General features: G+C 71.6%; 49 protein-coding genes (1 of these 49 cut by a window edge). 27 read left to right on the forward strand and 22 right to left on the reverse strand.

Features of this window, described 5'->3' with window-relative positions:
• The first annotated feature begins 128 nt into the window (after nt 1–128).
• Entirely contained in the window at nt 129–995 is an 867-nt protein-coding gene (locus QC385_RS06490; protein ID WP_279540291.1) for a F510_1955 family glycosylhydrolase, read from the forward strand.
• A 14-nt stretch (nt 996–1,009) separates the two neighbouring features.
• On the opposite strand, the gene QC385_RS06495 is transcribed toward QC385_RS06490, so the two are convergent.
• Nucleotides 1,010–1,900 carry a DUF5134 domain-containing protein gene (locus tag QC385_RS06495; RefSeq protein ID WP_279540292.1) on the reverse strand — a complete coding sequence of 297 codons (891 nt, stop codon included), beginning with the start codon at nt 1,898–1,900 and terminating at the stop codon, nt 1,010–1,012.
• 212 nt (nt 1,901–2,112) lie between these two features.
• Here QC385_RS06495 and QC385_RS06500 point away from each other — a divergent pair, with 212 nt between their 5' ends.
• Complete coding sequence (locus QC385_RS06500; protein WP_279540293.1) at nt 2,113–2,955, forward strand: MurR/RpiR family transcriptional regulator; 843 nt, start codon at nt 2,113–2,115, stop codon at nt 2,953–2,955.
• A gap of 102 nt (nt 2,956–3,057) precedes the next feature.
• Nucleotides 3,058–3,642 carry a hypothetical protein gene (locus tag QC385_RS06505; RefSeq protein WP_279540294.1) on the forward strand — a complete coding sequence of 195 codons (585 nt, stop codon included), beginning with the start codon at nt 3,058–3,060 and terminating at the stop codon, nt 3,640–3,642.
• A gap of 99 nt (nt 3,643–3,741) precedes the next feature.
• Here QC385_RS06505 and QC385_RS06510 read toward each other — a convergent pair whose 3' ends face one another.
• Entirely contained in the window at nt 3,742–5,124 is a 1,383-nt protein-coding gene (locus QC385_RS06510; protein WP_279540365.1) for a diaminopimelate decarboxylase, read from the reverse strand.
• A gap of 212 nt (nt 5,125–5,336) precedes the next feature.
• Between QC385_RS06510 and hutU the strand changes: the two genes are divergently transcribed.
• The 5 genes from hutU to QC385_RS06535 all read left to right on the forward strand — a co-directional run bounded on the left by hutU (nt 5,337) and on the right by QC385_RS06535 (nt 11,302).
• Complete coding sequence (gene hutU, locus QC385_RS06515; protein ID WP_279540295.1) at nt 5,337–7,001, forward strand: urocanate hydratase; 1,665 nt, start codon at nt 5,337–5,339, stop codon at nt 6,999–7,001.
• 71 nt (nt 7,002–7,072) lie between these two features.
• A complete protein-coding gene (locus QC385_RS06520) occupies nt 7,073–8,275 on the forward strand; it encodes an allantoate amidohydrolase (RefSeq protein WP_279540366.1) in 1,203 nt (400 codons plus the stop codon).
• A complete protein-coding gene (locus QC385_RS06525) occupies nt 8,266–9,618 on the forward strand; it encodes a formimidoylglutamate deiminase (protein WP_443032843.1) in 1,353 nt (450 codons plus the stop codon). The genes QC385_RS06520 and QC385_RS06525 overlap by 10 nt, the downstream gene beginning before the upstream one ends.
• A complete protein-coding gene (gene hutI / locus QC385_RS06530; protein WP_279540297.1) occupies nt 9,615–10,904 on the forward strand; it encodes an imidazolonepropionase in 1,290 nt (429 codons plus the stop codon). The genes QC385_RS06525 and hutI overlap by 4 nt, the downstream gene beginning before the upstream one ends.
• Before the next feature lie 74 nt (nt 10,905–10,978).
• Nucleotides 10,979–11,302, forward strand: a complete 324-nt coding sequence (locus QC385_RS06535; RefSeq protein WP_279540298.1) for a hypothetical protein — start codon at nt 10,979–10,981, stop codon at nt 11,300–11,302.
• 71 nt (nt 11,303–11,373) lie between these two features.
• On the opposite strand, the gene QC385_RS06540 is transcribed toward QC385_RS06535, so the two are convergent.
• Nucleotides 11,374–12,300, reverse strand: a complete 927-nt coding sequence (locus tag QC385_RS06540) for an RNA polymerase sigma factor SigF (RefSeq protein ID WP_167537354.1) — start codon at nt 12,298–12,300, stop codon at nt 11,374–11,376.
• A gap of 238 nt (nt 12,301–12,538) precedes the next feature.
• Between QC385_RS06540 and QC385_RS06545 the strand changes: the two genes are divergently transcribed.
• The 4 genes from QC385_RS06545 to QC385_RS06560 all read left to right on the forward strand — a co-directional run bounded on the left by QC385_RS06545 (nt 12,539) and on the right by QC385_RS06560 (nt 15,805).
• Nucleotides 12,539–12,916 carry an STAS domain-containing protein gene (locus QC385_RS06545; protein WP_279540299.1) on the forward strand — a complete coding sequence of 126 codons (378 nt, stop codon included), beginning with the start codon at nt 12,539–12,541 and terminating at the stop codon, nt 12,914–12,916.
• Nucleotides 12,917–13,159: 243 nt separating this feature from the next.
• A complete protein-coding gene (locus tag QC385_RS06550; RefSeq protein WP_279540300.1) occupies nt 13,160–13,714 on the forward strand; it encodes an ATP-binding protein in 555 nt (184 codons plus the stop codon).
• 327 nt (nt 13,715–14,041) lie between these two features.
• Entirely contained in the window at nt 14,042–14,743 is a 702-nt protein-coding gene (locus QC385_RS06555; protein WP_279540301.1) for an LPXTG cell wall anchor domain-containing protein, read from the forward strand.
• A 30-nt stretch (nt 14,744–14,773) separates the two neighbouring features.
• Nucleotides 14,774–15,805 (forward strand): hypothetical protein, encoded by a 1,032-nt coding sequence (locus QC385_RS06560; protein WP_279540302.1) that lies wholly within the window; start codon nt 14,774–14,776, stop codon nt 15,803–15,805.
• 53 nt (nt 15,806–15,858) lie between these two features.
• Here QC385_RS06560 and QC385_RS06565 read toward each other — a convergent pair whose 3' ends face one another.
• The gene (locus QC385_RS06565; protein WP_279540303.1) at nt 15,859–17,364 is read right to left on the reverse strand and encodes a peptide MFS transporter; all 1,506 of its coding nucleotides are present in this window, start codon (nt 17,362–17,364) and stop codon (nt 15,859–15,861) included.
• A gap of 517 nt (nt 17,365–17,881) precedes the next feature.
• Between QC385_RS06565 and QC385_RS06570 the strand changes: the two genes are divergently transcribed.
• Nucleotides 17,882–18,559 (forward strand): response regulator transcription factor, encoded by a 678-nt coding sequence (locus QC385_RS06570; RefSeq protein WP_010034575.1) that lies wholly within the window; start codon nt 17,882–17,884, stop codon nt 18,557–18,559.
• A 38-nt stretch (nt 18,560–18,597) separates the two neighbouring features.
• The gene (locus tag QC385_RS06575) at nt 18,598–19,875 is read left to right on the forward strand and encodes an ATP-binding protein (protein ID WP_279540304.1); all 1,278 of its coding nucleotides are present in this window, start codon (nt 18,598–18,600) and stop codon (nt 19,873–19,875) included.
• An 18-nt stretch (nt 19,876–19,893) separates the two neighbouring features.
• Here QC385_RS06575 and QC385_RS06580 read toward each other — a convergent pair whose 3' ends face one another.
• A complete protein-coding gene (locus QC385_RS06580; protein ID WP_279540305.1) occupies nt 19,894–20,400 on the reverse strand; it encodes a GtrA family protein in 507 nt (168 codons plus the stop codon).
• Nucleotides 20,401–20,562: 162 nt separating this feature from the next.
• Between QC385_RS06580 and QC385_RS06585 the strand changes: the two genes are divergently transcribed.
• From QC385_RS06585 to QC385_RS06595, 3 genes are read left to right on the forward strand one after another with little or no spacing between them, the layout of a single operon-like run.
• Entirely contained in the window at nt 20,563–21,702 is a 1,140-nt protein-coding gene (locus QC385_RS06585; RefSeq protein ID WP_279540306.1) for a 5-(carboxyamino)imidazole ribonucleotide synthase, read from the forward strand.
• Nucleotides 21,699–22,223: a 5-(carboxyamino)imidazole ribonucleotide mutase gene (purE, locus tag QC385_RS06590; RefSeq protein WP_279540307.1), complete on the forward strand. Its 525-nt coding sequence runs from the start codon at nt 21,699–21,701 to the stop codon at nt 22,221–22,223. Before QC385_RS06585 ends, purE begins: the two co-directional genes overlap by 4 nt.
• Nucleotides 22,224–22,227: 4 nt before the next feature.
• A complete protein-coding gene (locus QC385_RS06595; protein WP_279540308.1) occupies nt 22,228–23,406 on the forward strand; it encodes a dipeptidase in 1,179 nt (392 codons plus the stop codon).
• On the opposite strand, the gene QC385_RS06600 is transcribed toward QC385_RS06595, so the two are convergent.
• Nucleotides 23,355–24,488: an alkene reductase gene (locus tag QC385_RS06600; RefSeq protein WP_279540309.1), complete on the reverse strand. Its 1,134-nt coding sequence runs from the start codon at nt 24,486–24,488 to the stop codon at nt 23,355–23,357. The two genes, QC385_RS06595 and QC385_RS06600, sit on opposite strands and share 52 nt — an antisense overlap.
• 53 nt (nt 24,489–24,541) lie before the next feature.
• On the opposite strand from QC385_RS06600, the gene QC385_RS06605 reads away from it, so the two are divergent.
• Both QC385_RS06605 and QC385_RS06610 read left to right on the forward strand, forming a co-directional pair.
• Entirely contained in the window at nt 24,542–24,901 is a 360-nt protein-coding gene (locus QC385_RS06605; RefSeq protein ID WP_193508703.1) for a MerR family transcriptional regulator, read from the forward strand.
• A gap of 112 nt (nt 24,902–25,013) precedes the next feature.
• Nucleotides 25,014–26,156 carry a dipeptidase gene (locus tag QC385_RS06610; protein WP_279540310.1) on the forward strand — a complete coding sequence of 381 codons (1,143 nt, stop codon included), beginning with the start codon at nt 25,014–25,016 and terminating at the stop codon, nt 26,154–26,156.
• 16 nt (nt 26,157–26,172) lie between these two features.
• Here QC385_RS06610 and QC385_RS06615 read toward each other — a convergent pair whose 3' ends face one another.
• Together QC385_RS06615 and QC385_RS06620 are read right to left on the reverse strand one after the other, a co-directional pair.
• The gene (locus QC385_RS06615; RefSeq protein ID WP_279540311.1) at nt 26,173–26,568 is read right to left on the reverse strand and encodes a VOC family protein; all 396 of its coding nucleotides are present in this window, start codon (nt 26,566–26,568) and stop codon (nt 26,173–26,175) included.
• Between the two features lie 14 nt (nt 26,569–26,582).
• Nucleotides 26,583–26,954 (reverse strand): VOC family protein, encoded by a 372-nt coding sequence (locus QC385_RS06620; RefSeq protein WP_279540312.1) that lies wholly within the window; start codon nt 26,952–26,954, stop codon nt 26,583–26,585.
• Nucleotides 26,955–27,083: 129 nt separating this feature from the next.
• Between QC385_RS06620 and QC385_RS06625 the strand changes: the two genes are divergently transcribed.
• Entirely contained in the window at nt 27,084–27,587 is a 504-nt protein-coding gene (locus QC385_RS06625; protein ID WP_279540313.1) for a CGNR zinc finger domain-containing protein, read from the forward strand.
• A 688-nt stretch (nt 27,588–28,275) separates the two neighbouring features.
• Here QC385_RS06625 and QC385_RS06630 read toward each other — a convergent pair.
• Nucleotides 28,276–29,619, reverse strand: a complete 1,344-nt coding sequence (locus tag QC385_RS06630; RefSeq protein ID WP_279540314.1) for a UDP-glucose dehydrogenase family protein — start codon at nt 29,617–29,619, stop codon at nt 28,276–28,278.
• A 185-nt stretch (nt 29,620–29,804) separates the two neighbouring features.
• On the opposite strand from QC385_RS06630, the gene QC385_RS06635 reads away from it, so the two are divergent.
• The gene (locus tag QC385_RS06635; protein WP_279540315.1) at nt 29,805–30,962 is read left to right on the forward strand and encodes an acyl-CoA dehydrogenase; all 1,158 of its coding nucleotides are present in this window, start codon (nt 29,805–29,807) and stop codon (nt 30,960–30,962) included.
• 48 nt (nt 30,963–31,010) lie between these two features.
• Here the strand turns inward: QC385_RS06635 and QC385_RS06640 are convergent, their stop codons facing one another.
• Nucleotides 31,011–31,568 (reverse strand): acyl-CoA thioesterase, encoded by a 558-nt coding sequence (locus QC385_RS06640; protein ID WP_279540316.1) that lies wholly within the window; start codon nt 31,566–31,568, stop codon nt 31,011–31,013.
• Nucleotides 31,569–31,687: 119 nt separating this feature from the next.
• Here QC385_RS06640 and QC385_RS06645 point away from each other — a divergent pair, with 119 nt between their 5' ends.
• Nucleotides 31,688–32,989, forward strand: coding sequence for an LCP family protein (locus QC385_RS06645; protein ID WP_279540317.1), 1,302 nt, complete (start codon nt 31,688–31,690; stop codon nt 32,987–32,989).
• 58 nt (nt 32,990–33,047) lie between these two features.
• Here the strand turns inward: QC385_RS06645 and QC385_RS06650 are convergent, their stop codons facing one another.
• Both QC385_RS06650 and QC385_RS06655 read right to left on the reverse strand, forming a co-directional pair.
• Nucleotides 33,048–33,410 carry a four-helix bundle copper-binding protein gene (locus QC385_RS06650; protein WP_279540318.1) on the reverse strand — a complete coding sequence of 121 codons (363 nt, stop codon included), beginning with the start codon at nt 33,408–33,410 and terminating at the stop codon, nt 33,048–33,050.
• A gap of 124 nt (nt 33,411–33,534) precedes the next feature.
• Nucleotides 33,535–35,019 (reverse strand): LCP family protein, encoded by a 1,485-nt coding sequence (locus QC385_RS06655; RefSeq protein WP_443032844.1) that lies wholly within the window; start codon nt 35,017–35,019, stop codon nt 33,535–33,537.
• A 127-nt stretch (nt 35,020–35,146) separates the two neighbouring features.
• Here QC385_RS06655 and QC385_RS06660 point away from each other — a divergent pair, with 127 nt between their 5' ends.
• Nucleotides 35,147–36,205, forward strand: coding sequence for a glycosyltransferase family 2 protein (locus QC385_RS06660; RefSeq protein WP_279540319.1), 1,059 nt, complete (start codon nt 35,147–35,149; stop codon nt 36,203–36,205).
• 51 nt (nt 36,206–36,256) lie between these two features.
• Here the strand turns inward: QC385_RS06660 and QC385_RS06665 are convergent, their stop codons facing one another.
• The 6 genes from QC385_RS06665 to QC385_RS06690 form a co-directional block, all read right to left on the reverse strand.
• Nucleotides 36,257–37,873 carry an LCP family protein gene (locus QC385_RS06665; protein ID WP_279540320.1) on the reverse strand — a complete coding sequence of 539 codons (1,617 nt, stop codon included), beginning with the start codon at nt 37,871–37,873 and terminating at the stop codon, nt 36,257–36,259.
• A 91-nt stretch (nt 37,874–37,964) separates the two neighbouring features.
• Nucleotides 37,965–39,752 (reverse strand): LCP family protein, encoded by a 1,788-nt coding sequence (locus QC385_RS06670; protein ID WP_279540321.1) that lies wholly within the window; start codon nt 39,750–39,752, stop codon nt 37,965–37,967.
• 227 nt (nt 39,753–39,979) lie between these two features.
• Nucleotides 39,980–41,602, reverse strand: a complete 1,623-nt coding sequence (locus tag QC385_RS06675) for an LCP family protein (RefSeq protein WP_279540322.1) — start codon at nt 41,600–41,602, stop codon at nt 39,980–39,982.
• Nucleotides 41,603–41,675: 73 nt separating this feature from the next.
• Nucleotides 41,676–43,415, reverse strand: a complete 1,740-nt coding sequence (locus QC385_RS06680) for an LCP family protein (protein WP_279540323.1) — start codon at nt 43,413–43,415, stop codon at nt 41,676–41,678.
• Nucleotides 43,416–43,655: 240 nt separating this feature from the next.
• Nucleotides 43,656–44,876 (reverse strand): LCP family protein, encoded by a 1,221-nt coding sequence (locus QC385_RS06685; RefSeq protein WP_279540324.1) that lies wholly within the window; start codon nt 44,874–44,876, stop codon nt 43,656–43,658.
• Between the two features lie 165 nt (nt 44,877–45,041).
• Nucleotides 45,042–45,797 carry a TIGR03089 family protein gene (locus QC385_RS06690; RefSeq protein ID WP_279540325.1) on the reverse strand — a complete coding sequence of 252 codons (756 nt, stop codon included), beginning with the start codon at nt 45,795–45,797 and terminating at the stop codon, nt 45,042–45,044.
• Nucleotides 45,798–45,946: 149 nt separating this feature from the next.
• On the opposite strand from QC385_RS06690, the gene QC385_RS06695 reads away from it, so the two are divergent.
• Together QC385_RS06695 and QC385_RS06700 are read left to right on the forward strand one after the other, a co-directional pair.
• Nucleotides 45,947–47,413, forward strand: a complete 1,467-nt coding sequence (locus tag QC385_RS06695) for a peptidoglycan recognition protein family protein (protein WP_279540326.1) — start codon at nt 45,947–45,949, stop codon at nt 47,411–47,413.
• 134 nt (nt 47,414–47,547) lie between these two features.
• On the forward strand, nt 47,548–48,630 hold the full coding sequence (locus tag QC385_RS06700; protein WP_279540327.1) for an NDP-sugar synthase: 1,083 nt from the start codon (nt 47,548–47,550) through the stop codon (nt 48,628–48,630).
• 131 nt (nt 48,631–48,761) lie between these two features.
• Here the strand turns inward: QC385_RS06700 and QC385_RS06705 are convergent, their stop codons facing one another.
• The 4 genes from QC385_RS06705 to QC385_RS06720 all read right to left on the reverse strand — a co-directional run bounded on the left by QC385_RS06705 (nt 48,762) and on the right by QC385_RS06720 (nt 52,894).
• Nucleotides 48,762–49,763 (reverse strand): DNA-3-methyladenine glycosylase family protein, encoded by a 1,002-nt coding sequence (locus QC385_RS06705; RefSeq protein WP_279540328.1) that lies wholly within the window; start codon nt 49,761–49,763, stop codon nt 48,762–48,764.
• A gap of 206 nt (nt 49,764–49,969) precedes the next feature.
• Entirely contained in the window at nt 49,970–51,232 is a 1,263-nt protein-coding gene (locus QC385_RS06710; RefSeq protein WP_443032848.1) for a coenzyme F420-0:L-glutamate ligase, read from the reverse strand.
• A gap of 62 nt (nt 51,233–51,294) precedes the next feature.
• Nucleotides 51,295–52,254, reverse strand: a complete 960-nt coding sequence (gene cofD, locus QC385_RS06715) for a 2-phospho-L-lactate transferase (RefSeq protein ID WP_279540330.1) — start codon at nt 52,252–52,254, stop codon at nt 51,295–51,297.
• 133 nt (nt 52,255–52,387) lie between these two features.
• Nucleotides 52,388–52,894: a cysteine dioxygenase gene (locus QC385_RS06720; protein WP_279540331.1), complete on the reverse strand. Its 507-nt coding sequence runs from the start codon at nt 52,892–52,894 to the stop codon at nt 52,388–52,390.
• A 659-nt stretch (nt 52,895–53,553) separates the two neighbouring features.
• On the opposite strand from QC385_RS06720, the gene QC385_RS06725 reads away from it, so the two are divergent.
• The gene (locus tag QC385_RS06725) at nt 53,554–53,817 is read left to right on the forward strand and encodes a WhiB family transcriptional regulator (protein WP_010034659.1); all 264 of its coding nucleotides are present in this window, start codon (nt 53,554–53,556) and stop codon (nt 53,815–53,817) included.
• A 198-nt stretch (nt 53,818–54,015) separates the two neighbouring features.
• On the forward strand, nt 54,016–57,671 hold the 5' portion of the coding sequence (locus QC385_RS06730; RefSeq protein ID WP_279540332.1) for a glycosyltransferase family 2 protein. Its footprint extends 52 nt past the window's final position; 3,656 of the gene's 3,708 nt are visible here — the first part of the coding sequence; its start codon is at nt 54,016–54,018; its stop codon lies off the right edge, out of view.

Below are 57,671 nucleotides of genomic sequence, written 5' to 3' on the forward strand. Positions count from 1 at the left end.
CCGCATCACCCACCGACCGCCCGGGGCTCCGAGGCGAACCCGAGGAGCCCGGGCGGTCACCTCCCCATGCCGGACCGGCCGTGACCGGCGGTCGCCGCTCCCGCGCACCCGTACGCCTCCGAGGAGTCATGAACAAGCGCCCTGCCGCCGTGGCAGCCTCCGCCCTGGCACTCACCCTCACCCTGGCCTCATGCTCCGACACCGGAGACAGCAAGGACCCGGCCGGCTCGCACGCCACCTCCGGTACGACCGTCAGCCACATCCACGGTCTCGGTCTGGACCCCGGCGACCAGCGCCTCTACGTCGCCACCCACGAAGGCGTCTACACCACCGGCCCCAAGGGCGAGCCCGAGCCGGTGGGCGACAGCAGGGACGACTTCATGGGCTTCACCGTGGCCGGTGACAAGACCTTCTACGCCAGCGGCCACCCGGCCTCCGGCGGCAACAAGGGGCTCATCAAGAGCACCGACGCGGGCGAGACCTGGGAGTCGCTGTCCCTGTCGGGCGAGTCCGACTTCCACGCCCTGGAATCCGCCCACGGCACCGTCTACGGCTACGACTCCACCAACGGCCTGGTCCGCAGGAGCAAGGACGGCGTCTCCTGGAAGGACGGGGCCCGGCTGGAAGCACTGGACCTGGCGGTCAGCCCCAGTGACCCCGGCGTCGTCCTGGCCACCACCGCCGAGGGCGTCGCCCGCAGCGGCGACGGCGGACAGACCTTCGCCCCGGGGAAGGGGCCGGTGATGGCCTTCCTCTCCTGGACCGCGAAGGACGGCCTGTACGGCATCGACAGCTCCGGCGGCCTCAACCGCAGCACGGACGGCGGCACCACGTGGAAGAAGGTCTCCACCGTGCCGGGCGGCAGGCCGCAGGCGCTCACCGCCGTCGGGGCGGAGCATGTCCTCGCCGCCACCCAGACCGGGGTGTTCGAGTCGAAGGACGGCGGCAGGACGTTCAAGAAGCGCCTGGCCGTCACCTCGAGCGACGGCCACTGATCCCCGACGGGCGGTCAGGCGACCATCATGACGAGCATGGCGCACATCGTGCCGCCCATGCCGATATGGGCCGTCAGCGCCGCGCCCGGTGACGTGCCCGGTGGGCGACGGCGGCTCCGGTTGCCCGCTGCCGCGTGGGCCCGGCGCCTGTCGCCTCCCGGCCGTGCCCTGTCCCAGACGGAGAGGGCCAGGGACGCGGCGAACACCACGATCGCGTCGGGCAGGGCGAGGAGCCGCCGCGCCCAGCGGCCCTTGCCCGCGGCGCGGCCCGCACCCGCCGGCCGGTCGGTGCCACGGAGCCGCGCCCACACGGCCGCGACGATCGAGAGCAGGAAGTACACGGCCAGGGCGATCAGGACGGCACGCCACACGGAAGCGGAGTCCGCCGACGCGGAGCTGTGGGCCGCGCCGCTCGTCATGCCGTGGGCGGTCATCCCCGAGGAGTGGTCCATGCCCTCCATCCCGGCCATCCCCGCGCCGGTGTCGGATCCATGCCCGTGCCCGTGACCCATGCCGGCCATCGAGTGCCCGCCCAACGCGAGGACCGGAGCGGAGTTCGTACCCGGCATGGCGAGCGTCATGATCACCATGGCGGCACTGCCGATGATGTGATGCGCCCAGCGGCGGCCGTGTCGCCATCCGTGCAGCCGGGTGTGGCGTACGGACAGGGCCACGCCGCCCAGTCCGACCGCGGTGAACGCCGCCACCCACCACAGACCGTGGTCCCCGAAGCCGGCCGCCGTCGCGGGCAGGAACATCGCGGCCATGCCGCCGGCCATGACGAGGTCGCCTCCGGCCGCGAACCGGGCCTCTCTGCTGCCGGCGGCTGCCAGCCGGGCCGCGCTCACGACGGCCACGAGTGCGGCGACCGCCGCCAGCATCCAGTTGAGGGTCGGACTTCCCATCGCTGCCCTCCGCATCGACTACGGATGCCCTTAGTACGTAGGCGTACCGAGAGATGTCTCAGCGGCAGGGAGCTCTTTCCCCGAGGACGGAAAGACCGAAGGGCCAAGGACCGAAGGACCAAGGACCAATGACCGAAGCTCTCCTCCGCTTGCCGGTCTGCATATGCTCATGCAGAATCCTCAGCTACTGAATAGGCGAGGGGGAGCACGTCATGAGCGTGACCGACAGCCCTGCCGCGCGGTTGCAGGCGCTCTTCGAGGGCCACCGGCTGACGCCGACCCAGCGGCGCATCGCACACAGCATGGTGCGGCGAGCCGCCGACGTGCCGTTCCTGTCGAGCGTGGAGCTCGCCGAGCTGGCCGGGGTCAGCCAGCCGTCCGTGACCCGCTTCGCCGTCGCCCTGGGCTTCGACGGCTACCCGGCCCTGCGCCGCCACCTGCGCGAGGTCGCCCCCGCCGAACCCGCCGCGGACGCCGGGTCCTACAACGAGTACCAGCAGGCCGTCGAGGCCGAGATCGAGAACCTGCGGCACCTTGCGGAGGCCCTGGCCGACCCCCGCCCCGTGCAGCGGGCAGGGCGCATCCTCGCGGCCTCCCGGCCGCTCCCCGTGCTCGGACTGCGGGCGGCAGCCGCCCAGGCGCACGGCTTCGCCTACTTCGCCGCCAAGGTCCACTCCGACGTACGGCTCCTCAACGAGGGCGGCACGATGCTCCACGACCGCATCGACGCCGCCGTCCGGGCCGGTGCGACCGCACTGCTGTGCTTCGCGTTGCCTCGGCACCCCCGCGAGGTCGTCGACACCCTCGACTACGCCAGACAGGCCGGGCTGACCGTCGTCACGGTCGCCGACTCCGCCTTCGCACCGGTGGCCAAGGTGTCCGACCTGCTGCTCCCCGCCGCCGTCGGCACCGGCCTCGCCTTCGACACGGCCTGCGCCCCGATGCTGCTCGGCCGGGTCCTGCTGGAGGCGATGTGCGACGACCTGCCTCAGGCCCAGTCCCGCCTGGAGGAGTTCGACGTGAAGGCGGCGGCCCGGGGGCTGTTCGTCGACTGACCGCACGGGCACCGCATTCTCAGACTCGTCTCACGTTGTGTCGCTAACGTGTTGTTCCTGTAACGCCCTTCAGGCGCTTCGCAGACCGGACGGAGGATGAACGTGACGCGCGGAGGACAGGGACTGGCTCGGGTGGCCGTCGTCGTACGGGCGGGGGCGGCACCGCTGTGGTGGCTGGGTGTGGTCGCGGCGGGCATCGGCCTGCTGCCACAGGGACTGACGGGCCGCCGCATCGGCGTCCTGGCCGGGGCGGCACTGTTCGTCCTGGCGACGGCCGCGGTGGCCTACGAACGCCGCAAGCGTTACGTCACCCTCGCCGCCTGCGCGGCCCGCGCCGGCAAGCACGACATCCTCCAGGACCGCGCGGTCACGTCACGCAACTGGCGCCGCCACCACCGCTGGTGGCTCGTCCTCGCCTTCCTCGCAGCCCTGGGCAGCGCCTTCGCCGTCCCCGCCGCGGCCGGCCTGCTCATGGCCGGCTGCGGCGCGGGGCTGTGGCTGAAGGCCGCGTGGCTCGGCCGCCGCGAGCGCGCGGACGAGGTGCTGCTGTGGGTGCGGGTGGACTGGCTGCGCGGGGGCGCGGGCGGCCCCGCGGGCAAGCGGGTCAAGTCGTACCGCAGCACGGGCATCGCGGCGGGCGACGCGGCCCCGGGCGGGGCGCGGAAGAAGACGCCGGCGCTCGTGTAACCGGGCAGGCGGAGGCCGACTCGGGGGCGCGGGGCTGCATTCGACATGCGGCTGACGCCGCGCGGGCGTGACCAGCCGCCACGACCCCGCAGCCGGGCGCTACGGAAGCCCCCGCGGCGCCCGGCCGCCGACCAACGCGTCGACCTGAGCCCCTCCGGACTCCGCCACGACCTCCTCGACCGTCTGCGCCTGGCGCACCACCGCGAAGGCGACACGCCCCTCTCCACCCGGCCCGAAGCCGTAAATCGCGGGCCGGACCAGCGAGTTGTACGCATAGTGGTGCGCGAAGTAGTACGCCCCCGTATCGAGCGCCGCCGCGAAGTCCCCCTGCTCCAGCAACGGCAGCGCACACCCCTCGGCCAGCAGGTCACCCGAGAAGCACGCCGGTCCGGCAACGTCCTGCACCACGGCCGGACCCTCCTTCGGGCGTCCCTTGGAGTCGTACGCGGCGATCCTCAGCGGCCAGGCTTGCGGTGCGTACACCGTCCGCGTCGCGACCTGCACGCCCGCGTGCGTGATCGCCACCGGCCGGCCGCCCGCGCTCTTGGCGTATTCGACCCGCGCCACGACCGTCCCGTGCTTCGCCAGCAGTGACCGCCCGAACTCCGTCACCAGTCCGTACCGCCCGTCGAACAGCCCGGGCACCTCCTCGGCCAGCGTCCGCGCGTACTGCGCGTACGTCGGCGTCGTCGCGTCCGACGCGAAGTTCACCGGCAGTCCGCCGCCGATGTCCAGCGTGTCGATCTGCCGCCGCCCCGCCCGCCGGTTGATCTCCTCCGCCAGCTCGTACGTCTCCGCCACGCCCCGCGCCATCAGGGACAGCGGGACCCCCTGGGACCCGGTGTGCGCGTGCAGCCGGGTCAGCCACGGCCGGTCCAGATACGCCCGGACGACCCACTCCCGGGCGCCCTCGTCGCGCAGCGCCACCCCGAACTTCGACGTCGCCGTGGCCGTGGACGTCGCCTCGATGGAGCCCCCGCCGATCTGCGGATTCACCCGTATCCCGAGCGGGGACCGGCTGATGGCGGACCTCATCAGGCCGTCGATGCGGTCCAGCTCCTGCGGATTGTCCGCGTTGACGGCGATGCCCAGGGCCAGCGCCTCGCGCAGTTCCCCGGGCGTCTTGGCCGGCGAGTCCAGCACCGTCATCTCCGGGCCGAGCCCCGCCGCCCGTGCCAGCGCCAGCTCGCCGGGGCTCGCCACCTCGGCACCGACGCCCTCCTCGCGCAGCAGCCGCAGCACCGGCACCAGCGGGGTCGCCTTCACCGCGAAGGCGTGCAGCACGGGCGTGCCCGGCACCACGACCGTGTCGAAGGCCGCCCGCAGCTGGGCCGCCGACTCCCGGATGCCGGTGACGTCCAGCAGCCCGACGATGGGGCGGTCGGGCCCGAGCAGCCCCTGCTCCACGGCGGCTTCTACCGCCTCGTCCCGCCGGGCCGCCCGCCCGGCGCCGGAATCGCCCACCCGACCGTCGTCACCCATGCCGTCCCCCGCCGCCCCGGCGTCCGCTCCGGCCGCCTCGGATCCTTCGATGTGTGCGCCCATGCATCCAGCCAAACATCCACGGCACCGCCGCGCCGACCCCCGGACGTATTGACTAGCTCTATTCAGATGGTCAGGATGTGAATAGTCGCAGCAACAATGACCGCAGCACCACCCGCCGGGAGCACCACGCACCCACCAGGAGGCAGACCATGTCAGGACCCCGCCCCGTCCGAGCAGCGCGCGGCACGGAAACGAGCGCCCTGGGATGGCAGCAGGAAGCCGCCCTGCGCATGCTCCAGAACAACCTGGACCCGGAGGTCGCCGAGCACCCCGACAAGCTCGTCGTCTACGGCGGCACCGGCAAGGCGGCCCGCGACTGGCGCTCCTTCGACGCGATGGTGCGGACGCTGCGGGGGCTGAAGCAGGACGAGACCATGCTGGTCCAGTCCGGCCGGCCCGTCGGCGTCATGCAGACCCACGAGTGGGCCCCGCGCGTCCTGATCGCCAACTCCAACCTCGTCGGCGACTGGGCGAACTGGGAGGAGTTCCGCCGCCTGGAGGCCCTCGGCCTCACCATGTACGGGCAGATGACGGCCGGTTCCTGGATCTACATCGGCACCCAGGGCATCCTCCAGGGCACCTACGAGACCTTCTCCGCCGTCGCCGCGAAGAAGTTCGGCGGCACCCTCGCCGGGACGATCACGCTGACCGCCGGCCTCGGCGGGATGGGCGGCGCCCAGCCGCTCGCCGTGACGATGAACGACGGCGTGGCGATCTGCATCGACTGCGACCCGCGCGCGATCGAGCGGCGCATCGAGCACCGGTACCTGGACGTCAGGGCCGACTCCCTGGACCACGCGCTGCGGCTCGCCGTGGAGGCCCGGGACGCCCGCCGCCCGCTGTCCATCGGCGTCCTCGGCAACGCCGCCGAGCTGGTGCCGCAGCTGCTCGCCATGGGCGCCCCGATCGACATCGTCACCGACCAGACCTCCGCCCACGACCCGCTGGCCTACCTGCCCCTCGGCACCGCCTTCGAGGACATGGCCGACGCCGCCGCCAAGGACCCGGCCGGCTTCACCACCCGGGCCCGCGAGTCCATGGCCCGGCACGTCGCGGCCATGGTCGGCTTCATGGACGCCGGCGCGGAGGTCTTCGACTACGGCAACTCCATCCGCGGCGAGGCGCAACTCGCCGGATACGACCGGGCCTTCGCCTTCCCCGGCTTCGTCCCCGCCTACATCCGCCCGCTGTTCTGCGAAGGCAAGGGCCCCTTCCGCTGGGCCGCCCTGTCCGGCGAGGCCTCCGACATCGCCAAGACCGACAAGGCGATCCTCGACCTCTTCCCGGAGAACGAGTCCCTGGCCCGCTGGATCCGCATGGCCGGGGAGCGGGTCCACTTCCAGGGCCTGCCCGCCCGCATCTGCTGGCTCGGCTACGGCGAGCGGGACAAGGCCGGTGAGCGGTTCAACGGCATGGTCGCGAGCGGGGAGCTGGCCGCGCCGGTCGTCATCGGCCGCGACCATCTCGACTGCGGCTCCGTCGCGTCCCCCTACCGGGAGACCGAGGCCATGCTCGACGGGTCCGACGCGATCGCCGACTGGCCGCTGCTGAACGCGATGGTGAACGTGGCGTCCGGGGCGTCCTGGGTGTCCCTGCACCACGGCGGCGGTGTCGGCATGGGGCGGTCGATCCACGCGGGGCAGGTGACGGTGGCCGACGGTACGCGGCTGGCCGGCGAGAAGATCCGGCGGGTGCTGACCAACGACCCCGGCATGGGGGTCATCCGGCATGTCGACGCCGGGTACGACATCGCGGAGTCGGTGGCTCAGGACAAGGGCGTCCGTGTCCCGATGCGTGAGGGTGACGAGGCGTGACCGAACCGAACGGCACCGGTTCGGTGGGGACGGGAGACTGCCCACAGCCTGGCGGCTCCTCCTTCCACCAGATGTGGCGCGACCTGCTGCCCATCGGCCGGCACCCCGCCACCCAGGGCTACCGCCGCTTCGCCTGGACCGGTGTCGACGGTGACTGCCGGGCCTGGTTCGAGGAGCAGGCCGCGGCCCGCGGACTGCGCTACGAGGTCGACCGGAACGGGAACCAGTGGGCCTGGCTCGGTGACCCCGCCGCCGGGGACGCCGTCGTCACCGGGTCGCATCTCGACTCCGTGCCGGACGGCGGGGCCTTCGACGGCCCCCTCGGGGTCGTGTCCGCCTTCGCCGCACTGGACGAACTGCGCGGCCGGGGCACGCGGTTCACCCGGCCCCTCGGCATCGTCAACTTCGGGGACGAGGAGGGTGCCCGGTTCGGGCTCGCCTGTGTCGGGTCCCGGCTCACCGCCGGGCAGCTCACCCGCGAGCAGGCCCACCGGCTCACCGACGGCGAGGGCGTGACCCTGCCGCGCGCCATGGAGGCGGCCGGATACGACCCCGACGCCATCGGACCCGACCCCGAGCGGCTCGACCGCATCGGCGCCTTCGTCGAACTCCACGTCGAGCAGGGCCGGGCCCTCGACCTGTCCGGCGACCGGGTCGGCATCGCCAGCGCGATCTGGCCGCACGGCCGGTGGCGGTTCGACTTCCGGGGCGAGGCCAACCACGCCGGCACCACCCGGCTCGCCGACCGGCGCGACCCCATGCTGTCCTACGCCGAGACCGTCCTCGCCGCCCGCCGCGAGGCCGAACTCGCCGGTGCCGTCGCCACCTTCGGCAAGATCGCCGTCGAGCCGAACGGCGTCAACGCCATCCCCTCCCTCGTGCGCGGCTGGCTCGACTCGCGCGCCGCCGACCAGGACAGCCTGGACGCCGTGGTCGCCGGCGTCGAGAAGGCGGCCGGGGAGTACGCCGCCGCCCATGGCGTCGATCTCGCCGTCGTGCGCGAGTCGTTCACCCCCGTCGTCGAGTTCGACCACGCCCTGCGCGACGAACTCGCCCGCATCCTCGGCAAGGACGCCGACCTCACCGTCCCCGTCCTGGGCACCGGCGCCGGACACGACGCGGGGATCCTGTCCGGGAGCATCCCGACCGCGATGCTGTTCGTGCGCAACCCCACCGGCGTCTCCCACTCACCGGCCGAGTCCGCCACCGAGGACGACTGCGTGGCCGGGGTACTCGCACTCGCCGACGTACTGGAAGGACTGGCGTGCAGGTGACCACAGCAGCCACGCGCACGTACTGGCTGGAGCACGCCTGGCTCGGCACGCACGTCGAGCCGGGCGTGGCCCTCGACGTGCGGGACAGCCGCATCACCGCCGTCCGCACCGGCACGGCCACCCCGCCCCCCGGCGCCGAGATCCTGCGCGGTCTCACCCTTCCCGGGCTGGCCAACGCCCACAGCCACGCGTTCCACCGCGCCCTGCGCGGCACCGTCCAGGTCGGCTCCGGCACCTTCTGGACCTGGCGCGAGGTCATGTACGCCACGGCCGCCCGGCTCACCCCGGACAGCTACCACGCCCTGGCCCGCGCCGTGTACGCCGAGATGGCCCTGGCCGGCATCACGGCCGTCGGCGAGTTCCACTACGTCCACCACGCCTCCGGCGGCACCCGCTACGCCGACCCCAACGCCATGGGCGAGGCCCTGATCGCGGCCGCCGCCGAAGCCGGGATCCGCATCACCCTCCTCGACACCGCCTATCTCTCCTCCGGCTTCGGACAGCCGCCCACCACCCCTCAGCTCCGCTTCTCCGACGGCACGGCGGAGGCCTGGGCCGAACGCTGTTCAGTTCTCAAGGAACGAGATCACGCGCGGATCGGAGCGGCGATCCACTCCGTACGGGCCGTGCCCGCCGACCAGCTGGCGACGGTCGTCCGATGGGCCGAGGATCGGCGGGCCCCGCTGCATGTGCACCTGTCGGAACAGACGGCCGAGAACGACGCCTGCCGGGAGGCCCACGGCCGCACCCCCACCCGGCTGCTCGCCGACCACGGCGTGCTCGGCCCCCGCACCACCGGCGTCCACAACACGCACCTCACCGACGAGGACATCGCCCTGCTCGGAGGCTCCGGCACCGGCACCTGCATGTGCCCCACCACCGAGCGGGACCTCGCCGACGGCATCGGGCCCGCCGTCGCCCTTCAGCGGGCGGGCTCGCCGCTCTCCCTCGGCTCCGACAGCCACGCCGTGATCGACCTGCTCGAAGAGGCACGCGCCATGGAGCTGAACGAGCGCCTGCGCACCCGTACCCGAGGCCACTGGACGGCGGCGGCCCTCCTGCGGGCCGCATCGGCGGACGGGCACTCGGCACTCGGCTGGGAGGACGCGGGCGCCCTGGAGCCCGGCGCGCTCGCCGACTTCACGACGATCGCGCTCGACTCGGTCAGGACGGCAGGGCCGCTTCCGCGGCTCGGGGCCGAGACGGCCGTATTCGCCGCGTCGGCAGCAGACGTGTCGCATACGGTCGTGGGAGGCCGGCACGTCGTACGGGACGGGGTGCACTCGCTCGTACCGGATGTGCCGCGAGCCCTCGCCGACGCCGTCGCAGCCCTGCGCGGATGACCCCGGGCCGCCCCTCCGAGCGGTCGGCCCCCGACCCCGACCCCACCGCCGACCAGGCCACCAAGGACGCCATGAGCAACGCGACGACCGTCAGCCCCGCCCACTCCGCGAGCACCGCGAGCACGCTCATCACCAACATCGCCGCCTTGGTCACCAACGACCCCTCCCTAGGTGACGGAACCCCCCTCGGACTGGTCCAGGACGCGGCCGTCGTCATCGAAGGCGACCGCATCGCGTGGACCGGTGATCAAAGCAAAGCACCCGCCACTGACAATCGGGTCGACGCCGGGGGCCGGGCGGTCCTCCCCGGCTTCGTCGACTCCCACTCCCACCTCGTCTTCGCGGGCGACCGGACGCAGGAGTTCAACGCCCGGATGTCGGGGCGGCCGTACAGCGCGGGCGGCATCCGCACGACCGTCGCGGCCACCCGCGCCGCGACGGACGAGGAACTGGAAGCCAACGTCACCCGTTACCTCGCCGAGGCCCTCCGCCAGGGCACCACCACCTTCGAGACGAAGTCCGGCTACGGCCTCACGACCGAAGACGAGTCCCGCGCCCTGCGCGTCGCCGCCCGCCACACCGACGAGGTCACCTACCTCGGCGCCCACATCGTCGCCCCCGAGTTCGCCGAGGACCCGGCCGCCTACGTCGACCTCGTCACCGGCGAGATGCTCGACGCCTGTGCCCCGCACGCCCGCTGGATCGACGTCTTCTGCGAGAAGGGCGCCTTCGACGGCGACCAGGCCCGCGCGATCCTCACCGCGGGCAAGGCACGCGGCCTGCACCCCCGTATCCACGCCAACCAGCTCTCCTACGGCCCCGGCGTGCGACTGGCGGTCGAACTCGACGCGGCCAGCGCCGACCACTGCACCCACCTGACGGAGGAGGACGTCGACGCCCTGGCGAACAGCCGCACGGTCGCCACCCTCCTCCCCGGCGCCGAGTTCTCCACCCGCGCCGAGTGGCCGGATGCCCGCCGCCTCCTCGACGCGGGCGTCACCGTGGCCCTCTCCACCGACTGCAACCCGGGCTCGTCCTTCACCTCGTCCGTCCCGTTCTGCATCGCGCTCGCCGTACGGGACATGGGCATGACCCCGGACGAGGCCGTCTGGTCGGCCACGGCGGGCGGCGCCGCTGCCCTCCGGCGCACCGACATCGGCCGCCTCACCCCGGGCGCGTACGCCGACCTGACGCTTCTCGACGCCCCGAGCCATGTCCACCTGGCCTACCGGCCGGGCGTCCCGCTGGTCAGCGGGGTGTGGCGCCGCGGAGAGCGTGTGGTGTGACCACCGGCTCCGGCACAATGCGGTGTCGTGTGTCGCGTCGGCGGACGACCGGCACGACACGAGGGTGGGGACGGATGGCAAAGCACTGGTCGGCGCCACTCCTGGTGAACGTGCTGCTCGGAATCCCGGGCGTGGTGCCGTTCTGGCTGCTGTGGTACCTCGTGGTGAACTGGCCGCTCGCCGAGCTCGGCTGGACCGTGCGGGAACCGACGGAGAACGACGGCATGGCCCTCTGGCTCGTGATCGTCGTCCCCGTCGTCACGCTGTACGGACTGATCTGGTGGCTCGCCAACATGCCGCTCCGGCGCAGGACGGCACTCGCTCCGCGCACGTACTGGCTGCTGAGCCTGGCGGCCCCGCTCGTCCCGACGGCCGCGCTGATCCTGAACCCCTGGTAGACCGCCGACGGCACGCGCCTTGGGGCGGGCCCTGAGGCCCGCCCCCGAAGGACACGATCACCTGGTGAGGATCACTCCTCGACAGTCAGCCCCTTGCGCAGCCGTACCAGCGTCCGGGACAGCAGACGCGACACGTGCATCTGGGAGATGCCCAGTTCCTCGCCGATCTCCGACTGGGTCATGCCCGCGACGAAGCGCAGCGACAGGATCTTCCGGTCGCGAGGGGGAAGTTCGGCGATCAGCGGCTTCAACGACTCGACGTACTCGATGCCTTCGAGCCCGTGGTCCTCGTAGCCGATGCGGTCCGCGAGGGCGCCCTCGGAGTCGTCCTCCTCCGGCTGGGCGTCCAGCGAGGAGGCGGTGTAGGCGTTCGACGCGGCCATGCCCTCGACGACTTCGTCATTGGAGATGCCGAGGCGCTCGGCCAGCTCGGTCACCGTCGGGGCGCGGTCCAGCTTCTGGGCCAGCTCGTCACCGGCCTTGGCCAGGTCGAGCCGCAGCTCCTGGAGCCGCCGCGGAACGCGCACGGACCACGAGGTGTCGCGGAAGAAGCGCTTGATCTCGCCGACGATGGTCGGCATCGCGAATGTGGGGAACTCGACACCCCGAGACAGCTCGAAGCGGTCGATCGCCTTGATCAGGCCGATGGTGCCGACCTGGATGATGTCCTCCATCGGCTCGCTGCGGGAGCGGAACCGGGAGGCGGCGAACTTGACCAGCGCGAGGTTCAGTTCGACGAGCGTGTTGCGGACGTACGAGTACTCGTGGGTGCCTTCCTCCAGCGACTCGAGGCGCTCGAAGAGGGTCTTGGACAGGGCCCGTGCGTCGACCGCGCCGACTTCCTCGTACGGGGGGATGTCCGGAAGTCCGGCGAGAAGGTCGTCCGGTGTGACGAGCGTCTCAACCTGCTCGATGGGATCCAGATGTTCCGGAGGGGGTGTCGACGTCGCTTCCTGGGTACGCGATGCGTCGAGCCGGGGTGACATGATGTCCTCCATCGTTCTCGGCATATGGCTGCCGGGGCCAGTACGTGCACTGCGGTGTGCGGCGCCTCCAAAGCCGGCCGTGTCGGTTACGTGTCCTTACTAGGCCTACCCGCTTTCCCGAGCCCACCGCAAGTGCGTTTTGTGGGCATATGTCCGTTTGTGCGTGGTTGTTCGGGTGTCGAAGCGTGGAGGGAAGGCGTAGTGTTCGTGGGCGTCAGGAGCAGTCACGACGTCGGGAGAGAGAGACGGCATGGACCGCGGGACAGTCGGCAGCGCACAGTCTGGCCGGCTTCTGGTGGAGGTGCGGGAAGAGGGCTCTAATGCCGTCGTGACCCCGGCGGGTGAGTTGGATCACCACACCGCCGATCTGTTGCGTGAGCCACTCGACGACTGCCTCTCCAAGGGATTCAAGCGTTTGGTCATCGACTGCGCGCGGCTGGAGTTCTGCGACTCCACGGGGCTCAACGTGCTCCTGGGGGCGCGGCTGAAGGCCGAGGCCGCCGGTGGTGGCGTGACGCTCGCCGGGATGCAGCCGGTGGTGGCACGCGTGTTCGAGATCACGGGTGCGGATGCGGTCTTCACCGTCCATGACACGCTCGAGGCGGCCCTGGCCGACGAGTCGGGCTGAGCGGCGGTGCGTCGGCGCGCCGAGCCTCGGCCATCCCCCTGTGACCGGTGTCCCACCCCCGTCACGCCCTTCGTATCGAATACGGGGGTGTTCCGCCGGTCCGCCCGGGCAGGAGACATCCTGAAACGGTCGCCCGTCAGGGCGGCGGGAGCGACGCGAAACCGTCGTGCCGCGCACCGCGTGACTGACTGTGTAGTGAATTTTTTGAATCGTGAACTGGTGAATCGGTGAGGTGAAGCGCTGATGAGCACCACCCGGCCCTACTCGCCGGGCGACCGCGGGCCGGAGCCCAGCGGCGCTTCCGGGGCGTCCGAGGGTTGCGTACCGGCGGGCGGTGCGTCCGGCCAGGGCGTGGCCGCGCCGTCCGGAGCCGCGGCACCGCCGGGAGGCCGGCAGGTGCGCCGGCTGAGCTTCGACGGGGCGAGCGGTGTCGTGCCGCTCGCCCGCGACTTCGCCCGCCAGGCGCTGTACGCGTGGGGCTGGCTGCCGGCCGCCTCCGCGGACCGGCGGGCCGCCGCCGAGGACGTGCTGCTCGTCGTCTCCGAGCTGGTCACCAACGCCTGCCTGCACGCCGAGGGGCCGGACCAGTTGTGGATCACCTGCGACAACAAGGTGATCCGCATCGAGGTCGCCGACCGGGGCAACGGCCAGCCGTCCCCTCGCACCCCGCACCGGGCGGGCCGCCCCGGCGGTCACGGTATGTTCATCGTCCAGCGGCTGTGCCTGGACTGGGGCGTCGTCCGCACGCCGGGAGTCGCCGGCAAGACGGTGTGGGCCGAACTGGGAGCCCCTGCCTGATCCGGCGGCGTTGCGCGCACGCCGGACGCGGATTCCCCCCTAGGCCGTTCGGGTGAAGGGGAGCGGGCAGTTCGTGCCTGAGTGCCTGAGTGCCTGAGTGCCTGAGTGCCTGAGTGCGTGAATGCCTGCGGCCCTGAGGCCTGCCTGAGTGTCTGGCCGTCCCACCGAACCTCCGCCACACATCCCCCCTTCGTCACCTCTCCGTCACCCCTCACCCGCCGGATCGCCACGGATCCGGCGCGCACGTGTCTTCCTTCCTCGACGCCCCGGGCGTACCTTGACGGCCCGATCTGATACCCCGTCAGGAACAGGAAGGGGAGCGGCACCGTGTCGTACCGCAATCGAACCGCCGCGCTCGCGTCCGCCGCGGCCCTGGCCGGCTCGGCGGTGTTGATGGCCGCCCCCGTGGCCCGGGCCGAGGTCGTCGACGTCAACTACCAGTGCAAGACGCCGATCGGCGACAAGAGCGCCGTCTCGCCCATCGACATCAAGGGTGCCAAGAGCGGCGACGGCTACCGGATCACCATGTCCTGGCAGAAGGGCGTCTCCTCCAGCCCGGTCGAACTGGGCAAGGGCGCGATGACGCCGAGCGCCACCATCGCCCTGGGCGGCGCGGACGGCGGCACCCTGACGGTGACCGGCCCCGCCAACGACGCCGCGATCCCGGCCAACACGCCGATCAAGATCAACGACTTGAGCGGCACGTACACGCCGAAGAAGAGCGGCGAGGTCACCTTCACGGCCGGCGTGCTCACCATCAAGGCGCTCGGCACGACGACCACGTGCACGCCGACGAACGACCCGGGCCCGTCCCTGACCCTCGACGTCACTGCCGCGAGCGGCGGCGGCACGACCGGCTCCACCCAGGGCGGCGGCTCCGGCTCGGGCTCCGGCGCCGGACTCCCGCAGACCGGCCCGGAGGACTCGGCCGTCGCCCTCGGCACCCTCGGCGGGACGGTCCTGCTCGCCGGCGCGGCCGGCGCCCTGTGGCTGACGCGACGTCACCAGGGGACGCGAGCACGCCACTGAGCGCACCCCGTACGACCGCTGGAGCCGCCGATGCCGTACGTCGTCCGTGTTCCGTACCTCTCAGTGCCCCTTCTGCTGGTGCTCCTGCTGGGCCTGGCGGGCGCCGGGCCCGCCGGGGCGGTGGACCGGCCCGTCGTCGCGCTGTCCAGAGCCCAGGCCGGGGCGGGCGGTTCGGTCACCGTCACCGGCAGCGGCTGGCGGCCGCGTGCCCTGCTGACGCTGCTGGTCTGCGGGCAGGCCGACCCGTCCCGGGGTGTGACCGGCGGCACCAACTCCTGCGCCAACGCCGACGGCCGGGCCGTCACCACCGACGCCGAGGGGCGGTTCCGCCGCGAACTGCCCGTCGTGGAACCGCCCGTGCCGTGTCCCTGCGTGGTGCACGCGGCGACGGTGACCGGGGCCGGGGCCGAGGCCGACGCGGTTCTCCAGGTCGCCGGGCACGCGGTCGAGCCGCTGCCCGCGGACCGGGCCGGGGGGCGGCTGTCCCTGCTCGAGGACACCCGGTTGCGCGGCTCCGGCGGGCTGCTGACCTGGTTCGGCTCCCCGCCCGCCCGGACGCTCGTGGTCACCGTCGGAAACGTCGGGACGTCCCCCGTGAAGAATCCCGTCTTCCAGGTCGGCACCTCCCACGGCGTGTTCGCCCCGCAGTGGCAGGACCAGCGCTGGCGCGGCACGATCCGGCCCGGCGGCAAGGCGCGCGTCGAACTCCCCGTGGAACTCGCGTCCGGGGCGCACGGCGACTACACCGTGTCCCTGAAGTACGGCGGCAAGGTCCTCGCCGAACACCCCTGGGGCGTGGGCCGCCCCTGGGGCGTGACCCTGTTCTGGGTTCTCGTCTGCCTGGTCGTCCCGGCGGCGCTGTTCCGCGCCGGCCTGGCCGTCGTGGACCACGCACGCCCCCGCCACCCCGTCCACGCGGCCCGCCCGCCCCGTCGCCGGCTCCCGCGCCTGCCCGCCGCGCGCCGGCCCTCCGGCCTGCCGTGGGTCGCCCCGGACGCCGAACCGCCGGGATCGACGAAGAGCATGAAGAAATCGGCGAACATGAAGCACACGCGGACATGAAGAAGGGCCGCCGCACCCCACGGGTGCGACGGCCCTCTGTCAGGCTCCGGCGATCAGCGGACGTCGCCCATGAGCCCCTTGACCTTCTTGCGGAACATGTACACCGCGAAACCGGCGACCACGGCCAGCGCCGCCTCCAGGGCCACGAAGCCGGTCCGGTCGAGGTTGATCCCGCCGACGGCCGGGTTGGACAGCAGCGCGGTGACGGAGTCGCCCGCGGTGACCGCGAGGAACCAGACACCCATCATCTGCGAGGCGTACTTCGCCGGCGCCATCTTCGTCGTCACGGACAGACCCACCGGCGACAGCGTCAGCTCGCCGACGGTCTGCACGAAGTAGATCGCGACCAGCCACATCGCCGCGGCCTTGTGACCGCCCTCCGCGATCGACAGCGGAGCGAGGAAGAGGAAGAAGGACGCACCCACCAGCACCAGGCCGGAGGCGAACTTCACGATGGTGCTCGGCTCCTTGCCGCGCCGGTTCAGCCACAGCCACAGCCAGGCGAAGACGGGCGCCAGGGCCATGATCAGCACCGGGTTGACCGACTGGTACCAGGAGACCGGGAACTCCCAGCCGAAGACGGTGTTGTCGGCCTTCTCGCTGGCGAAGAGCGACAGGGTCGAGCCGCCCTGGTCGTAGATCATCCAGAAGACGGCGGCGGCGACGAAGAACCAGATGTACGCCGACACCTTCGAGCGCTCGCCGGCGTCCAGGTCCTGGTCGCGCAGGATGCGGGTGATGACCAGGATCGGCACGATCAGGCCGAGGAGGGTGAGCGGGATCAGCGCCCAGTTCAGGGTGAAGTGGCCGGTGCCGCCGACCAGGGCGTAGAAGACCACGGCGACGGCCAGCCAGATCAGGCCCTTGCGCAGGGTGGCGGCCTTCTCGGCGGGCGACAGCGGGGTCGGGACCTCACCGCTCTTCGGGTTCAGGTGGCGGCCGCCGAGCAGGAACTGGACGAGGCCCAGCGCCATGCCGAGCGCGGCCAGGGCGAAGCCCAGGTGCCAGTTGACGTTCTCGCCCACGGTGCCGATGACCAGCGGGGCGACGAAGGCGCCGAGGTTGATGCCGATGTAGAAGACGGTGAAGCCGCCGTCCCGGCGCGGGTCTTCCGGACCGTCGTAGAGGTGGCCGACCATCGTGGAGATGTTGGCCTTCAGCAGACCGGAACCGATGGCGACCAGGCCCAGGCCGGCGTAGAAGCTCGCGGCCGCGGGCAGCGCCAGGCACAGGTGGCCGAGCATGATGACCAGGCCCGCGACGGCGACGGTCTTGCGGGGGCCGAGCACACGGTCGGCGAACCAGCCGCCGGGCAGGGTGAGCAGGTACACCAGCGACAGGTACACGGCGTAGATCGCCGTCGCCGTGCCCGCGCTCAGGTGCATGCCACCGGGGGCCACCAGGTACAGCGGGAGCAGGGCCCTCATGCCGTAGTAGGAGAATCGCTCCCACATCTCGGTCATGAACAGAGTGGCCAGTCCGCGGGGGTGGCCGAAGAAGGTCTTCTCGGAGCCGGGGGTGCCCGGACGGGCCGAGTCCTTCGTCAGGCTGGACGCCATGGTCGTTCCTTGCTGGTCGGGACGCGCCCCGCGGCAGCGGTGGTGCGCCCGGTGGGGGGCGGCCGGCACCGGTGCGTACGGCCGTCCGTCCGACGCCTACGGGGGGCCGCTCCGGGTCAGGAGCGGTGGGCGGTCGCCACCGGGATCCACGCCTCTACGCGCGTATCCGCACGACGAGGCCCGGCCACAGGTCGTTTCCGGTTCAGGGCTGGTGGGGAACCAGCCCGCACACAAAAGAGACCTCCAGGGGCAAACGGCCTCCGAAGGTCGCCATGGTGCTACAGGCGTTGATTCACCATACGGCAGGACACTGCCGCATATGGAAGGACTTGAGACACGGATCACAGGTGGCGGGGGAACCGCGAGCCCCATTTCCATGGTCCTTACCAGGATCGCACCCCACAGCCAGAGGTTTGTGCACCTACCCGCGGAACGTAAGAAACGGGTGTGCCACGGGTAAGAATCAAGGCTTCCGGTCACACCCCAGCTCAGGGCGTCGCAGGTCTACCATCACCTCATGACCCGTGTACTGCTCGCCGAGGACGACGCGTCCATCTCGGAGCCGCTGGCCCGTGCTCTGCGCCGGGAGGGCTACGAGGTCGAGGTGCGTGAGGACGGCCCCACCGCTCTCGACGCCGGAATGCAGGGCGGCGTCGACCTGGTCGTGCTCGACCTGGGTCTGCCCGGCATGGACGGCCTGGAGGTCGCCCGCCGCCTGCGAGGCGAAGGCCACAGCATCCCGATCCTCATCCTGACCGCGCGCGCCGACGAGGTGGACACCGTCGTCGGACTCGACGCGGGCGCCGACGACTACGTCACCAAGCCGTTCCGGCTCGCCGAGCTGCTCGCCCGCGTCCGCGCCCTGCTGCGCCGCGGCGCCGCCGAGCCGCAGCAGCCGCCCGCCACCCACGGCGTGCGGATCGACGTCGAGTCGCACCGCGCCTGGATGGGCGAGGAGGAGCTCCAGCTCACCGCCAAGGAGTTCGACCTGCTGAGGGTGCTGGTGCGCGACGCCGGCCGGGTCGTCACCCGCGACCAGCTGATGCGCGAGGTCTGGGACACGACCTGGTGGTCGTCGACCAAGACCCTCGACATGCACATCTCCTGGCTGCGCAAGAAGCTCGGCGACGACGCGGCCAACCCCCGCTACATCGCCACGGTGCGCGGTGTGGGCTTCCGCTTCGAGAAGAGCTGAGCCGCGAGGCAGGCACGGGTAAACACGGGTAACAGGACATGCGCCGCCGACTGATCCAGTCCACGCTCGCCGTGGTCCTCGTCGTGATCGCCGTCTTCGGCGTCTCCCTCGTCATCGTCGAGACCAGGACGATCAGCAACAGCGCCCAGGAACGGGTGGAGTCCGAGGCGGTCCGGCTGGCCAGCATCGTCGACAGCCGGCTCTTCGTCGCCCAGCAGGTCGACGCGGAGGTGCTGCGCAAGCAGGTCACGCAGGACCGCTACTACGCGGTGATCCGCATCCCCGGCGAGGAACCCATCGAGGTCGGCTCCAAGCCGTCCGGGGACGTGATCACCGCGACCGCGCCCGGCGAGGAGGGCGAGACCGTCACCGTCCAGGAGCCGCGCTCCTCGGTGACCCGGGAGGTCGGCCGCACCCTGCTGATCATCGGGCTGGTCGCGCTGCTGGCGGTGGTGGCCGCGGTGCTGCTGGCGGTCCGCCAGGCGAACCGGCTGGCGTCGCCGCTGACCGACCTCGCGGAGACGGCCGAGCGGCTCGGCTCGGGCGATCCGCGCCCCCGGCACAAGCGGTACGGCGTGCCCGAGCTGGACCGGGTGGCGGACGTGCTGGACGGCTCGGCCGAGCGCATCGCCCGCATGCTGACCGCCGAGCGGCGGCTCGCCGCGGACGCCTCCCACCAGCTGCGGACGCCGCTGACGGCGCTGTCGATGCGGCTGGAGGAGATCACCCTCACCGACGACCCGGACACGGTGAAGGACGAGGCGACGATCGCGCTGACGCAGGTCGAGCGGCTCACGGACGTCGTGGAGCGGCTGCTGACGAACTCCCGCGATCCGCGTACCGGCTCCGCCGTCACCTTCGACCTCGACGAGGTCATCCAGCAGCAGCTCGCCGAGTGGCGTCCCGCCTACCGCAGCGCGGGCCGGGCGATCGTCAGCTCCGGCAAGCGGCATCTGGAGGCCGTGGGCACGCCGGGAGCGGTCGCGCAGGTGCTGGCCGCGCTGATCGAGAACTCCCTGATGCACGGCGGCGGCACGGTGGCGCTGCGCACCCGGGTCACCGGCAACCAGGCCGTCATCGAGGTCACGGACGAGGGCCCCGGCGTCCCCGCCGACCTCGGGGCCCGCATCTTCGAGCGGGCGATCAGCGGCCGCAACTCCACGGGCATCGGCCTGGCCGTGGCCCGCGACCTGGCGGAAGCCGACGGCGGCCGCCTGGAGATGCTCCAGACCAAGCCCCCGGTGTTCGCCCTGTTCCTGTCCCGCACGCCCGTCGGGAAGTCCCGCGGCGGCGAGGACAAGCCGATGGTCCGCTGACGCGGCTCACGACACGCTCTACGGCACCCGCTGCCCGGCCTGCGAGCGCCTGGCGCGTTCGCTCTTCAGGATCGACTCCGCGTCCGCCACCGGCTCACGGCCCGGAAGGGCTCGGAACACCCAGCTGCGGTACGACCAGAAGCGGAACAGCGTGGCGATGCCGATGCCGACGAACTTGAAGATGTTGTTCTGGAGGGGGGTGTCCCAGCCGAAGCCGTACGTGGCCGCGTACAGGACACCGTTCTCGATGACCAGCCCGACCGCGCTGAACAGCAGGAACAGGGACATCTCCCGCGTGCGGCGGGTCTTGTCGCGGTCGCGGTAGGTGAAGTAGCGGAAGCCGACGTAGTTGAAAACGATCGCGACGACGGTCGCGATGACGCTCGCCCGCACCACCTGGAGATCGGTGACGTGCCGTACCAGGTTGAACACGAGGAGGTTGACCAGCACCCCGGCACCGCCCACCGCGCCGAACTTGGCGACTTCGTGGAGGAGCCGTCGGAGCCGCGAGGCACCATGTCCCATGGTCGTGCAGGCCCCCGTCCGTGGTTGGCGTCAACTCAGCCATGCTAACCACCCTCCCGCGCGATCTTCCTGCGGACGCCGGTGGAGGGCCGGAGATGGTCCGGACAGGGCCGGGGTGGGGCAGGAAACCGGCCACCCTGGCGCGGCCGATACCCTGGGGGAGTGACGTTCCCGGTAGTCGGCATGGTCGGCGGGGGCCAGCTCGCTCGTATGACACACGAGGCAGGCATCCCGCTCGGCATCAGGTTCAAGCTCCTCAGTGACACCCCGCAGGACTCAGCTGCGCAGGTCGTGAGCGATGTCGTCGTCGGCGACTATCGCGACCTCGACACGCTGCGCGAGTTCGCCCGCGGGTGCGATGTGATCACCTTCGATCACGAACACGTGCCCACCGAGCACCTCAGGGCCCTGGAGGCGGACGGCATCCCCGTGCGCCCCGGCCCCGACGCGCTCGTGCACGCCCAGGACAAGGGTGTGATGCGCGCGAAGCTCGACGCGATCGGCGTGCCCTGCCCGAGACACAGAATCGTTTCCGATCCGCAGGACGTGGCGGCCTTCGCCGCCGAGGGTGACGGCTTCCCCGTCGTCCTCAAGACCGTCCGCGGCGGTTACGACGGCAAGGGCGTGTGGGTCGTCGACTCCGTCGAGGAGGCCGCCGATCCGTTCAAGGCCGGTGTCCCCGTGCTCGCCGAGGAGAAGGTCGACTTCCTCCGCGAGCTCGCCGCCAACGTCGTGCGCTCCCCGCACGGACAGGCCGTCGCCTACCCGGTCGTCGAGTCCCGCCAGGTGAACGGCGTCTGCGACACGGTGATCGCGCCCGCCCCCGGCCTCGACGAGGGCCTCGCCCTGCGGGCCGAGGAGATGGCGCTGAACATCGCCAAGGAGCTCGGCGTCGTCGGCCATCTCGCCGTCGAGCTGTTCCAGACCCGCGACGGCCGCATCCTCGTCAACGAACTCGCGATGCGCCCGCACAACTCCGGCCACTGGTCGATGGACGGCGCCGTCACCAGCCAGTTCGCCAACCACGTCCGGGCGGTCCTGGACCTGCCCCTCGGCGACCCGCGCCCGCGCGCCAAGTGGACCGTCATGGTCAACGTCCTCGGCGGCGACTACCCGGACATGTACTCCGCGTACCTGCACTGCATGGCCCGCGACCCCCAGCTCAAGATCCACATGTACGGCAAGGACGTGAAGCCCGGCCGCAAGGTCGGCCACGTCAACACCTACGGCGACGACCTGGACGACGTGCTGGAGCGCGCCCGTCACGCAGCCGGCTACCTGAGAGGCACCATCACCGAATGAGCCCTGTTGTTGGCATCGTCATGGGGTCGGACAGCGACTGGCCCGTCATGGAGGCCGCCGCCAAGGCCCTCGACGAGTTCGAGATCGCCTACGAGGTCGACGTCGTCTCCGCGCACCGCATGCCGCGCGAGATGGTCGCGTACGGCGAACAGGCCGATGAGCGCGGGCTCAAGGTGATCATCGCCGGGGCCGGCGGCGCCGCCCACCTGCCCGGCATGCTCGCCTCGGTCACCCCGCTGCCCGTCATCGGCGTGCCCGTGCCGCTGAAGTACCTCGACGGCATGGACAGCCTCCTGTCGATCGTGCAGATGCCGGCCGGCGTCCCGGTCGCCACGGTCTCCGTCGCCGGTGCCCGCAACGCCGGCCTGCTCGCGGCCCGCATCCTCGCCGCGCACGACGAGGAACTCCGCACCCGCATGCGCGAGTTCCAGCAGGAGCTGAACGACCAGGCCACCGAGAAGGGCAAGCGCCTGCGCTCCAAGGTCGAGGGCGCGAACGGCGGCTTCGGCTTCGGGAAGTGACCCCATGACGTCCCTCGCCGACGCCCGCACGCTCCTCGCCGAGTTCCCCGTCGCCGACGGGCACAACGACCTGCCCTGGGCGCTGCGCGAGCAGGTCCGCTACGACCTCGACGCCCGCGATGTCGCCGCCGACCAGAGCGCCCACCTGCACACCGACATCCCGCGGCTGCGCGCGGGCGGGGTCGGTGCGCAGTACTGGTCGGTGTACGTCCGCACGGACTCGCCCGACCCGGTCGCGGCCACGCTCGAACAGATCGACTGCGTACGGCAGTTGATCGACCGGCACCCGCAGGACCTGCGGCCCGCGCTGACGGCCGCCGACATGGAGGCCGCGCGCCGGGAGGGCCGTATCGCCTCCCTCATGGGAGCGGAGGGCGGCCACTCCATCGCCAACTCCCTGGGCACCCTGCGGGGTCTGTACGGGCTCGGCGTGCGCTATCTGACCCTCACCCACAACGACAACGTGGACTGGGCGGACTCCGCGACCGACGAGCCGCGGGCCGGCGGCCTCACCGCGTTCGGCCGGCAGGTCGTGCGGGAGATGAACAGGCTCGGGATGCTCGTCGACCTCTCCCATGTGGCGGCGACGACCATGCGGGACGCGCTCGACGCGAGCTCCGCCCCGGTGATCTTCTCCCACTCCTCGGCGCGGGCCGTGTGCGACCACCCGCGCAACATCCCGGACGACGTCCTGGAGCGGCTGCCCGCCAACGGCGGCATGGCGATGGTGACGTTCGTGCCGAAGTTCGTGCTCCAGGCGGCCGTGGAATGGACAGCCGCGGCCGACGAGAACATGAGCGCCCACGGCTTCCATCCCCTCGACACCACCGCGGAGGCCATGAAGGTCCACCGCGCCTTCGAGGAGCGGCACCCCCGCCCGGTCGCCACGGTGTCCACGGTCGCCGACCATCTGGACCACATGCGCGAGGCCGCCGGCATCGACCACCTCGGCATCGGCGGCGACTACGACGGCACGGCCTTCACACCCGACGGCCTGGACGACGTCTCCGGCTACCCGAACCTGATCGCGGAGCTGCTGGACCGCGGCTGGTCGAAGGCCGACCTGGCGAAACTGACCTGGAAGAACGCGGTGCGGGTGCTCGACGCGGCCGAGGACGTGGCACGGGGCCTTCAGGCCACGCGGCCGGCGTCCAACGCCACCATCGACTCGCTCGATGGCTGAGCGTCGAGGGCGGGGTAGTCGGTGTAGCCGGTCGCCCCGCCCACGTACATGAAGTACCGGTCGCGCATCTCGTTCAGCGGCGACCGGTGCCGCAGCCGCGTCACCAGGTCCGGGTTGGCGAGGAACGGCCGGCCCAGGGCGATCAGGTCGGCCCCGGCCGCCAGCAGCGCCTCGGACGCCCGGTGCACGCCGTCCGTGGAGATCTCCTTCAGCACCGGGTTGGCGACGATCACGCCTGGCCAGCCGGCCCGCACCTTCCGGAACACCGGCGTGTCCGGGTCGGCGTACCCCAGGTGCAGGTAGGCGAGCCCCAGCCCGCCGAGCCGCTCGACGAGCGCCGGGTAGATCTCCTCGGTCTCACCCTCCTCGATGCCGTTGACGGTGTTGCCGGGGGAGACCCTGAGCCCCACCCGCCCGGCTCCGATCTCGGCGGCCACGGCCTCGGTCACCTCGGCCGTGAACCGGATCCGGGCGGCGACCGGCCCGCCGTAGCCGTCGGTGCGGAGGTTGGTGTTGCGGGCGAGGAACTGGTGGAGCAGATGGCCGTTGGCGGAGTGCACCTCCACGCCCTCGAACCCGGCGTCGATCGCGTTCCGGGCGGCGCGTGCGAAGTCGGCGACCGTGGTGCGGATGTCCTCGGCGGTCATCTCCCTGGGCACCACGGCAGGCCGGTGACCCTCCGGCGTGAAGATCGTCTCGGGCAGTGGGACGGGCGAGGGTGCGACCGGGGTGAGCCCGCTGGTCGCCGGGTGACCGACCCGCCCGCCGTGCTGGAGCTGGAGGAACATCCGTCCGCCCGCCTCCCGCACCGCGTCCGTGACCCGCCGCCAGCCGGCGACGTGCGCCGGGCTGTGGACGGCGGTGATGTTCGGGTACGTCTGCCCGACCGCGTTCGGCGTCGCGGCCTCGGCGATGATCAGCCCGGCGGAGGCGCGCTGGGCGTAGTACGTGGCCATGAGCGGGGTCGGGGTGCCGTCGGCCTCGGCCCGGTTGCGGGTCAGGGGCGCCATCACCAGACGGTTGGGCAGGTCCAGCCCGGGGAGACGAGCCGGTTCGAAGAGTGCTGTCGTGTACTGCGTCATGCCCGTACGCTAGAACCTGACACGGATGTCAGAATCAAGTGCGGGAGTGGGACGTGCGGATCGGTGAACTGGCCCGGCGCACCAACGTGAGCGAGCGGTCGCTGCGCTACTACGAGAAGCAGGGGATGCTCACCGCCGAGCGGACGCCCGGCGGGCACCGGGAGTACCCGGAGGCCGCCGTGGACCGGGTCATCCGGATCCAGGAGCTGTTCGCGGCGGGACTGTGCAGCGAGAAGATCGTCCAGCTGCTGCCGTGCATGCGGGACTCGGACGGCCGGCCCTCGGCCCGCGCCACCCCTAACCTGGTCGCCGAACTCACCACCGAGCGCGCCCGCATCGACCGGATGATCGCCGATCTGGTCCGCTCCAGGGACACCCTCGACGAGGTGATCGAGGCGGCCCGGCTGTCCTGAGCGCGTCGCCGCGCGAGCCCGGGACCGTACTCCGAACGCCCCGCCCACCAGGAACCCTTCAGCGCTCCGTGCGACCGTGACCGTACCTCACGAACGACCGTACGGAGCCGCCATGGCAGACCTCCAGGACGACCTGCGCACCACCGCCGCGGCCGGTGAGTTCGACGACCTGGCCGAGCCGTACCCGGACGAGGCCGTCATGGCGGCGGACCCGGCGGAGCCCTATGAGCCCGTCTCCGACCCGGACGACGCGCCGATGACCCGGGCCCACGCCATCCTCGCCGCCTACCCCGTCGCCGACGGCTACAACGGACTGCCCTGGGCGCTCAAGCGCCTGCCCTACTTCGACCTGGAGGAGGGCGAGGCCACGGTCGACACGGACGTGCCCCGCCTGCGCCGAGGGCATGTGGGCGCGCTGTTCTGGTCGCTGCACCTGCCGGACGGCCTGGACGGCGACCGGGCCGTCGGCGCCACGCTGGAGCAGCTGGACCTGGCCAAGACCGTCGCCCGGACCTGCGACGAGGGACTGCGGCCGGCCTGCACGGCGGGGCAGGTCGCCGACGCCCGCAACTGCGGCCGCGTCGCCGTGCTCCTCGGGCCCGCCGGGGCCCCGGCCGTGGGCGACTCGCTGGGCATCCTGCGCCAGCTGCACTTCCTCGGCCTGCGCGTACTGACGCTGACCGGGGTGTCCTGGGCGAGCGAGGCGGGGCTGACGAGGTTCGGTGAGGAGGTCGTGCGCGAGATGAACCGGCTCGGCGTCATCGTGGACCTCTCCGGTGCCTCCGCGCCGACCGTCCGCCGTGTGCTGAGCCTCTCCCGGGCGCCCGTGCTGTGCAGCCGCTCCGCCGCCCGCGCCCTGCGCCCCCACCCGGTCAACCTCCCCGACGAACTGCTGGCGGAGCTGAGCGCAGCCAAGGGGCTGTGCCTGGTGCCGCTGACCGCCGAGCAGACCGGCCCGACCGTCCGCGACGTCGCCGACCATCTCGACCACATCCGGGCCGTGGCCGGTGCGCAGTGCGTAGGGCTGTCCGGCACGTACGACTCGGGCTCGGCCCACCCGCAGGAGCTCGGCGACACGTCCTGCTACCCGCGGCTGATCGCCGAGCTGCTGCGGCGCGGCTGGGACGAGGCCGACGTGGCCCTTCTGACTTGGGGAAACGTCCAGCGGGTGCTGCGCGGCGCCGACTTCACAGCCCGCGCCGCCCAGCAGCGACGCGAGCCGTCGGCGGCGACCATCTCCGAGCTGGACGGGTGACCGGCAGGCGGGTGACTCAGGTCGTGTGCTCGATCCGGCACAGGCAGAAGGGATGCCCCGCCGGGTCGGCGTACACCCGGAAGTCCTTCTTCTCGTAGTCCTCCCGGTCCAGCACCCGCGCCCCCAGCGCCAGCACCCGCTCCTCGGCCGCGTCGATCTCCTCCCAGGTCGACCCGCCGTCGAAGTCCAGGTGGAACTGCTGGGCGTTGCGGTCGGCCCTGGGCCACTCCGGCGGGGTGAACCCGGGCGAGCGCTGGAAGGCGAGCCGCGGCCCGTCGGGGATCCGCAGCACCACCCAGTCGGGATCGTCGTCCTCGGGCGTGCCTCCCCCGACCTGCGCGTAGAAACGGGCCAGCTCGCGCGGGTCGGGGCAGTCGACGACGACGGTACGGAAACGTGCCACAGCAGGCATGAGGCCTCCCGGTGTCAGCCGGCGCAGAGGCAGAACGGGTGCCCGGCCGGATCGGCGTAAACCCGGAAGGTCCGCGTCCGGTCCTCGGCGTCCAGCGGCTTCGCCCCGAGCGCCAGCACGCCCTTCTCCGCCGCGTCCAGGTCCTCCACGTCCAGGTCGAGATGGAACTGCTGCGAGCCGTCGGACGACGGCCACTTCGGCGGTACGTACCCGGGGGATTCCTGGAAGGCCAGTGCCGGTCCCCCCGGCACCTTCAGGTCGACCCACTCGCCCGAGTCGTCGGACTGCACCGTGGGAGTGCCGCCGAGCACCTCGGCGTAGAAGCCGGCCAGTGCGCGCGGGTCGGGACAGTCCAGTACGACGACACCAAGTGTGGCGAGAGCCATGACTTCCTCCTTGAAGTCGCTGTTACCCGTCACTGTTACCTGCACAGCCCGGGTAACCGGTAACCGTTACTCCATGCTGGCCCATTGGCGGTAACCTCGCAAGGGGAACCCGAGAGGTACGGTCCAGCCATGACGGAGAGATCGCCCGCCCCCGGCGGCCTGGCCCTGGTCGAGGCCCTGGTGAACACGCTGGACATCGAGTCGGGTGCCGACTCGCTGGACACGGCGGAGGGCCGGGCACGCTTCGGGATCACGCGGGACGAGGCCGAGGACGCCCGCGCACTGCGCGAGTCCCTGCGCGTGGCCCTGCTCGCCCACGCGGGTCACCCGCCGCACCGCGAGGTGACCCCGCTGGGCGACCTGCTGGCCGGGGCGCCGCTGGTGGTGTCGGTCGACCGGCGGGACGGCTCGGCGACCCTCGCCCCGGCCGACGAGGGTCCCCTGATCTCCCGCGTCGCGGCCGCCGTCGCCGAGGCCCTGGTCGCCGGAACCTGGACCCGGCTCAAGGCCTGCGAGGCCACCGACTGCCTCTGGGCGTACTACGACCGCAGTCCGGCCGGCCGCGGCCGCTGGTGCTCGATGCAGGTCTGCGGTGCCCGGGCGAAGATGCGCCGCTACCGGGCGAAGGGCTGAGCTGCGCGAACGCCCATGTCTCCTCCCCCCCGGGCGCCCGGGAGCCGACCAGGAGCAGGCGCAGCACCGCGACTCCGGCGCCGATGCCGGCCCGCTCGACCATCCGCAGCCGCAGCGGGACGGGGAACGAGCACGGCGGAGAGCAGGCGGTCGTCGAAGTCGTAGCGGAACGAGGGCGTTCGGTGTCCTCCGGCACGGTGAGGGACGCCCCGCCGAGCGTGACGCGACGGCGCAGGACCGGCAACGGCCCGTACCAGACGGTGAGTTAGGCGAGCGAGCGCCCGGGGGCCCACGGTGTACCGGCCGGGCAGCGGCAGCCGGCGGCCGGCATCGTCGCGCGACCGGGGCGGGGGAGGGGCGGTGGGCAGGGTGACGGTCGTCATCCCGGTCTTCTTGAAGGCGGTTCCCGAAGCATGGCGATGGTGTGGAGAATGGAGCGGGCGCCGCTCCGGCCGGCTGAGCCCCGGCCGGAGCGGTGTCCACCCTGTCGGGCCGGAGGAGGCTGCCGCCCTTGAGGGGAACTGCCCGAGCGCGGCCTCGGCGCTCGGGCGCGACAGTAAAAGACACACAGAAAAACCGCGCGGCTCCGCACGCTCCTTCACCGGCCCCGCGAGAATTCCCGAATCTTCCGAAAAGCCGTCAGGAATTCACGAACGGACCGAATTCGAGCTCGTGCGGTCCGTGGGACTCAGGCGGTCGGCCGCCCCATCGCCCGGTACGTCCACCCGGCCTTGCGCCAGCGCTCCGGGTCGAGGGCGTTGCGGCCGTCGAGGATGATCCGGGCCGCCGCGGCCTCCCCGAGCGCCTCCTCGTCCAGCTCGCGGAACTCCCGCCACTCCGTCAGATGCAGCACGATGTCGGCGCCCCGCACGGCATCCAGCGCCGAGTCGGCGTAGCCGAGGGTCGGGAAGACGCGGCGGGCGTTCTCCATGCCCTTGGGGTCGTAGACGGTGACCTGCCCGCCCTGGAGGTGGATCTGCCCGGCGACGTTCAGCGCGGGGGAGTCCCGTACGTCGTCCGAGTCGGGCTTGAAGGTCGCGCCCAGGACCGCCACCCGCTTGCCGAGGAACGGTCCGCCGCCCAGCGCCTGCCGGGTCAGCTCCACCATCTGCCCGCGCTGGCGCATGTTGATGGAGTCGATCTCGCGCAGGAACGTCAGCGCCTGGTCGGCACCCAGCTCACCGGCCCGCGCCATGAAGGCGCGGATGTCCTTCGGCAGACATCCGCCACCGAACCCGATCCCGGCCCGCAGGAACTTCTTCCCGATCCGGTCGTCGTAACCGATGGCCTCCGCCAGCTTGGCCACGTCACCGCCCGCGGCCTCGCACACCTCCGCCATGGCGTTGATGAAGGAGATCTTCGTGGCGAGGAAGGAGTTCGCGGAGGTCTTCACCAGCTCGGCGGTCGGGAAGTCCGTGACGACGAACGGCGATCCCTCGGCGATCGGCGTGGCGTACACCTCCCGCAGCAGCTTCTCGGCCCGCTCGCTGCGCACGCCCACCACGATCCGGTCGGGGTGCAGCGTGTCCTTGACGGCGAAGCCCTCGCGCAGGAACTCCGGGTTCCACGCCAGCTCGGCGTCCTCGCCGGCCGGCGCGTGCGCGGCCAGGTAGGACGCCAGCCGGTCGGCGGTACCCACGGGCACGGTCGACTTGCCGACGACCAGGGCGGGACCGCGCAGATGCGGGGCGAGCGAGGCGAACGCGGAGTCGACGTAACTCATGTCGGAGGCGTACTCGCCGTGCCGCTGCGGGGTGTTCACGCAGACGAAGTGCACATCGCCGAAGGCGCCGATCTCGGCCCAGTCCTGGGTGAAGCGCAGTCGCCCGCTGGAGCCCTCGAAACCGGCGACGTGCCTCTGCAGCAGCTCGTCGAGCCCCGGCTCGTACATCGGGGCCTCGCCGCGCTCCAGCTTCTCGATCTTCTCGGGCACGACGTCGAGCGCGAGCACCTCGAAGCCCAGCTCGGCCATGGCCGCCGCGTGTGTCGCGCCGAGATAACCGGTGCCGATCACGGTGATCTTCAGGGCCATGGGTGCTCCAGGGGTCTACGGCAGGTGCGCGCCCGAGCATATCCGGGGCATGGGAGTGCGCTTCACAGGGCAACTTTCCCGCTGTCGTCTAGCTCACGTATCCCTCCGGTGAGCGACCCCATAAACTTTTGATTACTTAACGGTAGTTAGCGCCACCATCGCAGCGTTTTGGAGCGTGAGAGACCTTGGCCGGATCGGCTGACTTCGACCTGTACCGCCCGTCCGAGGAGCACGACATGCTCCGCGACGCCGTCCGCTCACTGGCCGAGGCGAAGATCGCGCCGTACGCCGCCGCCGTGGACGAGGAGGCCCGCTTCCCGCAGGAGGCCCTCCAGGCGCTGGTCGCGAACGACCTGCACGCCGTGCACGTACCCGAGGAGTACGGCGGCTCGGGTGCCGACGCACTGGCGACCGTCATAGTGATCGAGGAGGTCGCGCGCGTCTGCGCCTCGTCCTCCCTCATCCCCGCGGTGAACAAGCTGGGCTCGCTCCCCGTGATCCTCTCCGGCTCCGAGGAGCTGAAGAAGAAGTACATGACCCCGCTCGCCAAGGGCGACGGCATGTTCTCGTACTGCCTGTCCGAGCCGGACGCCGGCTCCGACGCCGCCGGTATGAAGACGAAGGCCGTCCGCGACGGCGATCACTACGTCCTCAACGGCGTGAAGCGCTGGATCACCAACGCCGGCGAGTCCGAGTTCTACACGGTGATGGCGGTCACGGACCCGGCCAAGCGCTCCAAGGGCATCTCGGCCTTCGTCGTCGAGAAGTCCGACGAGGGCGTCTCCTTCGGGGCCCCCGAGAAGAAGCTCGGCATCAAGGGCTCGCCCACCCGCGAGGTCTACCTCGACAACGTCCGCATCCCCGCCGACCGCATGATCGGCGAGGAGGGCACCGGCTTCGCCACGGCGATGAAGACCCTCGACCACACCCGCATCACCATCGCCGCCCAGGCCCTCGGCATCGCCCAGGGTGCCCTCGACTACGCCAAGGGCTACGTCCAGGAGCGCAAGCAGTTCGGCAAGCCGATCGCCGACTTCCAGGGCATCCAGTTCATGCTCGCCGACATGGCCATGAAGATCTCGGCCGCCCGCGCCCTGACCTACCAGGCCGCCGCCGCCTCCCAGCGCGGCGACGCCGACCTCACCTACCTGGGCGCCGCCGCCAAGTGCTTCGCCTCGGACGTGGCGATGGAGGTCACCACGGACGCGGTCCAGCTCCTCGGCGGGTACGGCTACACCCGCGACTACCCGGTGGAGCGCATGATGCGCGACGCCAAGATCACGCAGATCTACGAGGGCACGAACCAGGTCCAGCGCATCGTGATGGCGCGCAACCTGCCGTAACAGGCTCGTGCGTCAGCGAGTGAGCCTCCCGTCCTGCGGGAGGCTCACTCAGTCCTCGAACCCCTCCGCCACCCGCTTCTCCCGCAGTTCCATGATCGCCCGGCGGCGGGCCAGGCGGTGGGTGCGGCGGATCTGGGCCTCCTGGTAGCGGCGCTTGTCGCGTTCGGTCTCCGGGAGGACCGGGGGGACCCGGCGGGGCTTGCCGTCGGCGTCGACGGCCGCGAACACGAGATAGGCGGAACCGACCTGGGTGGGCGGGGCGGACTCGTTCCAGCGTTCTGCCAGGACGCGGACGCCGACCTCCATGGAGGTGCGGCCGGTCCAGTTGACCTGTGCCTTGACGTGGACCAGGTCGCCGACGCGGACCGGCTCCAGGAACGCCATCTCGTCCATGGACGCCGTCACCGCAGGCCCGCCGGAGTGCCGCCCGGCCACAGCACCCGCCGCGTCGTCCACCAGCTTCATGATCACGCCACCGTGCACCGTCCCCAGAAGGTTCGTGTCGTTGTGGGTCATGATGTGGCTGAGGGTGGTGCGGGAGGCCGAAGTCGGCTTGCCCGGGATATCCGGAGTGCCGGAATCCGCAGCTGGGGGCTGGTCTGTCATGGCCCCTACCTTATGCCGAGGCGGTATGAGGGGGTTTTGTGTCAGCTTCGCCACAGCCGTGCTCTGATTTTCCGACGACTCTTGTATGGCCCACTACCGGGACCGGCACACTGGGGCGCATGAACAATTGGCCCGAGGGATGGTCCGACGACAACCGCGGCAGCCGGTACGGACGCGGAAGCGCCAGCGCACAGCCGGAGAGCGCCCGTGTCATGCGGCAGGTCCGCCGCGGTCAGGCGCCGTCGCCCGGGCAGGGTGCGTACGGCGGTGCGGCGCCGTACGCCGGCGGGGTTCCGCAGCAGCCGTCGTACGTCAACGGCGGCTACGCCGAGCCGCCGGGCGGCTACGACAGCGGCTACAACACCGGCCAGGTCTACGGCTCCCCCGGTGGCAGAGGCCCCGGCGGTCCGGGCGACGACATGTACGAGCCGCGCCCCGCGCCGAACTGGCGCCGCCGTATCAAGGTGACGGCGATCACGGTCGCGACGGTACTGGTCGTGACGACCGTCGGCACGTACTTCTGGGCCGACTCCAAGCTCAACCGCGACGTCGACCTGTCGAAGGTCATCGAGCGGCCGAAGGCGGGCGCGGGCACGAACTACCTGATCGTCGGCTCCGACAGCCGCGCGGGCCTGTCGGCCGAGGACAAGAAGAGGCTGCGCACCGGGTCCGCCGAGGGCAAGCGCACGGACTCGATGATGATCCTGCACACCGGCGGCAACGGCCCGACGCTGATCTCGCTGCCGCGTGACTCGAACGTCACGGTCCCGTCGTTCAAGGGGTCCGACTCCGGCAAGTTCTACCCGGCCACAGGTCGCCAGGTGAAGCTGAACGCGGCGTACGCGGAGGACGGCCCCGAGCTGCTGGTCCGTACCGTCGAGGCCAACACCGGTCTGCACATCGACCACTACGTGGAGATCGGCTTCGGCGGCTTCGCGAACATCGTGGACGCGGTCGGCGGTGTCGAGATGGACATCCCGCAGGACATCAAGGACACCAAGTCGGGCGCGGACCTCAAGAAGGGCAAGCAGACCCTCAACGGCGAGCAGGCCCTCGCCTTCGTCCGCACCCGCTACGCGCTCAGGGGCTCCGACCTGGACCGTACGAAGAACCAGCAGAAGTTCCTGTCGGCCCTGGCCAACCAGGTCGCCACCCCGAGCACGATCCTCAACCCGTTCAAGCTGTACCCGACCATGGGCGCGGGCCTGGACTCCCTCGTGGTCGACAAGGACATGGGCCTGTTCGACCTGGCGTCGATGTTCTGGGCGATGAAGGGCGTCAGCGGCGGCGAGGGCAAGTCGATGAACATGCCGATCTCGGGCAGCGCCCCGAACGGCAACCTCCAGTGGGACAGCGCGAAGGTGAAGACGCTCGTCAGCCAGCTGAAGAACGACGAGACGGTCACCGTCTCGGGCAACTGAGCACCGGCATGCGTCGGGGGCACCCACGGGGGTGCCCCCGACTGCTGTGAGGCGGTGCTCACATCGTGGCGGCCGACATCGTGCGGCACGTCTCGGCACAGCGGCGACACGCCTCGGCGCAGCGCATCATCTGGGCGTCGTCCGGCATGGACATACACGCCTCGGCGCACATGTCACAGGCCCGGGCGCACATCGCGCACATCTCGGCCGACAGCGGCGAGCGCCGCATCATCATGTCGGCGCACATGCGCGTCATCTCGGCGCAGTCCATGACCGCGCGCATGATCTGCATCTGGGCCTGACCGCCCATCTGCAGGCAGGAGCTCATGGTCTCCTCGCACACGCTGTGGCAGGTCATGCACGCCTGGACGCAGTCCTGCATCTCCTTGCTCAGCGGGGTCATGGCGGCTTGCTGGGTCATGATTCCTCCCGGGTGGGGCGGCGAGGGCCGGGGGTCGACTCTCGTGCCCTTCCGTCCTACGCCTGCCGGGCCCGGACCGCCACGGGGCGGAAGGAAGGAATCCGCCATGCGTGCGCCGCGGCCCCTATGAGCACGCCACCTCATCCCCGCGTACCACTCCGAACTCGCCCTGCCCCGGGTCCTCGGCCCGTACCTTGCGGACGCGTTCGAAGTCCGTGCCGGCGATGACCTTCAGGGTCGCGCCCAGGCCCTTGACCGGGCGGAGTTCGCTGCCCGGCAGGGCCGTGGCGAGGGACTTGGCCGAGCGGTCCCAGCGGGGGTCGTAGGCGACGACCGTGCGCTTGACGTCGCGGGCGGCGGCGTTCACCGGGGCCCGGGTCGTACGGAAGCCCGTCGAGGCCAGGGCCGCGTCGACACGGCGGCCCAGCCCGGGCGTGCGGGTGCCGTTCTCCACCCGGACGCGGATCTGCTGGGGGGCGACCGAGACGATCCGTGCCGCGCCGCGCGACCGGTGCGCGGACAGCGGCTGGTCCTCGCGCAGGGCGTGGAAGAGCCGCTCCGCCTTCACGGGGTCCCACTTCAGCATGGAGCCGACGCCCTTCACGGCGTATCCCATCCGCCCGATCGGGACGGTCGTGAACTCGGAGGAAGAGGGGGAGAAGTTCCGCATGGCCCGGCCCAGGTCCAGCATCTCGTCCGTGCCGAAGCCCTTGTCGGCGCGCACCGAGCCGAGCACGGCCCGTGTCACGTCCCGGAACTTCATCGGGTTGAGGAGGATCCCCGAGGAGGTGATCCGCTCCACGAGCGCCGCCATGAAGCGCTGCTGCCGTTTCATCCGGCCGAGGTCCGACGCCCCGTCGATGTGCCGTGCGCGTACGTACTGGAGCGCCTGCCCGCCCGCCAGCGTGTGCCGCCCGGCCGGGAGGTTCAGGCCGGTGTAGCTGTCCTTCAGGGGGGCCGCGGTGCAGATCTGTACGCCGCCGACCACGTCCACGGTCCGCATGAAGCTGGTGAAGTCGACCTCCAGATAGTGGTCGATCTTCACCTTCGTCATGCTCTCGACGGTCCGCACGGTCAGCTGCGGCCCGCCCTCGGCGTACGCCGCGTTCAGCTTGACCGGGTGCCCGCCGTGCCGTTTGCCCGTCGTGCGGTCGACGTGCGCGGGCATCACGGCGTACGAGTCGCGCGGCAGGCTCACGACGCTCGCGCGCTTCCGGTCCTCCGAGATGTGCACGATCATGATCGTGTCGGTGCAGTGGCAGGGCGCGCCGCCCAGCCGGTACTTCCGCCGCTCCTCCTTGCTGATCTTCTCGCGGCCGTCGGTGCCGACCAGCAGCACGTTCATGCCGTGGCCCGCCTGCGGCCGGTTCTTCATGTCCTTGAAGGGGTCGACCCGGGTGATGTCCGCGTCCAGGCTGGTCATCACCGCGTGCCCGATACCGGCGGACGCGAGGACCACCACGGACAGGGTGGTGACCGCCCGCATGCCCCAGTGCGGTTTCCGGCGCCGCACGGGCGGGGCGGGCCTGCGCGGGGCCCGCCCGGGGGAGGGCTGCGGGCGGCGCTGCGGGGCGGCGGTGGACCGAGGGGACCGTGGCGGCGTGGGCAAGGGGACACCTCCGGACGACGGCCGTACGTGGGATCCGTGAAACCGTAGGCCGATACGATCTGCGGCCCGTGGTATCGCCCCGGCGGCGCGCACCGGTGTCCCCCGTTCGCGGTAACGTGAGGCCCCTATGAACGCCAATCCCGACGTGCGGCTCCCCGCCGTTTCCGTGATCATGCCCGTCCTCGACGAGGAACGGCACCTGCGGGGAGCAGTCCAAGCGATCCTCGCGCAGGAGTACGCCGGCGAGATGGAGGTCGTGATCGCCCTCGGTCCGTCCACGGACCGCACGGACGAGATCGCCGCCGAGCTCGTGGCCGAAACTGCGTCTCTCAAAAGCAAGCGCGTGCACACCGTTCCGAACCCGACCGGCCGTACGCCCGCTGCCCTGAACGCGGCGATCAACGCCTCCCGCCACCCGATCGTCGTCCGCGTCGACGGGCACGGCATGCTCTCGCCCAACTACATCGCCACCGCAGTACGGCTCCTGGAGGAGACCGGCGCGCAGAACGTCGGCGGCATCATGCACGCCGAGGGCGAGAACGACTGGGAGCACGCCGTCGCCGCCGCGATGACGTCCAAGATCGGGGTCGGCAACGCCTCCTTCCACACCGGGGGACAGGCGGGCCCGGCCGAGACCGTCTACCTCGGGGTCTTCCGGCGCGAGGCGCTGGAGCAGCAGGGCGGCTACAACGTGGAGTTCATCCGCGCCCAGGACTGGGAGCTGAACTTCCGGATCAGGGAGGCCGGGGGCCTCATCTGGTTCTCGCCCGAGCTGAAGGTGTCGTACCGGCCGCGGCCGAGCGTGAAGGCGCTCGCCAAGCAGTACAAGGACTACGGCCGCTGGCGGCACGTCGTCGCCCGGTACCACGAGGGCTCGATCAACCTGCGCTACCTCGCCCCGCCGACCGCCGTGTGCGCGATCGCGGCCGGGACCCTGGTGGGTGCGCTGCTGACGCCGTGGGGTTTCGTGGTGCCCGGCGGCTATCTCGCGGCGATCCTGCTCGGCTCGGTCCCGGCGGGCAAGGGGCTGCCGCTGAAGGCGCGGCTCCAGATCCCTGTGGCGCTGGCCACCATGCACATGTCGTGGGGCTGGGGCTTTCTGACGAGCCCGCGGTCGCTGGCGAAGAAGGTCATCGCGTCCCGGCGTCCGGCGGTCCGGGCTGACGCGGACGCGAACGCCGCCTGACGCACACCGCACGCGTGCGGGCCCCTCCCCCTCGGGAGGGGCCCGTTTCCGTCACCAGGTGAAGTTCGGGTTCACGTGCATACAGGCCTTGTCGTCCGCGCCGTTGAGCGCCTGGGCCGACTTCGGGGTCTTGTCGCTGCGCTTCGGTGCCTTGTAGGCCGTGCCCTCCCGCCAGTCGGCGCCCACGACGAGTGTGACGCCGGAGACGTCGGTCGACCGCTTCACCGAACCCAGCGGGATTCCCAGGGCCTTGGCGATCCGCTGGGCGTCGCCCTCCAGGTCGGCGCTCGGGTAGCGGACGACGGTCCGCTCCTGGCTCCACGAGCCGGTGGTGTCGGCGACGGCCTGGGCGAAGCCCTGCTCCGTCAGCAGTCCGGCCACCGTGCTCGCGCGCCCGCGTGCCGCGGCCCGGGTGTCGGTCCGGGTGCCGTTGCGGACCTGGACGGGGATCTCGTCGTCGGCCGCGGCCGGGTCGGCGGAGGCCTTCTCCGCCGCCTTCTTCCCGTCCTTGTCCTTGCCGTCCTTGTCTTTGCCGTCCAGCGCGATGTCGTCCCGCACCAGCCGGAACAGCTGCTCGGCGTCATCCGTGGGCTCCACGCGGGCGCCGACGTACCGGTTGGGCATCGTGGTCATGGTGATGCGCTCCGGCTCCACCTTGCGCAGCTCGTTGCTGAGGTCGTAGAGCTTCTTGACGGTGTCGAGGCCCGGGTCGACGGTCAGCGCCCGGGTGGCCTCCTCGGCCAGTCTGCGGAGCTTGTTCGGGCTGCTGAGGGTGGCGTTCTCGCGCAGCTGGCGGACCATCGCGTTCATGTACATGTGCTGCGCCTTGGCGCGGGCGAGGTCGCTGCCGTCCTCGAAGCCGTAGCGGGTGCGCAGCCACTGGAGGGCCTGCTCGCCCTGGATGTACGAGGTGCCCTTCTCCAGTTTCAGGCCCGAGCCCTTGCCGTCGGAGGTGCGCGAGTGGATGTTGGCGTCGACGCACACCGGGACGCCGCCGACGGCGTCGGCCATGGACACCACGCCGGCGAAGTCGACCATGATGAAGTGGTCGATGTGGATGCCGGTGAGCTCCTGCCAGGTGGCCACGGTGCAGCCCGGACCGCCGTTGCCGAGGCTCTGGTTGGTCATCGTCCGCCCCTGGGTTCCCGGGTACACCTTCCCGTCGTCCGGGTCGGTGCACTTCGGGATCTTCACGAGCGTGTCGCGGGGCATGCTGATGACCGACATGTTGGTGCGGTCGGCGGACAGGTGCAGCAGCATCTGCACGTCCGCCAGCGGCGCGGCGCCGAACGTCTCACGGGCGCCGCCGAGTCTCTGGTTCTCCTTGCTGTCCCGTGCGTCCGAGCCGATGAGCAGGATGTTCAGCGGGGTCTGCCCGGCGGCGTTCGGAGTCGGGGCGGCGACCTTGTTGTCGCCGAGGTTCAGCGCGTCCTTCTTGATGTTGCCGTTGAGATGCCTGTAGTAGAGGTATCCGGCCCCGGCCGTCCCGAGTATGAGAAGGGCGAGCACGGCGGCGGACCACCTCAGCAGCCGCCGGGTACGCCGAGGCCGGCCCTCGCCGGTCCGGCCGCCCGGGGTGTCGCCCGTCGCCGACTTGGTCTCACCCGGGCCCGGTTCCTGGCGGACGCCTTGCCGCGTTTCGTTCTCCCGCACACCGCTCTGCGTCACTTCCCCGGTCCTTCCCGCCCCCCGCGCATGCGACAGGCCCGCCCTGCCCCCTGTTAGACGCACGACGGGCCTGTCAGTTGCCCTCAGCGGGTCAACTCGCGCACTTCACCTTGTCGGCGGTGGACTTCTCCACGTCCGCCGCCTCGACCGGGGCGTCGAGCTTCACGCCGGCGCCCTTGAAGTCCCTGCCGAGGGTCAGGGTCATGGCGGGCACGCCCTGGGAGTTGGTCACGCTCTCGCCGGGCTTCAGCGCCGACCCGGACAGCCCCATGATGCCGGCGAGACGGCGGGCCTGGTCGGCCTGGTCGGGGGCGTACTCGAGCGTGGTCCTCGCCAGTGCGGCGGGCGCGTTCCCGCCGTTCTCGGACTTGGTCACGCCCTCCTCGACCTGGAGGTACTGGAGGGTCTTCTGCGCACTGCCGGTGACGGCCCCGCCGTTGAGGACCCGGACCCGGACCTCGGAGGCCGGGGCCTTGCTGCCCTTCAGCCGCGCGGCCTCGGCGTCCTTCTCCTTCTTCTTCCGCTCCTTGACCTCGGTGAACGAGACGTCGTTCTTGATCATGTCGAACACCTGGGGAGCCTTCGACTCGTCCAGGACGACCGTCGCCTTCACCGTCTCCGCCGGGTTGTCCTTCACCGGGACGGTCGCGAAGGCGATGTTCTTCGTCGGCACCTTCTTCAGCTCCAGGGCGATGTCCTTGAGCGTGCCGACGCTGCCGATGGCCTTGTCCACGGTCAGCGCCTCGGTGGCGGCCTCGGCCAGCTTCAGCAGCTTCGAGGGGCTGGTGAGGGTGTCACTGGAGGACATCTTGCGCATGAGCGAGCCCAGGAACTGCTGCTGCACCTTGATCCGGTCCAGGTCACCGCTGTTGCCGAAGCTCTTGCGGGTACGGACGAACGCGAGGGCCTGCTCGCCCTCGACCGTCGACTCGCCCGCGGGCAGGACGAGTTTGGACTCCTTGTCGTTGACCGGCTTCTCCACGCAGACGTCGACCCCTTCCACCGCGGTCGTCAGGGTCTTCACCGCGTTGAAGTCGGCCATCATGAAGTGGTCGACCTGGATGCCGGTGTTCTCCTTCACCGTGCGCATCGTGCAGCCAGGGTCCCGGCCGTCCTCCCCGAGGCTCCGGTTGAAGCGGACGCCCCGCAGCCCCGGGACCACCTTCTCCGAGCCGTCCTCCAGCTTCGTCGGGCAGTCGGGGATGTCCACGATCAGGTCGCGGGGGATGCTGAGCGCGGTCGCGTTGGAGCGGTCCTCGGCGACGTGCAGCAGGATCGTGGTGTCGGCGTGCCCGGAGCTGCCCTTGTCGCCGTAGCCCTCGTTGCCCTTACCGGTGCGCTTGTCCGTGCCGATGATGAGGACGCTGAAGGCCTCGTCCTTGCTGAAGTTGCTGGCGCCCGCGCTGCCGACGTCGGTCGTCGTGACGTTGCCCTCCAGGTGCTGGAGGTAGAAGTAGCCGGCCGCGCCGACGCCGACCAGCACGAACGCCATCGTGCCGCCGGTCCACATCAGCGCCTTCTTCGCCTTCTTGGGCTTGCGCTGCACCGGCCGGCGCCCGCCGCGCCGCCCGGGCGGCGGCTCCTCGGGCGCACCGCGCCGCCGGCGCTGGGGCGGAACGTCGGTGCGGGTGGCGCCCTCACGGGCTGCCGCGGTCTGGGCTGCCGCGTTACGGGGAGCCCCGTTGCGGGGAGCCGCCTTGCGCGGTCCCGCCGTACGGCCGCCCGCCCCCGTCGGGGGAGTTGATCCGCGTGCCCCGGATACCGGCGACTGCGCTGCGGATGGAGTCAGTCGCAGTTCGTATTCACCGGTGTTCGGATTGAGTACCCACTGGTCTGCGGGGTCGATCTGGTCCCCCCGCCCACGGCTTTGCGCGTCCACGGTTGTCTGTTTCCTCCGTCGGGGCACGCGGCGCCTTCTCCCCCCGGAAGGCGCACGGGTACTTGTCATCACAGAAGCACTGGATCGCTCACACTATCCGCCCAGTTGAACGCCGGTGTGCACTGAATGACAAATTCAGCGTCCATACATTTGGGCAATTCAGCCCAATTCCATGTGGAGAAGTGGAAGGAAGCCGTCGACCGGTGTGTGAGTTGCTTCTCCGGTCGCTACCAGCGGTAGGGCGCGTACACGTCCATGCACTGCGCGGCGTCCGAGCCGTTGAGGGCGTCCGCGTCACCGGGCAGCTCCCCGGCCTTCGGAGCCGGCTGCTTCGGATAGGCCGTACCCGTACGCCAGTCGGCGCCCACGACGACCGTGACGCCGGAGACGTCGGTCGACCGCCGCACCGAACTCGCCGGAACACCCAGCGACTTGGCGACACGCTGCGCGTCGCCCGCCAGCTCGGCGCTCGGGTAGCGCACCACGGTCAGGTCCTCGGACAGCGCGCCCGAGGTGTCCGCGGCGGCCTGCGTGAAGCCCTTGGCCACGAGCGCCCGCGCGATGGCGCCCGCGCGCCCGCTCACCGGACCGAGCGTGCTCGAGCGCGTGGCGTTCTGCACAAGGACGCCGATGGCGTCGTCCGCCGCGGCCGGATCCTCGGACTGCTTGGAGGCCTGGGAAGTCTTCTTCGGGCCCGGCTTCCCGCCCTTGCCGTCGAAGGGCACGTCGTCGCGGATCATGTCCCACACCCGGTCGGCGTCGGCACCGGCCGGGACCAGGTGGTTGCGGTCCTGCGGGTCCTCGGCCGTGGGCAGCGTCGTCATGGTGATGCGGTCCGTCGGGACCGTCTTGAGCTGCATCCCCAGGTCGTACAGCTTCTTCACCGTGCCGAGCTCCTCGGACACGTGCAGCGACCTGGTGGCCGCCTCGGCCAGGTCGGTCAGCCGGCCGGTGTCGGTGAAGACGTTCTGCGCCTTGAGGGTGCGGATCATCGAGTTCATGTACATGTGCTGCGCCCGGGCCCGCAGCGGGTCGCTGCCCCAGGCGTGCCGGGTGCGCAGCCACTGGAGCGCCTGCTCGCCCTCGACCTTCTTCCGGCCGGCCGTCAGCTTCAGACCCGAGCCGCCGGACACGCCGGGCAGTGGCCGGTCCCACACGTTCTGCCGCACGCACACCTCGACCCCGCCGATGGCGTCCGCCATCTTCACCACGCCCGCGAAGTCGATCGTCATCCAGTGGTCGATGTAGACCCCGGTGAGGTTCTCCCAGGTGGCGAGCGTGCAGCCCGCTCCGCCACGGGCCAGCGAGGCGTTGATGATCGTGTTGACCGGCGGGTACGTCCGATGGGTCTTCGGGTCGGTGCACTTCGGTATGTCGACCCGGGTGTCGCGCGGAATGCTCACCACGGCGGCGCTCTTGCGGTCCGCGGCCAGGTGGATGAGCATCTGCACGTCGCCCAGCGGAGGATTGCCGCGGTCCTTCCGGGCGCCGCCCAGCTTCACGTTCTCGTCGGAGTTACGGCTGTCGGAGCCGACCAGCAGGATGTTCAGGGGCGTCTGCCCGGCCGCGTTCGGGGCGGACTTGCGTGCCTTGGAGTCGCCGCTGCTGCGCCGGCCCTTCTCGAGGTTGCCGTTGAGGTGCTCGTAGTAGAGATAGCCGGCACCGGCGGTCGCGAGGATCAGCACCGAGAGGGACGTCGCGGACCAGCGCAGGACGCGGCGCCCGCGGCCGGGCCGGCGGCCTCCCGGGCCGTCGCCGCCCCCCGGCCCGGCGGTTCTGCCCGGGACCGGCTCGTCCGGGACGGCACCCGGCTTCGTCCCCTCCCCGTACACACTGCTGCTCTGTGCCATCTGCTTCCCCACCCCCGCGTCACCGGACAAGGCCACTCGTACGCCCTGTGAGACGTACGGCGGGCCCGTCAGGTCACTCGGCGCACTCGACCTTGTCCGCCGTGGACTTCTGGACACCCTCCGGCGCCTTCGACGGAGCGGTGAGGGAGGCGCCCGCACCCTTGAAGTCCTTGCCGAGGGTCAGGGTCATCGCGGGCACCCCCTGGGCGTTCTCCACGCTCTCGCCCGGCTTCATCGCGGACCCGGACAGGCCCATGATGTCGGCGAGGCGGCGGGCCTGGTCGGCCTGGTCGGGGGCGTACTCGAGCGTGGTCTTCGCCAGTGCGGCGGGCGCGTTGCCGGCGTTCTCCGACTTGGTCACGCCCTCCTCGACCTGGAGCCAGCTGAGCGTCTCCTGGGCGCTGCCGGGGTCGGCACCGCCGTTGAGGATCCGCACCCGGACCTCGGAGGCCGGGGCCTTGCTGCCCTTCAGCCGGGCGGCCACCGCGGCCGCCTCCTTCTTCTTCTTGTCCTTGACGGCGGTGAAGGAGACGTCGTTCTTGATCATGTCGAAGACCTGCGGGGCCGTCGACTCGTTCAGGACGACCGTGCTCTTGACCTTCTCCGCCGGGTTGTCGATCACCGGTGTCGTGGTGAACGTCAGGTTCTTGGTGTCGAGCTTGCCCAGCTCCAGACCGAGGTCCTTGAGCTTGCCGATGCTGTCCAGCTGCGAGTCGACGGTCAGGGCCTTGGTGCCCGCCTCGGCCAGGTCGAGCATCTTCGAGGGGCTGGTGAGCGTGTCGTTGGACTTCAGCTTGCGCATCAGCGCGCTCAGGAACTGCTGCTGGAGCCCGATCCGGCTCAGGTCGCCGCCGAAGCCCACGGCGTGCCGGGTGCGCACGAACGCCAGCGCCTGCTCGCCCTCGATCGTGTGCGTGCCCTTCGACAGCTTCAGGTGCGAGTCCGGGTCGTCGATGTCCTTGCCCAGGCAGACCTCGACCCCGCCGACCGCGCTGGTCAGCGTCTTGACCGCGTTGAAGTCGGCGACCATGAAGTTGTCCGGCTTGACCCCGGTGAGCTCGGTCACGGTCCGCATGGTGCAGCTGGGCGTACGGCCGTCCTGACCGAGGCTGGTGTTGAAGCGGGCCTGCGGCGTGCCCGGGATGATCTTCTGCGACCCGTCCTCCTGCGTGGTCGGGCAGTCCGGCACGTCGACGATGAGGTCACGCGGGATGCTCAGCGCGGTCGCGTTCGAGCGGTCCTTGGAGACGTGCAGCAGGATCGTGGTGTCGGCATGCCCGACGCTGCCCGAGTCGCCGTAGCTCTCGTTGCCCTTGCCGGTGCGCTTGTCGGTGCCGATCAGCAGGATGTTGATGGCCTTGTCCTTCTGGAAGCCACCGGTGCTCGCGCCGTCGTCGGAGACGGAGGCGATGTTGTCGTTCAGGTGCTCGATGTAGAAGTACGCGGCGCCCGCCCCGGCGACCAGCACGAACGCCATCGCGCCGCCGGTCCACAGCAGGGCCTTCTTCCCCCTCGCGGCCTTCTTGGCCGGCCGTCGCCCGCGCCGCCCCGGCAGCGGCTCCTCCGGCGCCCCGCGGCGCCTGCGCGGCGGCACCGGACGGCCTGGAGTCTCGGGCCCTGGCCTGCCGGGCGCCTGCCTGCGGCCGCGCGCCGGCGGGGCCGCGTCGGGGGCCGGTGGCCTGCGGGGGCTGGGGACGCCCGACTGCGGTGGGGAAGGGGGCAGTCGCAGTTCGTAATCGCCGGTGTTCGGATTGAGCACCCACTGGTCTGCGGGATCGATATCGTCCGCCCGCCCACGGCCTTGCGCGTCCACGGTTGTCTGTTTCCTCCGTCGGGGCACGCGGCGCCTCCCCCTCCAAGGCGCCCGGGTCTCGGTCACACAGTGCGCGACCTCAGGACCGTCCTCAGAGCCGGGCGCACCGGATCGCTCACACTAACCGCCCAGTTCAGTGCCGAACGACGACGGTGACAAATTCCACGTCCCTACACCTGGGCAATTCGCCCATTTCTCGGGTGAAGAGTTCATTACCTTGGAGTTACCTTGGTGCCCGCTTTACTCACAGGTGTCCTCGGCTGCCGTGTTCCCCCGGAACGTCGGTGGAGGAGAAACGGTGACGACGGGCTTCCCGAACGGCCCCGGATGGGAATCCCCGTACGACCCGTCACGCGAATCGGTGGGCCTCAGCGGGGCGGAACCGCGCGGAACGTCCCCGGCCACGGCCACGGGTGTGTCCGTACGCAGCCGCTCGAACAACCTCTCCGCCTCGGGCTCCACGAGTTGGTCGCGATTGGCGTCGTACGCGTACGACTCCCGTGGAACAGTCAGGAATTGCACACGTTGCATGGGGATGTCGCGCAGCCCGCGCACGAGTTCGTACAAACCACGAAGACTGGCCAGACCCGGGTCGGTTGTGAGAGATGACGTGGCGGCGTCCAGCACCGGATACAGCTTCGCCGGATTCAGCAGGACGTCATTGCTGCGCACTTTGTTAACGAGTGCCCCGAGAAATCGTTGCTGACGCTCCATGCGCTCCGTGTCGCTGCCGTCGCCGAGCGTCTTGCGGGCGCGGACGTAGCCGAGCGCCTGCTCGCCGTCGAGGGTCACCCGTCCGGCGGGGAGCCGCAGCTTGGCGGCCCGGTCGTCGATCGGCTCCCGCAGGCACACCTCCACACCGTCGACGGCGTCGACCATCGCCTTGAAGCCGTGGAAGTCGACGACGACGTGGTGATCGACGCGGATGTCGGTGAGCTTCTCGACGGTCCGGATGGTGCAGGCGGAACCGCCCACCTGGAAGGCCTGGTTGAACATGGTGAACCGCGGCACGCTGCGCGAGCCGTCCGGGCGCCGGCAGCCCGGCAGGTCCACCATCAGGTCCCGGGGCAGGGAGACGGCGGTGGCGCTGTCCCGGCCCGCGGACAGGTGCAGCAGGATCGTGGTGTCCGACCGCTCGGTCCCGGAGTCACGCCCGTAGCGCGCGTTGTCGTCGCCCTCGCGCGAGTCCGACCCGATCAGCAGGATGTTCCGCGCGTCCTTGACCAGCGAGGTGGGCCGCTCCCTCTCGTACCGCGCGAGCTCGGCGGCGGCCGCCTCGTCGGGTGTGATGTTCCCGCTGAGCTTCGCGTACACGGCCCATCCGGCCCCGCCGGCCGCGACGACCAATCCGGCGACCCCGAACGCCCCGATCCGCACCCACCCCCGCCGACGCCGCCGCACCAGCCCCGGCCCACTGGCCGAGGCGCCCGCCCCCGGCCCAAGCCTCCCGGTGTCGCCCACGACTGAGACCACCCCTCACGACGTACGAACGTGCGCGCGCACTGCTCCTACGACTGTGGCGTGGATGGGGGGCGGGGGTGGGGTGGGAGTGGGCTGAACGGGGGGAGAGGCGGTCGCCTCGGTTGCGCATCGCCCCCCTCGGCACCAACGCAGAGCACTCGCGCCCTACCGGGCGATGGCCGTAACCCGCTCGCTCTCCACCCGCTTGTCCAGCACGCCCTCCCCGGCCTGCTCCAGATGCCGGCACAGCACCACGGAACCCCCCGTGGCCAACGGCCCGTACAACCCCGCGTTCAACCCCTCCCACGTGTCGTACGGCAACCCCGACAGAATCCGCGACCCCGGTCCGGTCAACCCCAGCCCCGTCGCCTCCGCCCGGGCCCGCTCGACGACCTCCGCCCCGCTGAACTCCCGCCCCGCCACGATCAGCGCAGGACCGTCCGGATCCACCGGCGCATACGGCACGAACCGGTCCCCCTGCCCCGGCACCTCCACCGCGTAGTCGACGAACCCCTCGGGCACCTGCGGGAACCGCCCCCCGAGCGGCCGCAGCGCCATCGCGACCCGCGCCCCGGAACAAGCACGCGCCGCCTCCAGCCCGTCCGGCCCGCTCACCACGACATCGGCCGCCCGCGCATCCCACGCGACGTCGGCGACGACTCCCACCGACGAACACGCCAGCAGCCACACGGCCGTCTGCCAGTGCGCGGGCAGCAACAGCGCCACCCGGTCCCCGGGCTCGACGGACAGCTCGTCCTGGAGGAGGTTGGCGGTCTTGGCCACCCAATTGGCGAAGGTGGCCACGGACAGTTCGACACGTTCGCCCGTGGCGTCGTCGTAGAAGGTCACCAGGGGGCGTCCCGGATCCGCGGCGAGCGCGGAATTCAGCAGGTCGGCAGGGGTGCGATCGGTGGCGTTCACCCGCGCAAGCGTACGCGGCGGCCAAGCCTGCGCCCAACGGCCCGGCCACCGCCCGCCGTGAATCCGCCACCGGTTCGGCCGAACCCCGGCCGACGGTCCGTCAACTCCCAAATGGACAGACTTATACGCCTATGCCAAAGATCGGTGGCATGCGTGGATTTCTTGCTTCTTCGATCGGTGTCACCTGTGCGGCCGCTCTGGCCCTTCCCCTCACTCCGCCCGCCGTCGCGGCGACGGCGAGACCGGTACCGACCTCGGAAGCGGCCACGACCGCGAGACCCGCGCCCCACGCGGGGACACCGGACGCGACCATGGCCGACCGGCGCGCGGCCGAGCCGTACGCCCCGGGCAGCACCCAGTCCCTCCCTCTGGAAGCCCTCACCCGCAACCGCGCCACCCCCACCGGCCCCGGCGTCCCCGAACAGGGCCTGACCCGCCGTGCCGTACGTCACTTCTCCCTCGTCGGCATCGTCTGGGACGACCCCGAAGCGGAACTGCACGGCCGCGTCCAGGTCCGCACCCGGGCCGCCGGCACCGGCGCCTGGTCGGGCTGGCAGGACGTCGAGACGCACAACGCCGACCACGCGGCCGACCGGGGCAGCCCCGAGAGCACCTCGGGCCGCGTCCGCGGCGCCACGGCACCGCTGTGGGTGGGGGACTCCGACGGCGTGGAACTCCGGGTCCGCTCCGAACCCGAGAGCGCGGAAGCCGACTCGGCGCAGCAGGGCACGGGCGCCCGCAACCTGCCCGCCGCGCCCCCGCTCCCCTCCGGCCTCCGTCTCGAACTCGTCGACCCGGGCGACGACGCCTCGCCGCCCGGCGCCTCCGCGGGAGGCCCCCGCTCCGCTGTCCTCGCCGGCGAGGCCTCGGCCGCTGCCGAGGTCTCCGCCGTCAACGCCGACCTGGCCCCCCTCGGCGCAGCCGAGATCACGGCACTGAACCGCGCGGAGACCGAGCGGGAGTTCTTCGCCCTCAACGCCGGCGAGCCGGTGGAGCGGCAGGCGAGGCCGTACGTCGGACCGCGCCCGCGCATCGTCACGCGGCGCGGCTGGGGCGCGGACGAAGGACTGCGGGAGCGGGGCTTCAGGTACACGAAGAAGGTCAAGGCGGCCTTCGTGCACCACACGGCCTCCGGCAACAACTACCGCTGCTCGCAGGTCCCGTCACTCATCCGCAGTATCTACCGCTACCACGTCAGGAGCATGGGCTGGCGGGACATCGGCTACAACTTCGTCATCGACAAGTGCGGAAAGATCTACGAGGGCCGCGCCGGGGGCGTGGCCAGGCCGGTCCTCGGCGCCCACACCCTTGGTTTCAACAGCAACAGCATGGGGATCGCCGTCCTCGGGTCGTACGGCGCCAAGAAGCCGTCGTCCGCCGCGGTCAGGGCCGTCGCCCGGCTCACCGCGTGGAAGCTGGGCCTGTACGGGGTGAATCCGCGGGGTAAGACATACCTGAAGTCGGGAGGCAGCAACCTCTACCGAAAAGGCAAGAAGGTACGACTGAACGTGATCTCCGGCCACCGGGACGGCTTCAAGACGGAGTGCCCGGGCCGGAAGCTCTACAGCAAGCTCGGCTCGGCCCGCTCCAAGGCGGCCCGGTACCAGGGCCGCTGAGCAACACGTTCACCGCCGTCGGGGGGCAGCGGGCGGACTGCCGCACGGCCAGCGAAGGCGCCACGGAACGGTCTGCATACACTGACCGGCCGAAAGACAGTTCGGCCGGTCCCGGCAGGAAGCAGAGACGACACGTGACAGAAGCGATCCTCCTGGTCGGCGGCAAGGGCACCCGGCTGCGCCCGCTCACGGTGCACACGCCCAAGCCCATGGTCCCGGCGGCCGGGGTGCCCTTCCTCACGCACCAACTGGCGAGAGCGAGAGCGGCGGGTGTCGAGCACATCGTCCTGGCCACGTCCTATCTGGCCGAGGTCTTCGAGCCGTACTTCGGTGACGGTTCCGCGCTGGGACTGCACCTCGAATACGTGACGGAGGAGGAGCCCCTGGGCACGGGCGGCGCCATCCGCAACGTCGCCTCCCGGCTGCACTCGGGCCCCGACGACCCGGTCCTCATCTTCAACGGCGACATCCTGACGGGCCTCGACATCCGGGCCCTGGTCGACACGCACGAGACCAGCGGCGCGGACGTCTCCCTGCACCTCACCAAGGTCACGGACCCGCGCGCCTACGGCCTCGTCCCCACGGACGACACGGGCAGGGTCCTGGCGTTCCTGGAGAAGCCGCAGACGCCCGAGGAGATCGTCACCGACCAGATCAACGCGGGGGCGTACGTCTTCCGGCGCTCGGTCATCGACACGATCCCGCCGGGCCGGCCGGTGTCGGTGGAGCGTGAGACGTTTCCGGACCTGCTGACCGCCGGGGCGCATCTCCAGGGCATGGTCGACTCGACGTACTGGCTGGACCTCGGCACACCGGCGGCGTTCGTCCGGGGCTCGGCGGACCTGGTCCTGGGCCGGGCCCCGTCCCCGGCGGTCCCCGGCCGCTGCGGTGACCGCCTGGTCCTGCCGACGGCGACGGTCGCGGCCGACGCGAAGCTGTCCGGCGGCACGGTGGTCGGCGAGGGCGCTTTCGTGGCGGAGGGCGCGCGCGTCTTCGGCAGCACGATCCTCCCGGGCGCCGTGATCGAACCCGGCGCGGTCATCACCGACTCCCTCATAGGCACCCGGGCCCGCGTCGGCGAACGCTCCGTCCTCACCGGCGCGGTCATCGGCGACGGCGCGGTCATCGGCCCCGACAACGAACTCCGCGACGGCGCCCGCATCTGGTGCGACGCCCGGATCCCAGCGGGAGCGGTCCGCTTCTCCTCGGACCAGTAGCGCCCAGGCTGCCGCTGCGGGCAGTCGTGCCGCCGGTGCGGCACGGTGGGCGCAGCGGCACCCCGCTCCGCCGGGCCGCGGACCCACCCGGCCTCAGCACCAACGCGGCGGTACCGGAAACCCGGGGCAGCTCACAACGCCCCGATATCCCACCGCGGCATCTTCGGCGCCCGACGCCCCGGCACCCTCCCACTCAGCAGAATCAACCGAGCCGCCCGATGCCGCTGCCCCGCATACGGCTCCAGCAACTCCAGCATCACGGAGTCATCCGCATCCCGGTCCCCGGCCAACGCCCACCCCACGATCCCGGGCAGATGCAGATCCCCCACGGTCACCTCATCCGGCGCCCCGTGACTGCGCTGCACCGTCTCCGCCGAGGTCCACGGCCCAACACCGGGCACCACCTCAAGCCGCGCCCGAGCCGCCCCCGGCTCCATCCCGGTCGCCTCCTCCAACCGCCCGGCCACCCGCACCGCACGCAGAATCGTCGACGCCCGCTTGTTGTCGACCCCGGCCCGATGCCACTCCCACGACGGAATCAGCGCCCATGCCCGAGGCTCCGGCATCACATACATCCGCCCGGGCGCGGGCCCCGGCGCCGGCTCGCCGAACTTCCGCACCAGCAACCGCCATGCCCGATACGCCTCATCGGTCGTGACCTTCTGCTCCAGAATCGACGGAATCAGCGACTCCAGCACCAGCCCGCTCCGCGTCAGCCGCAACCCCGGCCGCCGGTGCCGGGCCAGCGCCACCAGCCGGTGCCGGGGCACGAACGCGGACGGATCATCGGCGGCCCCGAGCAGCTCAGGCAACCGGTCCAGCAGCCACTCCGCCCCGGGCCCCCAGGCCTGGCCGCGCACCCCACCGCCGTACGCGCAGACCCGCAGCGTCCCGGGCCCGGCGGGCGTACGACAGGCCCGCCACACCGACCCGTCCGGCATCGCCCGGAACGTCGGATCACCCGGCCCGCGGCGCAGCGGCCCGAGCACCAGACCCAGATCCAGCGGCCCGTCCGGCACCCAGTCGCGCAACCGCCCCGGCCCAGCGGCCTGCCGCGGCACACCCCCGGCGACGCCGACGTGCCCGCCGCGCACGGTCGTGCGCGTGGGCCGCGGAGCGAACCGTCCTGCCATGAGCGACGTCCCTGGGATACGAGAGGGCGATATTCGAGAGGGGAGCTACGAGAGGGGAGCTACGAGAGGGGAGATACGAGAGGCGAGAGAAGAGGGGCAGCGCTAAGAGCGTAAGCGCCGGCCGCCACCGGTCACCGCACCACCGGTCACCGCACGACCGGTCACCGCACGACCGGTCACCGCACGACCGGTCACCGCACGACCGGTCACCGCACCTCGATGAAGGCCCCCGCGTCCCGCTCCGGCCGCGCCCGCGGTTCCTCCGCCGGATGCCCGACCGCCACCGCGCCCATCGGATCCCAGTCCGCCGGCAGCTCCAGCACCTCGCGCACCACGTCCCGGCAGAACATCGTCGAGGACACCCACGCCGACCCCAGCCGCTCCCCGGCCAGCGCGACCAGGAAGTTCTGCACGCCGGCGCCGGTGGCGACCACGAACATCTCCCGCTCGGCCCCGTCGCGCCGCGCGTCGCCGTAGGTGTGCGAGCCGTCCATGACCAGACAGGGGACGACGAGGTACGGCGCGTTCCGCAGCACGTCCCCCCGCCGCACCCGCTTGGCGATGGACTCCTCCGTCTTGCCGTCCCTCCGCAGATCGGCGATCCAGGCATCGCGCATGGCGTCGAGCAGCCGCGTCCGCGACTCCTCGGACTCCAGCAGCACGAATCGCCAGGGGGTGGTGTGGTGCGGCGCCGGCGCCGTCACCGCCGCGGCCACCGCCCGCCGTACCGCTCCGGGGTCGACGGGCTCGTCCGTGAAGGCCCGGACCGTACGCCGCTGGGTCACCGCCAGCCGTACCGCCTCCGACGTACCGAGCCGGAACATGTCGTCGCGCGCGCCGCGCACCATGGCCCGCGCTCCCTCGCCGTCGTCCTGCCCCAGCAGGTGCGGCAGGCCGCGCACCACGGCGACGGGGAGCCCGGCCGCCTTGCCCTTGACGAGGTCGCCGGCCGCGGCGAGTTCGTCGGCCGTGGCGACGACGGTGGCGCTGAGCGGGTTGCCGTGCGCGTCCGTGCCGCCGCGCAGGTCGTCCAGTACGCGCACTCCGGCGGCGCCGATCGCGACGTCCGTGAGCCCCGCCCGCCAGGGCCGCCCGAACGTGTCGGTGACGACGACACCGACGTCGACGCCGAGGACGTCCCGCAGTCCGTCGCGGATCGCGCGTGCGGAGGCGTCCGGGTCCTCGGGCAGCAACAGCACCGTCCCGGAGGGGGTGTTGGACGCATCGACCCCGGCCGCGGCCATGATGAGGCCCTGCCGGTTCTCGACGATCCGGAGGCTGCCGCGCCGGGCGACCACGCGTACCGTCTCGGCGTCGATGGCCGCTTCCCGGTCGGCCGCCCGGACGGCCCGGCCCTCCGCCTTGGACACGATCTTCGACGTGACCAGCAGTACGTCCCCGTCGGCCAGACCGGGCTCGGTGGCCGCGATCAGCTTGGCCAGGTCGTCCCCGGCCGCGACCTCGGGCATCCCGCCCAGGGCCCAGACCCGGTACCCGTCGGTGCCCTGCCGGCTCTCCGGGACCTCGCCGCTCAAGCTCCCCGCACCTCCTCCGCCAGTGCCAGGGCCTCCCGCGCCATCCGCGCGGTCGCGTCGGCGTCGGTCATCATCAGCGGCACGGCCCGGCAGCGGATCCCGGCCGCCTCGACCCGCTCCACCGCACCGGCGTCCACCGTGTCGACGAGCCAGCCGTCCAGGAGGCCCGAGCCGTAGTGCTCGGCCACCGCCGGCGCGGTCGACTCGACGCCCACGGCGGCGAGCACCTTGTCGGCCATGCCCCGCACGGGCGCGTCACCGACGATGGGGGACAGACCGACCACCGGTACGCCGGCGTCGGCGATGGCCTCCCGGATGCCGGGAACGGCGAGGATCGTGCCGATCGACACGACCGGGTTGGACGGCGGGAAGAGGATCACGTCCGCCTCGGCGATCGCCTCCAGCACCCCCGGCGCTGGCTTCGCCTGGTCGGCGCCCACCGGCACGATCGCCTCCGCGGGCACCGAGGCGCGCAGCCGCACCCAGTACTCCTGGAAGTGGACCGCCTTGCGCTCGCCGTCGATCTCGACGGCCACGTGCGTCTCGACGCGGTCGTCGGACATCGGGATCAGCCGCACGCCCGGCTCCCAGCGGTCGCACAGCGCCTGGGTCACCGCGCTCAGCGGGTATCCGGCGCCGATCATCTGCGTCCGCACGATGTGCGTGGCGAAGTCCCGGTCGCCGAGGCCGAACCACTCGGGCCCGACGCCGTACGCCGCGAGCTCCTCCTTCAGATGGAAGGTCTCGTCGGCGCGCCCCCAGCCCTGCTTTTCGTTGATGCCGCCGCCGAGCGTGTACATCACCGTGTCGAGGTCCGGGCAGACCTTCAGCCCGAAGAGGTGGATGTCGTCCCCGGTGTTGCCGATGACCGTGATGTCCGCGTCCGGCACGGCCCGCTTCAGACCACGCAGGAACCGGGCACCACCGATGCCGCCTGCCAGAACCACAATGCGCATGGAAGCCAGTCTTGCAGGCGCCTCCGACAACCGGTCAGCGACCACCGCAACCGGTCAGCGACCACGGCGACCGGGCAAGCGGCCACGCCAACCGATCGGGCACGCCAACCGATCGGGCACGGCACGCCATCGGTCAGGCGGTCACGGCCCCCGGCACGCTCCGGGCCTCGCAGTGCTGGGCCGTGTGCATCGGCATCTCCGTCAGGCCCGGGTAGTAGACGTGCAGGCTGACCGCCGGCTCCAGGGCGTCGTTCATGACTTCGTGCACGTACCCCGGCGCGAAAACGCGCTGCGCGCCTGCCCGCAAGGCGCGTGTGCCCCGCTCCGTGCGCTCGGTCAGCGTGCCGTCCAGCACGGTCAGCACACCGGAGGAGCGGCCGTGGTCGTGCGGCCCGCTGCCCTGCCCGGGCACCCAGGACAGCAGCCACACCTCGTAGCCCGGGCCCGTGCGCAGCCGGTGGTACCAGCGGCTGGTCGCGTCGTACCGGACGAGGTGCTCCCACTGGGAGCGGTCGGCGGCGATGGAGCGGGCGAGTCCGACGAATTCGGCGACGGTGGCCGGGTGCTCGCGCGGGGTCTGGAGCAGATGCGGGACTTCGAGGATGTCGCCGGCGATCTGGAGGTCGCTGTCGCTGTTCATGGGTGGTGGTGGTTCCTCAGTGAAAGAAGGTCAGAGGGAACAGAGGCCGAGAGACGGGTGGCTCGGCCTTCAGCTGGAGCAGGTGGAGCTCAACAGCTGGAACAGCAACAGCTACAGCGAGCGTGGGCAGCACCGAGGGACCCGGCGGTGCGGGTCGAGGTGAGTGCCAAGTTCGCGAGCATGCCCACTAGGACACCGGTTCACACCCTGACTGTCAACTCGGCACCCACTCTGTGGGATGTGGTTCACCTCATCCGGTCGTTCACTCAGATGAAAGGTTTGTTCATGGCCCGCCCGGGACACATGGCGTCCAACCGGGCGCGCAAACCCCGTTGCGTAGTCGTGATCCGACTGTGATCCGTTGCGCTTCGAGGTGCGTGTCGGAACGAGATCGAACCTCTGAGCGTCCTTCTCCGTACAGGTCTGCGAGGGGTCCGGCGGACGACGTGAGCCTCTGCGGGCTCCGTCGGTGTGTCAGGTTTTATGGTGATTTGAACACTTTCCGCTTGGGCTTGGTTCCGCAGAGTGAATAAGGGGCTCAATAGCAGATCTCGGCTTGACTCGCCCGGAGCAGCACACTTGTAATTTCACTCGTGTCGTTCAGCCGGAATCGGTAACGGCTAGATCACGGGGACGCGAAAGACAGACGAGGGGCGCACATGACCGAGACGGTGCAGCAACTGCTGGTCGACGACGCGGACGAGGAACTCGGCTGGCAGGAGCGCGCACTGTGCGCCCAGACCGACCCCGAGTCCTTCTTCCCCGAGAAGGGCGGCTCGACCCGGGAGGCCAAGAAGGTCTGCCTCGCCTGTGAGGTCCGCTCCGAGTGCCTCGAGTACGCCCTCGCCAACGACGAGCGATTCGGTATCTGGGGCGGCCTGTCCGAGCGGGAGCGCCGCCGGCTGAAGAAGGCGGCGGTCTGATCCCGGACGGCGCGATACACCGACAGCGCACATACGTACGCACGCACGGTTCGAACGGCCCGTCGCAGGTGGGTTATCCACAGGCGGCGGGCCCCCTTGTTGCGCAGCCGATAGTGTGGTCGCTCGTCCGAGACGCCCCGCTGCCCCCACCGGCCGCAGGCGTCCACCGCAGTCCACCGAACCGGGGCCCGTACCTCGATGTCCGTGCACAGCCATCCGGCAGCTCATCACGACAGCGCTGCCGCACCTGAGTTCCCGCGTCATGTGGTGACCGCGGTCCTCGTCTCCCACGACGGCGCCCGCTGGCTGCCCGACGCGCTCGCCGGGCTGCTCGGCCAGGAGCGACCCGTCCAGTACGCGATGGGTGCCGACACCGGCAGCGCGGACGCCTCCGCCCAGCTGGTCGCCGACGCCCTCGGCGCCGACCGCGTGCTGCACCTCGCCCGCCGCACCGGCTTCGGCCAGGCCGTCGAGGAGTGCGGCCGCACCGCCCCGGTCCTCACCCCCGAGCACCTCCCGTACCTGAAGCGGCCCAGCGGCTGGGACCCGGTCACCCGCTCCTGGCGCGACGACGCGTACGACATGCCCGAGCTCCCGCACGGAGAGCCGGTGCAGTGGCTGTGGCTGCTGCACGACGACTGCGCCCCGGAGCCCGACGCCCTGGCCCAGCTGCTGCGGGTCGTGGACAACGAGTACGAGCTCGGCCGCGAGGACGTGGCCGTGGTGGGCCCCAAGCTCCGCGGCTGGTACGACCGGCGGCAGCTGCTCGAGGTTGGCGTCAGCATCGCCAACTCCGGCCGCCGCTGGACCGGCCTGGACCGCCGCGAGCAGGACCAGGGCCAGCACGACCACGTCCGGCCGGTGCTGTCGGTGTCCACTGCCGGCATGCTGATCCGCCGCGACGTCTTCGAACAGCTCGGCGGCTTCGACCGGCACCTGCCCCTCATGCGCGACGACGTCGACCTGTGCTGGCGCGCGCACGCGGCGGGCTACCGCGTCCTGGTCGCCCCCGAGGCGGTCGTCCGGCACGCCGAGGCGGCCTCCCGCGAGCGCCGCGCGGTCGACTGCGTGGGCCGCACGGCCGCATCCCCGCACAAGGTCGACAAGGCCGGCGCCGTCTACACCCTGCTCGTCAACGCGCGTACGGCCGTGCTGCCCTGGGTGCTGCTGCGGATCGTGCTCGGCACACTGCTGCGGACCGTCGCCTACCTCGTCGGCAAGGTCCCCGGACAGGCCGTCGACGAGATCCGCGGCCTCATGGGCACGCTGCTCAGGCCCGAGCGGATCCTCGCCGGGCGCCGCGGCAGAGGCACACCCCGGATCGACAAGGACGAGCTGCGGCCGCTGTTCCCGCCGCCCGGCGCGACCGTCCGCATGACCGTCGAGCAGGTCGCGGGCAACGTCGTCGGCCGCTCCGACGCGGAGGTCGCCTCCGGCGCCGGACGGCACGGCGGTGCCGTCGAGTCCGGCCCCGGCGGCGACGACGCCGACTTCCTGGAGATCGAGCAGTTCGCCCGGCTCAAGCGCATCGCGCGCAAGCCCGGCCCGGTGCTCTTCCTGGTGCTGCTGCTCGTCTCCCTGGCCGCCTGCCGTGAACTCCTCGGCGGCGGCGCCCTCTCCGGCGGCGCCCTGCTGCCCGCCCCGTCCGACTCCTCCGAACTGTGGGCGCGCTACCTGGACGCCTGGCACCCGGTCGCCGCCGGCGGCACCTCCTCCGCGCCGCCGTACCTGGCGCTCGTGGCCATGCTGGCGTCCCTGCTGTTCGGCTCGACCGGCCTCGCCGTCACGCTGCTGCTCGTCTGCTCGGTGCCGCTGGCCGGTCTCAGCGCCTACTTCGCCTCCCGTCCGCTGGTCGAGTCCCGGTTGCTGCGCGCGTGGGCGGCCGTCGTCTACGCCTTTCTGCCCGCCGCCACCGGCGCCCTCGCCGGCGGCCGGATCGGAACCGCCGTCCTGGCCGTGCTGCTGCCGCTCATCGCCCGCGCGGGCATCGCCGCCAGCGGCCTGGCGAACCCGACGGGAGCGCGCGGCAGTTGGCGTGCCACGTGGGCGTACGCGCTGCTGCTGACCATCACCACCGCGTTCACCCCGATCGTGTGGCCCATCGCGCTGCTCCTCGGCGCCGGGCTGCTGGTCCTGCGGCGGGCCGAGATCACGGCGTACGGGCTGCGGTTCCTCGCCCAGCTCGGCACGCCCCTGCTGGTCCTCGCGCCCTGGTCACTGTCGCTGCTCCCGTTCGGCTTCTTCCGGGAAGCCGGTCTGGAGTACCGCCCCTCGGCCGCATCCGCCCTCGACCTGCTCGGCGCCAGCCCGGGCGGCCCGGGCACCGTCAGCGGCCTCATGCTGATCGGCATCGTGCTGGCCGCACTCGCCGCCCTGCTCCGCTCGGAACGACGGCTGGGCATCTGGACGGCCTGGACGGCCGCCCTGACCGGCTTCGTCTTCGCGGTCCTGTCCAACAGCTCCACCTGGTCCGGCCCCGCGACGCTCGTCTACGGCATCGCCCTGCTGGCGGCCGCCGCGCTCGGCGCCGACGGGGCACGCGCGCGTGTGGCCGAGCAGAGCTTCGGCTGGCGCCAGCCGGTCGCCGTGCTGATCGCCTTCGCCTCGGCCGCGGGCCCGCTACTCGTCGCCGCGGGCTGGATGATCCGCGGCGCCGACGGCCCCCTGGAGCGGCGCGACCCGACCCAGGTCCCCGCGTTCGTGGCCGAGGAGAGCGGCAGCAGCGACCAGGCCCGCACCCTCGTCCTGGACAGCGACTCCCCCTCCCACGTCGGATACATGCTGGTCCGCGGTTCCGGCGCCCGCCTCGGCGACGGCGAGATCGCCGCGGCCGACGGCGAGAACGGCAGGCTCGACAAGGTCGTCGCCAACCTCGTCGCCGGCTCCGGCGCCGACCAGGCCGACCAGCTCGGCGGCTTCGCCGTGCGCTACGTCCTCGTGCACCAGGGCGCTCCCCGCGACGTCACCCGCGTCCTGGACGCCACGCCCGGCCTGACCCGGCTCAGTCAGCAGGACGGCGGGGCGCTGTGGCAGATCGACCAGGACGTCGCGCGCGCCACCATCGTCCCCGCCTCCGGCTCCGGCACCCCGCAGACCGTCGCCGCCGGGCCCGTCGAGATCCACACCCGGATTCCGGCCGGCGCCGACGGACGCGTGCTGCGCCTGGCCGACACCGCCGCCGACGGCTGGACCGCCACACTCGACGGCAAGCCGCTCACCCGCACCACGGTCGACGGCTGGGCCCAGGGCTTCAAGCTCCCCGCCACCGGCGGCAGGCTGGACGTCACCTACGACGACCCGGTCGGCCACACCGCGTGGCTGTGGGCGCAGGGCCTCCTCGCCGTCGTACTCGTCGTGCTCGCCCTGCCCGGCCGGCGCCGCGACATCGACGACGACCTGCCCGAGGAGCCAGCCGTCCCGGCCCAGCCGGTCGCGGGCGAGGGCCGCCGGGCCCGCCGCCTGCGCGCCCAGGCCGAGGCGGAGGCCGAAGGGGCGGCGCAGCCCGAGGAGTTCCCGCCCCCGCAGCCCGAGCAGCCGCCGGTACCCGTGCCCCAGCAGAACCACGGGACGGGGGTCCCCCCGGGAGAGGATGCCCGAGCCTGGGGGCGGGACCACGCCGGCCACCAGAGCGGCGGGTACGCGAACCACGGCGACCAGTACCAGGGCGCCCAGTACCCGGCGGACGCCTACGGACAGCAGTACCCGGCGGATCCGTACCAGGGCGGGCAGTACGACCCGTACGCGTACGGCGGCCAGCCCCAGAACCCGTCGTACGACCAGCAGGGCTACGACCAGCAGGGCTACGACCAGGCCTACCCCCAGGGCTACGGCACGCCGTACGACCCGGCACAGCA

Source organism: Streptomyces sp. DH10, from assembly GCF_029813805.1.
In the GTDB taxonomy this organism is placed as follows: Bacteria; Actinomycetota; Actinomycetes; order Streptomycetales; family Streptomycetaceae; genus Streptomyces; species Streptomyces coeruleofuscus.

Bases quoted from the DNA above. Each gene is read 5' to 3' on its own strand.
- QC385_RS06490 (WP_279540291.1), top strand. From the start codon at position 129: ATGAACAAGCGCCCTGCCGCCGTGGCAGCCTCCGCCCTGGCACTCACC.
- QC385_RS06495 (WP_279540292.1), bottom strand. From the start codon at position 1,900: ATGGGAAGTCCGACCCTCAACTGGATGCTGGCGGCGGTCGCCGCACTC.
- QC385_RS06500 (WP_279540293.1), top strand. From the start codon at position 2,113: ATGAGCGTGACCGACAGCCCTGCCGCGCGGTTGCAGGCGCTCTTCGAG.
- QC385_RS06510 (WP_279540365.1), bottom strand. From the start codon at position 5,124: ATGGGTGACGACGGTCGGGTGGGCGATTCCGGCGCCGGGCGGGCGGCC.
- hutU (WP_279540295.1), top strand. From the start codon at position 5,337: ATGTCAGGACCCCGCCCCGTCCGAGCAGCGCGCGGCACGGAAACGAGC.
- QC385_RS06520 (WP_279540366.1), top strand. From the start codon at position 7,073: ATGTGGCGCGACCTGCTGCCCATCGGCCGGCACCCCGCCACCCAGGGC.
- hutI (WP_279540297.1), top strand. From the start codon at position 9,615: ATGACCCCGGGCCGCCCCTCCGAGCGGTCGGCCCCCGACCCCGACCCC.
- QC385_RS06535 (WP_279540298.1), top strand. From the start codon at position 10,979: ATGGCAAAGCACTGGTCGGCGCCACTCCTGGTGAACGTGCTGCTCGGA.
- QC385_RS06540 (WP_167537354.1), bottom strand. From the start codon at position 12,300: ATGGAGGACATCATGTCACCCCGGCTCGACGCATCGCGTACCCAGGAA.
- QC385_RS06545 (WP_279540299.1), top strand. From the start codon at position 12,539: ATGGACCGCGGGACAGTCGGCAGCGCACAGTCTGGCCGGCTTCTGGTG.
- QC385_RS06550 (WP_279540300.1), top strand. From the start codon at position 13,160: ATGAGCACCACCCGGCCCTACTCGCCGGGCGACCGCGGGCCGGAGCCC.
- QC385_RS06560 (WP_279540302.1), top strand. From the start codon at position 14,774: ATGCCGTACGTCGTCCGTGTTCCGTACCTCTCAGTGCCCCTTCTGCTG.
- QC385_RS06565 (WP_279540303.1), bottom strand. From the start codon at position 17,364: ATGGCGTCCAGCCTGACGAAGGACTCGGCCCGTCCGGGCACCCCCGGC.
- QC385_RS06570 (WP_010034575.1), top strand. From the start codon at position 17,882: ATGACCCGTGTACTGCTCGCCGAGGACGACGCGTCCATCTCGGAGCCG.
- QC385_RS06575 (WP_279540304.1), top strand. From the start codon at position 18,598: ATGCGCCGCCGACTGATCCAGTCCACGCTCGCCGTGGTCCTCGTCGTG.
- QC385_RS06580 (WP_279540305.1), bottom strand. From the start codon at position 20,400: ATGGGACATGGTGCCTCGCGGCTCCGACGGCTCCTCCACGAAGTCGCC.
- purE (WP_279540307.1), top strand. From the start codon at position 21,699: ATGAGCCCTGTTGTTGGCATCGTCATGGGGTCGGACAGCGACTGGCCC.
- QC385_RS06595 (WP_279540308.1), top strand. From the start codon at position 22,228: ATGACGTCCCTCGCCGACGCCCGCACGCTCCTCGCCGAGTTCCCCGTC.
- QC385_RS06600 (WP_279540309.1), bottom strand. From the start codon at position 24,488: ATGACGCAGTACACGACAGCACTCTTCGAACCGGCTCGTCTCCCCGGG.
- QC385_RS06610 (WP_279540310.1), top strand. From the start codon at position 25,014: ATGGCAGACCTCCAGGACGACCTGCGCACCACCGCCGCGGCCGGTGAG.
- QC385_RS06615 (WP_279540311.1), bottom strand. From the start codon at position 26,568: ATGCCTGCTGTGGCACGTTTCCGTACCGTCGTCGTCGACTGCCCCGAC.
- QC385_RS06620 (WP_279540312.1), bottom strand. From the start codon at position 26,954: ATGGCTCTCGCCACACTTGGTGTCGTCGTACTGGACTGTCCCGACCCG.
- QC385_RS06625 (WP_279540313.1), top strand. From the start codon at position 27,084: ATGACGGAGAGATCGCCCGCCCCCGGCGGCCTGGCCCTGGTCGAGGCC.
- QC385_RS06630 (WP_279540314.1), bottom strand. From the start codon at position 29,619: ATGGCCCTGAAGATCACCGTGATCGGCACCGGTTATCTCGGCGCGACA.
- QC385_RS06640 (WP_279540316.1), bottom strand. From the start codon at position 31,568: ATGACAGACCAGCCCCCAGCTGCGGATTCCGGCACTCCGGATATCCCG.
- QC385_RS06645 (WP_279540317.1), top strand. From the start codon at position 31,688: ATGAACAATTGGCCCGAGGGATGGTCCGACGACAACCGCGGCAGCCGG.
- QC385_RS06650 (WP_279540318.1), bottom strand. From the start codon at position 33,410: ATGACCCAGCAAGCCGCCATGACCCCGCTGAGCAAGGAGATGCAGGAC.
- QC385_RS06660 (WP_279540319.1), top strand. From the start codon at position 35,147: ATGAACGCCAATCCCGACGTGCGGCTCCCCGCCGTTTCCGTGATCATG.
- QC385_RS06675 (WP_279540322.1), bottom strand. From the start codon at position 41,602: ATGGCACAGAGCAGCAGTGTGTACGGGGAGGGGACGAAGCCGGGTGCC.
- QC385_RS06695 (WP_279540326.1), top strand. From the start codon at position 45,947: ATGCGTGGATTTCTTGCTTCTTCGATCGGTGTCACCTGTGCGGCCGCT.
- QC385_RS06705 (WP_279540328.1), bottom strand. From the start codon at position 49,763: ATGGCAGGACGGTTCGCTCCGCGGCCCACGCGCACGACCGTGCGCGGC.
- QC385_RS06710 (WP_443032848.1), bottom strand. From the start codon at position 51,232: ATGCCCGAGGTCGCGGCCGGGGACGACCTGGCCAAGCTGATCGCGGCC.
- cofD (WP_279540330.1), bottom strand. From the start codon at position 52,254: ATGCGCATTGTGGTTCTGGCAGGCGGCATCGGTGGTGCCCGGTTCCTG.
- QC385_RS06720 (WP_279540331.1), bottom strand. From the start codon at position 52,894: ATGAACAGCGACAGCGACCTCCAGATCGCCGGCGACATCCTCGAAGTC.
- QC385_RS06725 (WP_010034659.1), top strand. From the start codon at position 53,554: ATGACCGAGACGGTGCAGCAACTGCTGGTCGACGACGCGGACGAGGAA.